This is a genomic window from Pseudomonas sp. 22490, assembly GCF_052044465.1.
Classification (GTDB): domain Bacteria; phylum Pseudomonadota; class Gammaproteobacteria; order Pseudomonadales; family Pseudomonadaceae; genus Pseudomonas; species Pseudomonas aeruginosa.
Genome location: NZ_JBQENS010000024.1, coordinates 54835 through 111558 on the forward strand (window position 1 = coordinate 54835; position 56724 = coordinate 111558).

At 67.4% G+C, this 56724-nt stretch carries 49 protein-coding genes (2 of these 49 cut by a window edge); 31 read left to right on the plus strand and 18 right to left on the minus strand.

The window, feature by feature from the left end; translation table 11 throughout:
• Nucleotides 1-954 carry the 3' portion of a non-ribosomal peptide synthetase gene (locus tag ACTJJX_RS23915; RefSeq protein ID WP_016852464.1) on the plus strand. It extends 2022 nt beyond the left edge of the window, so 954 of the gene's 2976 nt are visible here — the last part of the coding sequence; its start codon lies beyond the left edge, outside the window; the stop codon is at nucleotides 952-954.
• Between the two features lie 89 nt (nucleotides 955-1043).
• The gene (locus tag ACTJJX_RS23920) at nucleotides 1044-1733 is read left to right on the plus strand and encodes an SDR family oxidoreductase (protein ID WP_003113039.1); all 690 of its coding nucleotides are present in this window, start codon (nucleotides 1044-1046) and stop codon (nucleotides 1731-1733) included.
• Between the two features lie 14 nt (nucleotides 1734-1747).
• Here the strand turns inward: ACTJJX_RS23920 and ACTJJX_RS23925 are convergent, their stop codons facing one another.
• The 7 genes from ACTJJX_RS23925 to ACTJJX_RS23955 form a co-directional block, all read right to left on the minus strand.
• A complete protein-coding gene (locus tag ACTJJX_RS23925; RefSeq protein ID WP_003093364.1) occupies nucleotides 1748-2392 on the minus strand; it encodes a response regulator transcription factor in 645 nt (214 codons plus the stop codon).
• Between the two features lie 644 nt (nucleotides 2393-3036).
• Nucleotides 3037-4182, minus strand: coding sequence for a fimbrial protein (locus ACTJJX_RS23930; RefSeq protein WP_009877464.1), 1146 nt, complete (start codon nucleotides 4180-4182; stop codon nucleotides 3037-3039).
• 99 nt (nucleotides 4183-4281) lie between these two features.
• Nucleotides 4282-7338: a two-partner secretion domain-containing protein gene (locus tag ACTJJX_RS23935; RefSeq protein WP_016852463.1), complete on the minus strand. Its 3057-nt coding sequence runs from the start codon at nucleotides 7336-7338 to the stop codon at nucleotides 4282-4284.
• A gap of 87 nt (nucleotides 7339-7425) precedes the next feature.
• Nucleotides 7426-8166: a fimbrial biogenesis chaperone gene (locus ACTJJX_RS23940; RefSeq protein ID WP_003118219.1), complete on the minus strand. Its 741-nt coding sequence runs from the start codon at nucleotides 8164-8166 to the stop codon at nucleotides 7426-7428.
• A complete protein-coding gene (gene cupB3, locus ACTJJX_RS23945; protein WP_031640505.1) occupies nucleotides 8163-10631 on the minus strand; it encodes a fimbrial biogenesis outer membrane usher protein CupB3 in 2469 nt (822 codons plus the stop codon). The genes ACTJJX_RS23940 and cupB3 overlap by 4 nt, the downstream gene beginning before the upstream one ends.
• A 387-nt stretch (nucleotides 10632-11018) precedes the next feature.
• Entirely contained in the window at nucleotides 11019-11765 is a 747-nt protein-coding gene (gene cupB2 / locus ACTJJX_RS23950) for a molecular chaperone CupB2 (RefSeq protein WP_003118217.1), read from the minus strand.
• Between the two features lie 30 nt (nucleotides 11766-11795).
• On the minus strand, nucleotides 11796-12365 hold the full coding sequence (locus ACTJJX_RS23955; protein WP_016852461.1) for a fimbrial protein: 570 nt from the start codon (nucleotides 12363-12365) through the stop codon (nucleotides 11796-11798).
• Between the two features lie 470 nt (nucleotides 12366-12835).
• Between ACTJJX_RS23955 and ACTJJX_RS23960 the strand changes: the two genes are divergently transcribed.
• The 6 genes from ACTJJX_RS23960 (at nucleotide 12836) to hpaC (ending at nucleotide 18585) form a co-directional block, all read left to right on the plus strand.
• Nucleotides 12836-13660 carry a molybdenum cofactor biosynthesis F family protein gene (locus ACTJJX_RS23960; protein WP_003113031.1) on the plus strand — a complete coding sequence of 275 codons (825 nt, stop codon included), beginning with the start codon at nucleotides 12836-12838 and terminating at the stop codon, nucleotides 13658-13660.
• A gap of 8 nt (nucleotides 13661-13668) precedes the next feature.
• Nucleotides 13669-15054: an aspartate aminotransferase family protein gene (locus tag ACTJJX_RS23965; RefSeq protein WP_003118214.1), complete on the plus strand. Its 1386-nt coding sequence runs from the start codon at nucleotides 13669-13671 to the stop codon at nucleotides 15052-15054.
• Complete coding sequence (locus ACTJJX_RS23970) at nucleotides 15051-15812, plus strand: SDR family oxidoreductase (RefSeq protein ID WP_003104535.1); 762 nt, start codon at nucleotides 15051-15053, stop codon at nucleotides 15810-15812. The genes ACTJJX_RS23965 and ACTJJX_RS23970 overlap by 4 nt, the downstream gene beginning before the upstream one ends.
• A 212-nt stretch (nucleotides 15813-16024) precedes the next feature.
• Entirely contained in the window at nucleotides 16025-16315 is a 291-nt protein-coding gene (locus tag ACTJJX_RS23975) for a DUF2218 domain-containing protein (protein ID WP_003093387.1), read from the plus strand.
• Between the two features lie 165 nt (nucleotides 16316-16480).
• The gene (gene hpaB, locus ACTJJX_RS23980) at nucleotides 16481-18043 is read left to right on the plus strand and encodes a 4-hydroxyphenylacetate 3-monooxygenase, oxygenase component (protein ID WP_003104533.1); all 1563 of its coding nucleotides are present in this window, start codon (nucleotides 16481-16483) and stop codon (nucleotides 18041-18043) included.
• A gap of 29 nt (nucleotides 18044-18072) precedes the next feature.
• Nucleotides 18073-18585, plus strand: a complete 513-nt coding sequence (gene hpaC, locus ACTJJX_RS23985; RefSeq protein ID WP_003104531.1) for a 4-hydroxyphenylacetate 3-monooxygenase, reductase component — start codon at nucleotides 18073-18075, stop codon at nucleotides 18583-18585.
• Nucleotides 18586-18648: 63 nt separating this feature from the next.
• On the opposite strand, the gene ACTJJX_RS23990 is transcribed toward hpaC, so the two are convergent.
• Nucleotides 18649-19065 carry a PaaI family thioesterase gene (locus ACTJJX_RS23990; protein ID WP_003104529.1) on the minus strand — a complete coding sequence of 139 codons (417 nt, stop codon included), beginning with the start codon at nucleotides 19063-19065 and terminating at the stop codon, nucleotides 18649-18651.
• A gap of 47 nt (nucleotides 19066-19112) precedes the next feature.
• Entirely contained in the window at nucleotides 19113-20072 is a 960-nt protein-coding gene (locus tag ACTJJX_RS23995; protein WP_003093398.1) for a helix-turn-helix domain-containing protein, read from the minus strand.
• Between the two features lie 318 nt (nucleotides 20073-20390).
• Here ACTJJX_RS23995 and ACTJJX_RS24000 point away from each other — a divergent pair, with 318 nt between their 5' ends.
• The 6 genes from ACTJJX_RS24000 (at nucleotide 20391) to ACTJJX_RS24025 (ending at nucleotide 27262) form a co-directional block, all read left to right on the plus strand.
• Nucleotides 20391-20924 carry a 2,4'-dihydroxyacetophenone dioxygenase family protein gene (locus ACTJJX_RS24000; protein ID WP_003113028.1) on the plus strand — a complete coding sequence of 178 codons (534 nt, stop codon included), beginning with the start codon at nucleotides 20391-20393 and terminating at the stop codon, nucleotides 20922-20924.
• A gap of 70 nt (nucleotides 20925-20994) precedes the next feature.
• Nucleotides 20995-22254 (plus strand): MFS transporter, encoded by a 1260-nt coding sequence (locus tag ACTJJX_RS24005; RefSeq protein ID WP_003158816.1) that lies wholly within the window; start codon nucleotides 20995-20997, stop codon nucleotides 22252-22254.
• Nucleotides 22251-23309 (plus strand): 2,3-butanediol dehydrogenase, encoded by a 1059-nt coding sequence (locus ACTJJX_RS24010; RefSeq protein WP_003118211.1) that lies wholly within the window; start codon nucleotides 22251-22253, stop codon nucleotides 23307-23309. Before ACTJJX_RS24005 ends, ACTJJX_RS24010 begins: the two co-directional genes overlap by 4 nt.
• Before the next feature lie 14 nt (nucleotides 23310-23323).
• Nucleotides 23324-24049 (plus strand): SDR family NAD(P)-dependent oxidoreductase, encoded by a 726-nt coding sequence (locus ACTJJX_RS24015; protein WP_016852460.1) that lies wholly within the window; start codon nucleotides 23324-23326, stop codon nucleotides 24047-24049.
• A gap of 84 nt (nucleotides 24050-24133) precedes the next feature.
• The gene (locus tag ACTJJX_RS24020) at nucleotides 24134-25438 is read left to right on the plus strand and encodes a carbohydrate porin (protein WP_003093407.1); all 1305 of its coding nucleotides are present in this window, start codon (nucleotides 24134-24136) and stop codon (nucleotides 25436-25438) included.
• A gap of 144 nt (nucleotides 25439-25582) precedes the next feature.
• The gene (locus ACTJJX_RS24025; RefSeq protein ID WP_003101300.1) at nucleotides 25583-27262 is read left to right on the plus strand and encodes a GMC family oxidoreductase; all 1680 of its coding nucleotides are present in this window, start codon (nucleotides 25583-25585) and stop codon (nucleotides 27260-27262) included.
• 16 nt (nucleotides 27263-27278) lie between these two features.
• Here the strand turns inward: ACTJJX_RS24025 and ACTJJX_RS24030 are convergent, their stop codons facing one another.
• Complete coding sequence (locus tag ACTJJX_RS24030) at nucleotides 27279-28031, minus strand: SDR family NAD(P)-dependent oxidoreductase (RefSeq protein ID WP_003093411.1); 753 nt, start codon at nucleotides 28029-28031, stop codon at nucleotides 27279-27281.
• 158 nt (nucleotides 28032-28189) lie between these two features.
• Here ACTJJX_RS24030 and ACTJJX_RS24035 point away from each other — a divergent pair, with 158 nt between their 5' ends.
• The 3 genes from ACTJJX_RS24035 (at nucleotide 28190) to ACTJJX_RS24045 (ending at nucleotide 31134) form a co-directional block, all read left to right on the plus strand.
• Nucleotides 28190-29065 (plus strand): LysR family transcriptional regulator, encoded by an 876-nt coding sequence (locus ACTJJX_RS24035; RefSeq protein ID WP_003093413.1) that lies wholly within the window; start codon nucleotides 28190-28192, stop codon nucleotides 29063-29065.
• 282 nt (nucleotides 29066-29347) lie between these two features.
• A complete protein-coding gene (locus ACTJJX_RS24040; protein ID WP_016852459.1) occupies nucleotides 29348-30592 on the plus strand; it encodes a cyclic di-GMP phosphodiesterase in 1245 nt (414 codons plus the stop codon).
• 320 nt (nucleotides 30593-30912) lie between these two features.
• Complete coding sequence (locus ACTJJX_RS24045) at nucleotides 30913-31134, plus strand: hypothetical protein (RefSeq protein ID WP_003101293.1); 222 nt, start codon at nucleotides 30913-30915, stop codon at nucleotides 31132-31134.
• 16 nt (nucleotides 31135-31150) lie between these two features.
• On the opposite strand, the gene ampR is transcribed toward ACTJJX_RS24045, so the two are convergent.
• Nucleotides 31151-32041, minus strand: a complete 891-nt coding sequence (gene ampR, locus ACTJJX_RS24050) for a LysR family transcriptional regulator AmpR (protein WP_003101291.1) — start codon at nucleotides 32039-32041, stop codon at nucleotides 31151-31153.
• A gap of 148 nt (nucleotides 32042-32189) precedes the next feature.
• On the opposite strand from ampR, the gene ACTJJX_RS24055 reads away from it, so the two are divergent.
• A complete protein-coding gene (locus ACTJJX_RS24055) occupies nucleotides 32190-33383 on the plus strand; it encodes an extended-spectrum class C beta-lactamase PDC-5 (protein ID WP_003119095.1) in 1194 nt (397 codons plus the stop codon).
• A gap of 63 nt (nucleotides 33384-33446) precedes the next feature.
• Nucleotides 33447-33845, plus strand: coding sequence for a hypothetical protein (locus ACTJJX_RS24060; RefSeq protein ID WP_003093424.1), 399 nt, complete (start codon nucleotides 33447-33449; stop codon nucleotides 33843-33845).
• 163 nt (nucleotides 33846-34008) lie between these two features.
• On the opposite strand, the gene ACTJJX_RS24065 is transcribed toward ACTJJX_RS24060, so the two are convergent.
• The 3 genes from ACTJJX_RS24065 to ACTJJX_RS24075 all read right to left on the minus strand — a co-directional run bounded on the left by ACTJJX_RS24065 (nucleotide 34009) and on the right by ACTJJX_RS24075 (nucleotide 40243).
• Nucleotides 34009-38262, minus strand: coding sequence for a PAS domain-containing hybrid sensor histidine kinase/response regulator (locus tag ACTJJX_RS24065; RefSeq protein WP_016852458.1), 4254 nt, complete (start codon nucleotides 38260-38262; stop codon nucleotides 34009-34011).
• A 127-nt stretch (nucleotides 38263-38389) separates the two neighbouring features.
• Complete coding sequence (locus ACTJJX_RS24070) at nucleotides 38390-39580, minus strand: sugar transporter (RefSeq protein ID WP_004345966.1); 1191 nt, start codon at nucleotides 39578-39580, stop codon at nucleotides 38390-38392.
• A gap of 153 nt (nucleotides 39581-39733) precedes the next feature.
• Nucleotides 39734-40243, minus strand: a complete 510-nt coding sequence (locus ACTJJX_RS24075; RefSeq protein ID WP_003118200.1) for a GNAT family N-acetyltransferase — start codon at nucleotides 40241-40243, stop codon at nucleotides 39734-39736.
• A 419-nt stretch (nucleotides 40244-40662) separates the two neighbouring features.
• Between ACTJJX_RS24075 and ppnN the strand changes: the two genes are divergently transcribed.
• The 4 genes from ppnN to ACTJJX_RS24095 all read left to right on the plus strand — a co-directional run bounded on the left by ppnN (nucleotide 40663) and on the right by ACTJJX_RS24095 (nucleotide 45614).
• Nucleotides 40663-42048 (plus strand): nucleotide 5'-monophosphate nucleosidase PpnN, encoded by a 1386-nt coding sequence (gene ppnN, locus ACTJJX_RS24080; protein WP_003121931.1) that lies wholly within the window; start codon nucleotides 40663-40665, stop codon nucleotides 42046-42048.
• Nucleotides 42049-42165: 117 nt separating this feature from the next.
• Nucleotides 42166-42753 carry a biliverdin-producing heme oxygenase gene (locus tag ACTJJX_RS24085; protein WP_016852457.1) on the plus strand — a complete coding sequence of 196 codons (588 nt, stop codon included), beginning with the start codon at nucleotides 42166-42168 and terminating at the stop codon, nucleotides 42751-42753.
• Nucleotides 42754-42780: 27 nt separating this feature from the next.
• The gene (bphP, locus tag ACTJJX_RS24090) at nucleotides 42781-44967 is read left to right on the plus strand and encodes a bacteriophytochrome BphP (RefSeq protein ID WP_003121929.1); all 2187 of its coding nucleotides are present in this window, start codon (nucleotides 42781-42783) and stop codon (nucleotides 44965-44967) included.
• A 77-nt stretch (nucleotides 44968-45044) separates the two neighbouring features.
• Nucleotides 45045-45614, plus strand: a complete 570-nt coding sequence (locus ACTJJX_RS24095; RefSeq protein ID WP_003101275.1) for a hypothetical protein — start codon at nucleotides 45045-45047, stop codon at nucleotides 45612-45614.
• A gap of 110 nt (nucleotides 45615-45724) precedes the next feature.
• Here ACTJJX_RS24095 and ACTJJX_RS24100 read toward each other — a convergent pair whose 3' ends face one another.
• A complete protein-coding gene (locus ACTJJX_RS24100; RefSeq protein WP_003121928.1) occupies nucleotides 45725-46531 on the minus strand; it encodes an APH(3')-II family aminoglycoside O-phosphotransferase in 807 nt (268 codons plus the stop codon).
• 51 nt (nucleotides 46532-46582) lie between these two features.
• Nucleotides 46583-47494, minus strand: coding sequence for a 4-hydroxyphenylacetate catabolism regulatory protein HpaA (gene hpaA, locus ACTJJX_RS24105; protein ID WP_003113010.1), 912 nt, complete (start codon nucleotides 47492-47494; stop codon nucleotides 46583-46585).
• Between the two features lie 219 nt (nucleotides 47495-47713).
• On the opposite strand from hpaA, the gene ACTJJX_RS24110 reads away from it, so the two are divergent.
• The 8 genes from ACTJJX_RS24110 to hpaI all read left to right on the plus strand — a co-directional run bounded on the left by ACTJJX_RS24110 (nucleotide 47714) and on the right by hpaI (nucleotide 55115).
• Complete coding sequence (locus ACTJJX_RS24110; RefSeq protein ID WP_003110133.1) at nucleotides 47714-48373, plus strand: fumarylacetoacetate hydrolase family protein; 660 nt, start codon at nucleotides 47714-47716, stop codon at nucleotides 48371-48373.
• Between the two features lie 10 nt (nucleotides 48374-48383).
• Nucleotides 48384-49163 (plus strand): fumarylacetoacetate hydrolase family protein, encoded by a 780-nt coding sequence (locus ACTJJX_RS24115; protein WP_003101268.1) that lies wholly within the window; start codon nucleotides 48384-48386, stop codon nucleotides 49161-49163.
• The gene (hpaE, locus tag ACTJJX_RS24120; protein ID WP_009877075.1) at nucleotides 49160-50620 is read left to right on the plus strand and encodes a 5-carboxymethyl-2-hydroxymuconate semialdehyde dehydrogenase; all 1461 of its coding nucleotides are present in this window, start codon (nucleotides 49160-49162) and stop codon (nucleotides 50618-50620) included. The genes ACTJJX_RS24115 and hpaE overlap by 4 nt, the downstream gene beginning before the upstream one ends.
• Before the next feature lie 131 nt (nucleotides 50621-50751).
• On the plus strand, nucleotides 50752-51675 hold the full coding sequence (hpaD, locus tag ACTJJX_RS24125; protein ID WP_003093449.1) for a 3,4-dihydroxyphenylacetate 2,3-dioxygenase: 924 nt from the start codon (nucleotides 50752-50754) through the stop codon (nucleotides 51673-51675).
• A gap of 10 nt (nucleotides 51676-51685) precedes the next feature.
• Nucleotides 51686-52078 (plus strand): 5-carboxymethyl-2-hydroxymuconate Delta-isomerase, encoded by a 393-nt coding sequence (locus ACTJJX_RS24130; protein WP_003101265.1) that lies wholly within the window; start codon nucleotides 51686-51688, stop codon nucleotides 52076-52078.
• Between the two features lie 92 nt (nucleotides 52079-52170).
• Nucleotides 52171-53475: an MFS transporter gene (locus ACTJJX_RS24135; RefSeq protein WP_003101263.1), complete on the plus strand. Its 1305-nt coding sequence runs from the start codon at nucleotides 52171-52173 to the stop codon at nucleotides 53473-53475.
• Nucleotides 53476-53492: 17 nt separating this feature from the next.
• Nucleotides 53493-54296, plus strand: a complete 804-nt coding sequence (hpaH, locus tag ACTJJX_RS24140) for a 2-oxo-hept-4-ene-1,7-dioate hydratase (protein WP_003101261.1) — start codon at nucleotides 53493-53495, stop codon at nucleotides 54294-54296.
• Between the two features lie 12 nt (nucleotides 54297-54308).
• Nucleotides 54309-55115 carry a 4-hydroxy-2-oxoheptanedioate aldolase gene (gene hpaI / locus ACTJJX_RS24145; protein ID WP_003113007.1) on the plus strand — a complete coding sequence of 269 codons (807 nt, stop codon included), beginning with the start codon at nucleotides 54309-54311 and terminating at the stop codon, nucleotides 55113-55115.
• An 81-nt stretch (nucleotides 55116-55196) separates the two neighbouring features.
• Here hpaI and ACTJJX_RS24150 read toward each other — a convergent pair whose 3' ends face one another.
• Together ACTJJX_RS24150 and ACTJJX_RS24155 are read right to left on the minus strand one after the other, a co-directional pair.
• The gene (locus ACTJJX_RS24150; protein WP_003093457.1) at nucleotides 55197-55685 is read right to left on the minus strand and encodes a DUF934 domain-containing protein; all 489 of its coding nucleotides are present in this window, start codon (nucleotides 55683-55685) and stop codon (nucleotides 55197-55199) included.
• Nucleotides 55682-56724, minus strand: the 3' portion of a protein-coding gene (locus tag ACTJJX_RS24155) for a nitrite/sulfite reductase (protein WP_003101256.1). 631 nt of this gene lie beyond the right edge of the window; the window shows 1043 of its 1674 coding nt (coding positions 632-1674); its start codon lies off the right edge, out of view — the gene reads right to left on this strand; it ends in the stop codon at nucleotides 55682-55684. Before ACTJJX_RS24155 ends, ACTJJX_RS24150 begins: the two co-directional genes overlap by 4 nt.

The window sequence follows — 56724 nt, forward strand, 5'->3', positions numbered from 1 at the left end:
GAGACGGACTGGCGACGGGTCAGGGCCTACGCCGCCGACCTCGCAGAACCAGGTTTCGGACTACCGGCGGAAACCTATCGCGAGCTGGCCGGCAGCGTCGACCAGGTCTTCCATTCCGCCAGCGCGGTGAACTTCATCCAGCCATACAGCTACATGAAGCGCGACAACGTCGAGGGGCTCGGCCAGGTCCTGCGCTTCTGCGCCAGCGGCCGCTGCAAGCCGCTGATGCTGCTGTCGAGCATCTCGGTGTACAGCTGGGGCCACCTGCATACCGGCAAGCGCCTGATGCGCGAGGACGACGACATCGACCAGAACCTGCCGGCGGTGGTCACCGACATGGGCTACGTGCGCAGCAAATGGGTGATGGAAAAGATCGCCGACCTCGCCGCCGAACGCGGCCTGCCGCTGATGACCTTCCGCCTCGGCTACGCCACCTGCCACAGCCGTACCGGCGCCTACGCCGACTACCAGTGGTGGAGCCGGCTGGCGCGGACCTGCCTGGAGTACCGGGCCGTGCCGCTCCTGCGCGAGCTGCGCGAGGGCCTGACCACGGTGGACTACATGGTAGAGGCGATCAGCGTCATCGCCCGCCAGCCTTCGGCGCTGGGCAAGAAATTCAACCTGGTGCCGAGCATTCCGCGCTGCCTGACCCTGGACGAGTTCTTCGGCCGTCTCGGGCGACGCGCCGGGCGTCCCCTTCGGCAGATGCCGTTCGACGACTGGGTAAGTCTCTGGGAAGACAATCGCGACGCCCCGCTCTATCCCCTGCTGAGCATGTTCCGCGACAACATGTACGCCGGCCGCAGCACCGTCGAGTTGTACCAGGACACCTATCTCTGGGACTGCACCAACGTCGAGGAACACCTGCGCGGGAGCGCCGTGCGCGAGCCGGAGTTCGACGACCGCCTGCTCGACCTGTACCTCGCCGGCCTGGGCGGCAGCGCCATGCGGTAAGGTCGAGGCCGCCGCGGCCGGTCGCCGCGGCGGTTACCGCAGCGGGACGCGCTTGGGTATCCTGTCCGCTTTATCGCCCGGAGAACCTCATGCACAACGTTCTGATCGTCGGCGCCTCGCGCGGCATCGGCCTGGGACTGGCGGATGCCTTCCTGCAACGCGGCGCACAGGTATTCGCCGTCGCCCGGCGACCGCAAGGCTCTCCCGGGCTACAGGCACTGGCGGAGCGGGCCGGGGAGCGCTTGCAAGCGGTGACCGGCGACCTCAACCAACACGATTGCGCCGAACGCATTGGCGAGATGCTGGGCGAGCGGCGGATCGATCGCCTGATCGTCAACGCCGGCATCTACGGCCCGCAGCAACAGGATGTGGCGGAAATCGACGCCGAGCAGACCGCCCAGCTATTCCTGACCAACGCCATCGCGCCGCTGCGCCTGGCCAGGGCACTGTCCGGCCGGGTTAGCCGGGGTGGCGTGGTGGCGTTCATGAGTTCGCAGATGGCCAGCCTGGCGCTGGGCCTGTCGGCCACGATGCCGCTCTACGGCGCCAGCAAGGCGGCGCTGAACAGCCTGGTACGCAGTTGGGAGGGCGAGTTCGAGGAGTTGCCGTTCAGCCTGTTGCTCCTGCATCCCGGCTGGGTGCGTACCGAAATGGGCGGCGACAGCGCGCCGCTGAGCGTCGAGGAAAGCGCCGCCGGACTGGTCGCGGCGGTGGAGGATGCCGCGGGCGTGAATGCCTGTCGCTTCGTCGATTATCGGAACCAGCCGCTGCCCTGGTGAAGCGGGCCGATCCGTCAGGGCATCCGGCAATAGCCCTCGGCCGCATACCTGATGAGGTCGGCATCGCGCTTGATGCCGAGCTTCTTCATGGCACTGACCTTCTGCGTACTGATGGTCTGCACGCTGCGATGCGAGCGCTCGGCGATTTCGGTGATGGTCAGTCCGGAGCCGAACAGACGGACGATTTCCGCCTCCCGGGGCGTCAGCCGTTCGTTGTGCGAGGAAAGCACCTGGTTGACGAAGATGTCCCTGATCGACGGCGAGAAATACTGGTTTCGCGAATAGGCCGCGCTCACCGCCGCCAGCAGGTGACTGGTCGAGTCGGACTTGCTGAGGATGCAATTGATACCCTGCTTGAGAATGGCCCGGATAAGGCCCGGATTGTTCAGCATGGTAAAGACAACCAATTGCAGATGCGGATAACGTCGCCGCAGCAATGACAACAATGCCAGTCCATCGCCATATTTCCCGCCCGGCATCGTATAGTCGACGATAACGACATCGCAGTCGCCTTCGTCGAGCCGGCCGATCAACTCGGTAGAATTGGAAACTTGACCGAGCATCTCCAAAGAACCGCACTGACTCAGTTCGTAGGAAATACCCAGCGAAATGGCGGGATGATCATCCGCAACCATTACGCGAATGCGATGTAGGGACATCCTTGCGTCTCCTTAAGCGGTACACGGCAGGCGAAAGCGTTACCAGGAAACCTGTGGTCTCGGTCATGCCTGCCGCAGGCAGGCGGCCGCCGCTCGGCCGGCAAGGAGGAAAGCGCGGTCCGGAATCCGCCGACGCCACTGCCCCGGTTCAAAGTGAACATGTGTATTTTCTAGTGAAACCGACGATATTTAATATAGTAAAACTACTATTTTTTCGCCTCGTAAACTAACAACAAAGACACTTGAAACAGCCCCCGAAAAACGTCTACGTAGACACTTATGAAAAACGATGAAATACGAAACGGACAAGCCAGAGCAGCAAAAAGTTTGAAAAAAGAGTTCCGCGACAAGCTGAAACTATCGCCTGAAAAATAGCGTTCGTTTATTTGCGCGAAATCCTACCGAGGAAACTTGCATATCCCTCAGAAAGCCTTCGCCCATACGCAATATCGGTATTCCGCGTGCGGGAATGGCATGTGCGCACGAGACCCAGGACGAGCAGCGGAGCGATATGCAGAGCGCCTTCGGCGATCTGCAACCACTGGAGGTGAGGGGCCGAGCCTTCGCGAGGGCTGGCGCGAAAGCGGCCGACGGCGCTTCCCGAGGCGGGGCGGGAAACGCCGGGGAAAGAGCGGCGGCGCCGCTCAGGGGAAGGTAAACGTGAACTCGGCGGCGCCGTCGGCGACCCCGGCCTTCAATTCGCCCTCCGCGCCGATACGGATGTAGGCGGCACTCAGCGGGAGGTCGGCGCTGTCGCCGACACGCCGCATCGGGTAGGGCGTGCCGTCGAAACGTATCCGCTGCTGGTCCAGGCCGTTCTTCACGACGATGCCGAACCCCGCCGCGCCGCCGCTCTTCAAGCTGAGGATCGTCGGGTCCGCTTGCTGCGCCGAGACATACTTGTCGCGGAAAGCGATTTCCGGCTTGGCCAGCGCCGCACACTCGCTGAGAGAAATATCGAAGGAACGCTCCGTGGAGGTGTCGTTGACCCGCGGGAAGTTCTTCAACGCGACGCTACCCAGTTTGACGTTGATTTCCCGTCCCACCTCGACCTTGCATTTCTTCGGGATCGGCGGCGGCGGGGGACCGCCGCCGATCCCGATGGAGGCCGGGCCGATCAGCGAATAGGGCTTTCGGCAAACCCCGGTGGGGTAGTTGTCCGCAGGCACCGCCAGGACGCTGCCGATGGACGCTTCGCCCTTCAGCCTGTCCACCGCCCAGAGATTCAGGGTGGCGCTGCCGGATACGCTGGTTACCTTCAGGTCGCCGGCAGGCAACTCGCCGGGGTCGACCGTCAGGACCAGTTCCTGTAGGTAGTCGCTGGTCGTGCTTCCGGAAAAGCTCGTGACTCGCTTGTCCAGCGCATGGGGCTGGTTGTCGACCGGAATCACCCGCTTGACGCCGTCCTGGGCATCCACCGAGATCCGATAGCCGATGCCTTTGACGTCGGACGCCACCGTGCCGTAGGGCCCCGGATAGCCCACCCCGGACCAGTTCCCCCCGAGGACCAGCTCATGCGCCTCCTGGGAAGCCTGGGGCTTGTAGTTCAGGAACAGGCTCACCGGCCTGGCGAACAGCACCGTGCCTTTCGCCGTGCCGCTGGTCAGCTCGTTCACCACACGCCAGGGCAAGCCTTTGCCATTGCCGAACGAGCAGTTCAGGGCGACCTCGTTCAGGGCCCAGGCCTGGCCGCCGGTCAGGCAGCAGAGACCGAGAACGAGCGCCTGCCGAGCCTGCGCGCCAGGCCGGCGGCGCAGGGAAACGCGGCCGGGAAATAACCTCATGCTCATGGAACTCTCCAAGATTGCGCCTGCGGAAGAGGGCCACACTCCAGGCGAGAGCGGCCCCGGCCGGGAAGGGAGGTCCGCCAGGGACCTCCCCTGCCGGCCTTACCAGATGTTGCCGTAGTCGATACCGGCAGGCGGCAGGAGCGCCGCCTCGCCGATCACGTAGTTGCCGCCCAGGACCCCATGGTTCTCGCCGACCTGCGCACCGTAGATCTGGCCGTAATGGGACTGAGGCTTGAAGTCGATCTTGCCGCTGACGCCGGAGTACTCGATCGATCCCAGGTTGACGCCGGCCAGCCCGCCCATGGAGACGTAGTAGTCGCCACTGACGGTGCCTTCCGACATGGACGAAACGATGCGTCCCTGGATCTGGTTCTCGCCGACCAGGCCGCCGATGCGGCTGCGCCCGCTGCCGTTGACGGTACTGCTGCTGCGCGCCGACAGGATCGAACCGGCGTTGCTGCCGACCAGGCCGCCAACCGACGCACTCGCAGCGGCGCTGACCCTGCCGCTGGCATCCACGTTGACCAGTTCGCCGCCGTTGTGGCCGACGAGCCCGCCCACCAGACTGTTGAACCCGCCGCTCACGTCGCCGCGCGAGATCGCATGGGCGACGGAACCGCCGAGGTTGTGTCCAATCAGCCCGCCGACGCGACTGTTGCTGCCGCCGCTGACCTTGCCCGTCGCCTCGGCGGTCTCGATGGCGCTCTGGCTATTGTTGCCGACCAGCCCGCCCAGATCCGCGCCGCCCTGGTCCGTGACGCTGCCGCTGGCTTTCAGGTTTCCGAGCATGCCGTTGCCTTCTGCCTTGCCGATCAGCCCGCCGGTCGCCAGGCCGCCCTTGCTGTACACCGACCCGCTCGCCTGCGAGCGGAATATCTCGCCGCCGGAACTCAGGCCGACCAGCCCGCCGGTATTCCCCGCGCCGCCGGCCTCCACCTGGCCGCTGGCGCTACTATCGGAGACGTGGCCGAACATGTTGTAGCCGACCAGGCCGCCGACGTTCAGGCCGGGCCGGTAGGTCTCGACCTTCCCCTGGCTGCCGGACGCCCTGATCGTGGCCTTCGCATTCAGTCCGACCAGGCCGCCGACGCCGCCCAGGCTGTTGCGCTCGGTGGACTGTGCAGCCACATGGACGTTGCTGTGGGCGTTCTCGATGACCGCCTCCGGCCCCCAGGCGGTGGTGAAGTTCTCCCCCACCAGACCGCCGACCGCCGTGCTCGCCGCATAAGCGGTGACGCCGCCGCTGACGGATGCGTTCGTGATCTGCCCGTTGATATTGCGCCCGACCAGGCCGCCCAGTGCGTTGGAGCGCAGTCGGCTGCCGACGACCGAGACCCCGCTGGCGCTGACGTTGGCGATACGCCCGCTGTTGATCCCGACCAGGGCGCCGAGCGAAGACGGACCGGAGCCGTAGGTGTTATCGGATACCCGCAGGTTGTTCAGTTTCAGGTTGCTCAGGGTGCCCGAGGAGCGGGCGAACAGCCCGACATTCGGCCCGGTGTTGCTGATCGAGAGATTGCCGATGCTGTTGCCGAGACCGTCCAGGGTGCCGCTGAAGACGCCGGCGGGCCCGCCGATGGACTGCAGTGCCGTGCAGTAATAGCTGCCGCCCAGGATATTGCCGCCGAGCACGTACAGGCCGTCCAGGTTCTTGTTGATCGCCTGCAACTGCGCCAGGTTCTGCACCACCGTGTAGTAATAGCCGCCGGAGACGTAGGTCGCGTTGGCCCCGGCCAGGGAGACCGACGCCGTGCCGTTCACCCGGTGGCCTTCGCCGGCATCCATGGCCAGCGCGCTGCCAGCCCCGCCGAGAACGATCTTGTCATTGATATCGATAGCGCCTTCGGCCTTCAGCTCCAGCCCAGCCTTGGCGCCACTGGCATTCAGCCTGCCATTCAGCGTCAGGTCGGCCGCGGAGCCCAGCCCCAGCCGGTTGCCCGATGCCCAGCTCACCGAGCCGTCGAGGTCCAGGTCGCCCTTGGTCGAAACCAGTTCGATATTGGTGCTCGCCAGGTTCCGCGACAGGGTGTCGGCATGAACGGTGACGCCATCCGACACCGCCGATGGGCGCACGTCGATCTTGTCGGCGGCAATCTTCCAGGTGCCGTTGAGGCCATTGCTGGCGAGCGTGTTCACCTGGGTGCCCAGGGCCACCTCCACCGCCTGCCCCCGGACCTCGACCGTGCCGCCGTGCCCCGGTCCGTTCAGCGCATTGGCGGACAAGGCGCCTCCCACCATGACCTTGCCGTCCGGGCCGCCATCGAGCACGATCCGCCCGTTCTTGCCGCGCAGCGAACGGGCCTCGATGGCACCCTGGGAGTTCACCACCGTGTTGAGCAGCGCATTGGCGGTCCTGGCCGCCATCAGGACTCGCCCCCCGTCGGCCTTGAGCAGGCCGCCGTTGCTTGCCAGCGCATTGGCGACCCCGGCGTCGACGCGGATGTCGAGCAGCTTGTTGCCGTCGAAATTCAGCGTCAGGTCGCTGCCCGCGCCGAGCCCGACACCGCCCATCTGCGCCAGGACCGTCCCGCGGTTGTCGACCTGCGCGCCCAGCAGGGCGATGCTGCCGCCTTCCGCCGCGGTGATGGCGCCTCCCTGGTTGAGGACACCGTTGGTAGAGGGACCCGTGAAACGGTATCTGGAGGAGTTGCCGTTGAACTCGGCATCCGTGATGTCCAGCGTGGAAGCCACCAGGCCGCCGACATTGACCTGGGCGCCGCGACCGAAGAGCACGCCGTTGGGGTTGACCAGGAAGACCTGGCCGTTGGCATCGATCCGGCCCTGGATATCGCTGGCCTTGGTGCCGATCACCCGATTCAGGGCAATCGAGCTACTGCTCGGCTGGTTGAAGATCACCCGCTCGCCGGCGGCAACGCTGAAGGAGTCCCAGTTGGCGATCAGCTTGTCGACCTTCTGGTTGACCGACAGGCTGTTGCCGCCCGACAGGTGTATCTCCCCGTTCGCGCTCCCGCCGACCACCGTTCCCCCGCTTGGCAGCGCATAGGCCGGAGCCAGGGCCGTGGCGCCCAGCAGGGCCAGGACGGAGGCGATCGCCGCCTTGGCGCCGGCGGGCTTGCCGCGCCTGCGACTGCCTTCGCTGACGACGTTCCAGCAGCCCTGGGATACGTTCCAGACCAGTGCATAGCATTTGTTCATGTGCTTCCTTCCTCCAGTGAAACCCCGCGACCTATTCGCAGGGCCGTGCTACGGCAGGAGCCCAACTCCCCGGGCCCTGCCGAACTCCTACGGGTATCTCTCTGCCGGCGCGTCGCCGCGCTCGATCTGGCCGTCATCCCCCACCGCATCGAAATGGACCCGCGCCGCCTCGCCGGGCACGGCCGGCAGACTCAACGGGGTAACGGCGAAAGGCGGCAAGGTGACGCTGCCGAGGGACATGGCGAGGTCGCCCTCGCCCAGCTCTAGGCGCACCAGGGAAACGTGATAGGGACTGCGGTTGTCCGCCTCCAGCAGCACCCGCTGCCCCGGCCGTACCGCCGGACGCAGGCGCCAGACGACCTGGCGCGCGGCGGCTCGCGGATCGCCGGCCAGACCCTGCGGACGGAACAGGAGCTTCATCCGCAGGCGGTAGCTCACCAGCAGCAGGTTGCCGCTGCCGTCCTCCCGCCCCGGCACCTCCAGCAGGTTGACCCAGAACAGCGATTCCCGGTCGTCCGGCAGCGGCTCGCCGGTATGGCGAAGCTGGAGCGCCTGGGTCTCCTGCGGGTCCATACGCAACAGCGGCGGCGACAGGATGAACGGCACCGTGACAGCGCTCGGGTCCGCCGTCTCGTCGCCGCGATCGAGCCAGGCCTGGACCAGGGCCGGGCGCGTCCCGACGTTACCGACGCGGATCGTCAGCGCGGAAACGCCCGCCGGATAGATGAAACGGGTCCCGATCACGGACAGCGAGGCGGAGGCATCGGCCACCAGCGCCACCAGCAGGACCCAGGCCGTGCCGCATCGTCCCAGGCCGACGCCGGTCACAGCGTGCGCTCCCGGTCGGCGGCCGACGCCGGGCGACATGCCAGTTGCAGGACGGGAAGCGTCGTCTCGCGCGGGCCCAGCGCATAGTCGACCAGGCACTGCTGCTGCGGCTCGTTGCCCCAGCGCACCCGAACCGAGCCGCGATCCTGCTCGACCCGCAGCACCAGGCGACTGCCCTGGCCGACGGCGCCCACCGACTGCCCGCTGTGGGCATCGAGCACTTCCGCGGCGAACGGCAGGGGCTCGCCGCTGGGCATCCGGCTATCCACCAGCAAGGGCCTTGCCACCCGCGTCGGATAGTCGAGGCGCACCACCGCTCCGGCGGTGGGCGCCACGTTGCGCGAACTGGACCTCAGTTCGATCTCGTCGGCCATGCCGTTGGGGTCGAGGTCGACGCTGTTCAACTGGTAGGGCAGCAGGTTGGGAATCACCGCATAGCCGTGGCGGTCGATCCGGCTTCCCGAGTAGCCGGCAGCCGCGCCCCTGGCATTTGGCGCGTGGACCAGGCCGATCGTCTCGCCCAGGGTTTGTGCCGCGGTGATCCCGCCGCTGTGCGCGACCAGGCCCCCCGCGGCCTTGACCGACAACTGCCGATAGCCCGGTCCCTGCGAGAGGCTGGAGCCGAGTTCGACCTGCGGCAGTCGATAGTCGAGGCTGGCGCTCTTCGAGGTCTGCCGGCTGTCGCGGTCATGGGAGGCCGACAGCGAGTAGGAGGCCTCGCCACGCTTGCCCAGCATGCCGGAAACCCCGCTGGTGAGCTGGGTTCCGCTGTTGCTGTCGCGGGTCAGGTAGCTGCTCAGGGTCGGCGACCCGCGTCCAGCGCCGCCGAGCGGAATGGACAGGTTCAGGCTGAACAGCGTGCTGGTCTCGCCGCGCCTGTCACCGCTGGAAAAGCCTTCGTACTGGCTGCGCAGGCGTTGCGCGGAAATGGAGTAACTGACGTCGCGCCACTGGTTGCTGTAGCCGACGGAGAAGTTGACCGCCCGCCCGCCGCCGCTCCAGTAGCGCTGCGAGGAGCCGTTCAGGTACAGGTTGCCGCCGTTGCCCAGTTGCTGGCTGATGTTGGCGTCGAGACGATTGCGCAAGCGCGAGAACGACTCCAGCGGCTCGCCTCGCTCTACCCGGTCCTGCATGAAGGCCGCGTCGCGCAGGCCGAGATAGCCGCCGGTGGAGTAGCGATAGGCGAGCAGCGAAAAGTTGGTGCCGGTGTTCGGCAGGTTCTTGCTGTAGGCGAGGCGGTAACTGGAGCCGCTAAGGCGGTCGCCGCCGGGAACCTCGGTACGCGCCAGCGTCACGTCACCGGAGAATCCGCCCACCGGCGTGTTCAGCGCCGCGCCCATCAATCCGGACATGTAGCTGCCGGTGAAGGCCCCGCCCGCGTATGCGGTGACGTCGTTGCCCAGGCCGCGCTGGTAGACGCCCTGCAGCATGTTCGGCCGACGCTCCAGGCTGGGATCGTTGAGCCGCCCGGCCGTCAGGCTGTAGCGCGTGGTTCCGGGGCGCAGCAGTTGCACGGTGGTGGCGAACGGCACGATGAAACTGCGGACTTCCCCGCTGGCTTCGGTCACCCGCACTTCCAGGTCCCCGCCATAGCTGGCGGTCTGCAGTTCGTCGAGAGCGAACGCCCCGGGTGCCACCGTGGTTTCGTAGATGAGGTAGCCGCGCTGGTAGACCGATACCCGCGCATTGGTACTGGCGGTCCCACGGACCACCGGAGCGTAGTAGCGCAGCGAATCCGGCAGCATCCGGTCATCGCTGGAAAGCTGCACTCCACGGAAGGACACCGCATCGAAGAACTCGCTGCTGGTGGAGTTTTCTCCCAGCAATAACTGCGCACGCCAGGCCGGCAGGTCGGTCTGCACATAGGTTGCGCTACGCTGGTAATGGCTGCCCATGCGGCGCGACCAGGTGGCCGTGCCGTTGTGGCGCAGGCGCGCCCGCCCGAAATTGAAGCCGGCGTTCATCCCGGCATAGCCGCTGGTGGCGCTCCTGCCGTGGTTTTCCCTGACGTGGAGATTGCTGTTGTAGTTGAGCAAGGCGGCGGAAATGCCGCTGTCCCAGCTCGCCGGATCGACATAGGTCTTCGAAGAATCCAGGCTCAGGTAATAGCTGGGCACCGAGACATAGACCGACTGCTCGGCGATATCGAGCTTGACCCGGGCCCCCGGCACATAGCGCTCGAGCGGGTCGCAGTGCAAACCTTCGGGCAGAGGATCGCGAGCCGAGGAACGGTCCTGGCCACGCGCGCTCTTCTCCAGGTCGATGCCCGCCCGCTCCAGCAGGCCCCGGTCGTAGCAGAAGACCGCGCTTTCCCGCCCCGGCTGGCGGCGCAGCTCGACTTCCTCGACGCCACGCCATCGGCTGTTGAGCAGCAGGTCGAGGCGATAGCGGCCTGGCTCGATGACGTCGCCGCGCTCGAAACGCGACGTATCGATCGAGCGTCCGCCCGGCCCCAGGGCCAGCATCTGCGCGTCGAAGACGATCCGCCGCGACGGTGCGTCCAACCCACCGGCCGGTGACGCAACGGCCGCCGCGGGCGCCTGCGGCTGTTTCGCCGGTGCTCCCGTCCTGGCCTCCTTCGCCTTCGCCCCGGCTACGCCGGCGGCGCCGACGGAGGACCAGGACTGGCAGGAGGACAGCGAAGGAAACAGTGCCAGCAGACAGGCGAATCGCAGGGAACGAACGGCGATCCCTCCCTGCATCGCCATTCGCAACAGGGCGACCTGCCCACCGTAAGCGGGAGCGGACAGGCACCTATGAAGAGAAACTTTGGGCATATGTAATCCCTGCAGCGATTTTAAAATCGCCACTCATATGTCGGGCCGTAAGTAGAAAGCGGGGAAACGGAGGGGTTATTTGCCGAGTGCCCTATCGAGGGTATTGCGGCCACCGTAATCGTTGATGACTTCGTATCTGACGGAAGCGGCTTCCAGGTTCTTCGGATTTCCCTGCCAGTCGAACTCCTTCGTCGAGAATGGCGCGACCATTCCCTTTCCCACGGACATGACACGGCCATCGACAATCAATTCGACGCTGGCGAACGAAACGTAGTAAGGCGTCGGATTATTTACCTGTACTACGGTCTTTTTTCCTGCTCCCCCTGACTCCAGAAACTTCCATTGAAGTTTCCCGGCAGCCGAATCGACACTCTTCAACTGGCTGGGTCGAAAGAAGAGTTTGAAGCGCGAACGAAAGGAAAACTGCAATGCATTGTTTTCGTCTTCGTCCCTGGGCGGAACTTCCAGGATATTCAGCCAGAACAGCGATTCGCGATCCGTCGGCAACGGGGCCTTCAGGTAGGCGATGCGCAATACAGCGCCGCCATTGGGGTCCACTCGCGTCACGGCCGGCGTGACACTGAAGGGAACCTGCAGTTCCTCGGGGGGAACGTCCTGCCGGCCATCGTCGATCCAGGCTTGCGCCAGCACGGGAGTGCCGGAGGTATTGCTGACCCGCAAGGTGACCTCGCGCTCGCTGGCCGGAAAGACGACGCGAGTGCCCTGTGCGATCAGCCCGGCGTGAGCCGTTCCGACGCACAGGGCGATGGCCACGGCGCTTGCCGCCACGAAAGAATGAAAACGATGCATTAGCGGCGCCATGGCCTCACCTCTTCGTCCGTCGACCGCCGCTTACTCGTACGCCAGGAGGTAGCGGATATGGGACAGGCCGGTACCCGCGGTCACGGTCTTCTCGGTGGACACATAGGAGGCCTTGTACTTCAGGGTCGCCGTGTTCTTGTCGATGGTTGCCTTCTGCGGGGCGGCCTCGACCAAGCCCAGCGGGATCTTCGTGGTGTTGGCCGCCGAATTGTTGAAGATCTGGATCTGCACGCCCTTGGCTTTCGACGGCCCCATCAGCATCAGGTTGCCGCTGATACGGTCGACGTTGGTGACCGTATCGAAGGCGATGGAAACCTTCTTGTCATTGGTGCAGCCGGCACCGGAGAGGACCAGATCGAACTCCTGGAAAGTGGAGTTGGTTCCGACGGCGGTGAAATGGGTCGGCGCCACGATACCCAGGTCGACGTTGGTGACGTTGCCCGCACCCGGCGCCTGGCCGTTGATATCGCACGCGACGTCGGTGATGTTGCCCGAGAAGTTGACGATCCCATCGACCGCATGGGCCGCGGGGGACATCAGCGCGAGAAGGGTGCCCGACGCAACGAGGGGCGCAAGAATTGCACGTTTGAACTTGTTCATCTGATTTCCTTTGGAGTTGTGGAACATCCTGGCTGCTCCCTGGAGAGCCGATGCAGTACGAACCGGCCAAGGTAGCCAAGCCTTTGCGCGCAACCGGGACGGCCGCCTAGAACGCCTCCGACCATTACGCGACAGCCGAAGATTGCGCCCTGATAAACGCAGACCCAAATACTAGAAAGAAAGACAGGATTTAAAAATAATAATCATACGAAAACATATGTAGTCCATTTCCGATAACAGCCAATAGGTACATAAGAATAAATTCAGAAAATACTTATAGAAGAACAGGAACCCATTAACTAAAAAACCAAAAAAGAAGAAACGAAAACTCATCTAATACTTCACCTTCGATAACTTTCCCTTCGCCGCTCCGTGCTATTTCCGTGGCATATCGACCTATCAACCATCCGGTCGATATCGGGATACTCGAAGACAGGCCAGCATGGGTTTCCCACGACGAGGAGAACCCTATGTCCGCCCACTCGCATTCCGGATGGATCACCGTCGGCGCCCTGGCCGACGGCTTCGCTCCGGACAACCACGTCCTTCCCGCCTGCGGCGATCTCGCCGGGCTCGAACGGGTCCTGCACTTCGCCAACGGCTGGGTCATCGAACATGCCTTCGACTCGCAGCGCCTGCGCTGGCGCCTGGCCGACGGCAGTGCCAGCGGCGAGTCGGACTACCGCGCCAGTTCACTGCGGGAAAACCTTTACCTGGTGGATTTCCTCAAGCAGGAAAACGGCCGGCCGGTCTCGGTCAGCCTGGTGCTGGACTTCGACAACCAGGCGTTCACCGCGGTGCTCGGCCATCTGCCCGACCGCGCGGCCTGCGAACAGGGCCTGTTCGCCCGGGCCCTGGCCGGCCGGGAACTGACCGGCGTGGAGGCCGAGTTCCTGCATGGCAGCCTCGACCGCCCGTGGCAGCCCGGCGCCTGCCCGCACGTCCCCAGCGACGAGTTGGTCGGCCTGCGCAACCGCTACGTCTACAGCGCCAGCGAGGCCTACGAACACATCTACCTCAATCCCGCCTTCTACACCTGGCAATGCCTGCGCGGCGCCGAGCGAGGGCTGGCCGATACCGACCGCTGCCACTGCTACCGACTGGCCGAACGCCTGTACCTGTTCGTCTGGCGCGAGAAGATCGTGCCGACCCTCGGCGTGCTGCTGATCGACCTGGAAGCCGGGCGCACCGACGGCAAGATCTTCGGCTACCAGGACGACGACTTCGCCACCCCGGTGAACTTCCCGGTCGGCGCCCTGGCCCAGGTGCTCAACCAGACCCGCCACGACCTGTGAGGACGCCCATGGACACCACCTTCGGCCTCGACCTGGCCCGCGTCGAAGCGCTGTTCAAGCGCGAGCTGCGACGCTTCGACGAACTGCATCCGCGCTCCGCCCAGGCCTACCGGGAAAACCGCCGCCACTGGCTGTACGGCGCACCGCTGCACTGGATGCAACAGTGGCCGGGCAACTGCCCGCTGCTGGTGAAGGAGGCCCAGGGCGCGCGCGTCACCGACATCGACGGCCAGCAGTACGTCGACTTCGCCCTCGGCGATAGCGGCGCCATGTTCGGCCACGCCCAACCGGCGGTGGCCGACGCCATCGCCCGCCAGGCGCGGCGCGGCTCGACCCTGATGCTGCCGACCGAGGACAGCCTGTGGGTCGGCGCCGAACTGGCGCGGCGCTTCGGCCTGCCCTATTGGCAGGTGACCACCTCGGCCACCGACGCCAACCGTTTCGTCCTGCGCCTGTGCCGGATGCTCAGCGGACGCGACAAGGTGGTGGTGTTCAACTGCAACTACCACGGCAGCGTCGACGAATCGCAGGTGGAATTCGACGCCGCCGGGCGCATGGTTCCGCGCGCGGGCGTTCACCCCAATGGCGTACGCCACGCCACCACCACCCGCCTGGTGGAATTCAACGACCTCGACGCGCTGGAGGCCGCCCTCGCCCATGGCGACGTCGCCGCGGTGCTCACCGAACCCTTCATGACCAACGTCGGCATGGTCCCGCCGGCCGAAGGCTTCCACGCCGGCCTGCGCGAACTGACCCGCCGCCACGACGTGGCGCTGATCATCGACGAGACCCACACCATCTCCTGCGGTCCCGCCGGCTATAGCGGCGCGCATGGCCTCGAGCCGGACTTCTTCGTCCTCGGCAAATGCATCGCCGGCGGCATTCCCAGCGCCGTCTGGGGATGCAGCCAGGCGCAGGCGGAGCGGATCTGGGCGGTACTGCCGCACTTCCGACCGGGGCAGGCGATCAACCATTTCGGCTTTGGCGGCACCCTGGCCGGCAACGCGCTGCAACTGGCGGCGATGCGCGCGACCTTCGCCGAAGTGATGACGGAGGACGCCTATCGGCACATGTTCCAGCTCGCCGCGCAGCTCGAGGCGGGCGTCCGCGCGACGCTCGAGGAACTGCGCCTGCCCTGGCACGTGACGCGCATCGGCGCGCGCGTCGAGTACCTGTTCATGACCCACGCCCCGCGCAACGGCGGCGAGGCCCACCACGCACGCAACGGCCTGATCGAGGCCTGCCTGCACCTCTACCTGCTCAACCGCGGCGTGCTCTTGACGCCATTCCACAACATGGCGCTGACCTGCCCGGCGACCCGCGCAGAGGACGTCGAACTGCACGACCGCCTGCTCCGCGATTGCCTGGGCGAACTGTTGGAGCGCCCATCGTGAGGCGCTTGGAGAACCGCGTCGCGCTGGTCACCGGCGCCGGCCAGGGCATCGGCCGGGCCATCGCCGAATGCTTCGCCGCCGAAGGCGCCAGGGTGCTGCTGGCGACGCGTACCGCCAGCCGCGGCCAGGCCGTCCTAGAGGCGATCCGCCTGGGCGGAGGCACGGCCGAACTGCTGGCCGTCGACCTGAGCGAGCACGACGCCGCGAGACGAGCGGTGAGCGCGACCCTGGAGCGCTTCGGCCAGTTGGACATCCTCCTGCACAACGCCGCTGCCTTTCCCCAGTGCGCCCTCGCGGAACTGGACGAAGGCACCCTGGAACGGACCCTGGCGGTGAACCTGAAAAGCTGCTTCCGGCTGACCCAGGCCGCCCTTCCCGCCCTGCGCCGCAGCGTGGCCGGGCGCGTCCTGGTGACCTCCTCGGTGACCGGTCCGCGCACGGCGATCCCTGGGCTCTCGCACTATGCGGCGAGCAAGGCCGGGGTCAACGGTTTCATCCGCGCCGCCGCGCTGGAGCTGGCCGGCGACGGCATCACCGTCAACGGCGTCGAGCCCGGCCTGGTCGCGACTCCGGCGCTGGGCAGCCTCGGCGACGCCGCCGCGCTGGCCGCGCACATCCCCCTCGGGCGTGTCGGCCAGCCGCTGGACATCGCCCATGCCATGCTCTTCCTCGCCTCCGACGAGGCGAGCTACATCACCGGGCAGACCCTGGTTGTGGATGGCGGCGCGTTGCTGCCGGAAAACGGCGGGCTGGCCTGAAGCCGCTGGCGTTCGCCCTCTCCCTCAAGAGAGAGCGCCTTCCGGCGTATCCGGCAAACACTTCCGCCGGCTCCGGTAGGGCGCTCGCCCTGTCCCACGGACAAGGGCCGACCATTTGCCGGGCGATTATCGAAAGCCCCTGCAAAATGGATGAATAAGAATGACTCTCAGCAGGTTAGTATCGGAAATCCCCAACCGAGAGGATTCGCTTCATGTTCCGCTCCACCTCCCATGTCCGTACCGAATCGGCCGCACGCTACGTCAATCGCCTGTGCAAGCACTGGGGCCACAAGTTCGAAGTCGAACTCACTCCCGAGCGCGGCTTCATCGACTTCGGCGACTCCAACTGCGAGCTGCTCGCCCACCCCGACCATGTCCTGATGATTCTCAACAGCCCCGACGAGGACAGCCTCGCCCACATGCAGAACGTGGTCGCCGATCACCTGCAACGTATGGCCAACAGCGAAAGCCTGGAGATTGCCTGGCAGCCCGCCGAAAGCTGAACGCGCCGCCACCCGGCCGCCCTTCGCGGCCGGGCGCCGGGCGTCACGCGGGGCCATGGAAAGTGCAATTCATTCCCCGGAAAAGCCATTCAGCTCGCTCCGCCCCCGTCCCATCATCCCCTCCAGGCGCTCTCGCGCAGATAACAACAATGACTGGAGACGATGATGAAACCCGAAGATTTCCGTGCCTCTGCCACCCGTCCGTTCACCGGCGAGGAGTACCTCGCCAGCCTGCGCGACGACCGTGAGATCTACATCTACGGCGACCGCGTCAAGGACGTCACCAGCCACCCCGCCTTCCGCAACGCGGCCGCCTCCATGGCCCGGCTCTACGACGCCCTGCACGATCCGCAGAGCAAGGAAAAGCTCTGCTGGGAGACCGATACCGGCAACGGCGGCTATACCCACAAGTTCTTCCGCTACGCGCGCAGCGCCGACGAACTGCGCCAGCAGCGCGACGCCATCGCCGAGTGGTCGCGGCTGACCTACGGCTGGATGGGCCGCACCCCGGACTACAAGGCCGCCTTCGGCAGCGCCCTCGGCGCCAACCCGGGCTTCTACGGGCGTTTCGAGGACAACGCGAAAACCTGGTACAAGCGCATCCAGGAAGCCTGCCTGTACCTCAACCATGCCATCGTCAACCCGCCGATCGACCGCGACAAGCCGGTGGACCAGGTCAAGGACGTGTTCATCTCGGTGGACGAGGAAGTCGACGGCGGCATCGTCGTCAGCGGCGCCAAGGTGGTCGCCACGAATTCCGCGCTGACCCACTACAACTTCGTCGGCCAGGGTTCGGCGCAACTGCTCGGCGACAACACCGACTTCGCCCTGATGTTCATCGCGCCGATGAACACCCCCGGCATGAAGCTGATCTGCCGCCCCTCCTACGAACTGGTGGCGGGTATCGCCGGATCGCCGTTCGACTACCCGCTGTCCAGCCGTTTCGACGAGAACGACGCGATCCTGGTGATGGACAAGGTGTTCATCCCCTGGGAGAACGTACTGATCTACCGCGACTTCGAGCGCTGCAAGCAGTGGTTCCCCCAGGGTGGCTTCGGCCGGCTGTTCCCGATGCAGGGCTGCACCCGCCTGGCGGTCAAGCTCGACTTCATCACCGGCGCCCTCTACAAGGCCCTGCAATGCACCGGCTCCCTGGAGTTCCGCGGCGTGCAGGCGCAGGTCGGCGAAGTGGTGGCCTGGCGCAACCTGTTCTGGTCGCTGACCGACGCCATGTACGGCAACGCCAGCGAATGGCACGGCGGCGCCTTCCTGCCCAGCGCCGAGGCCCTGCAGGCCTACCGCGTGCTGGCGCCGCAGGCCTACCCGGAGATCAAGAAGACCATCGAGCAGGTGGTCGCCAGCGGCCTGATCTACCTGCCCTCCGGCGTTCGCGACCTGCACAATCCGCAACTCGACAAGTACCTCTCCACCTATTGCCGCGGCTCCGGCGGCATGGGCCACCGGGAGCGGATCAAGATCCTCAAGCTGCTCTGGGACGCCATCGGCAGCGAGTTCGGCGGCCGCCACGAGCTGTACGAGATCAACTACGCCGGCAGCCAGGACGAGATCCGCATGCAGGCCCTGCGCCAGGCGATCGGCAGCGGGGCGATGAAGGGCATGCTCGGCATGGTCGAGCAGTGCATGGGCGACTACGACGAGAACGGCTGGACCGTGCCGCACCTGCACAACCCGGACGACATCAACGTGCTCGATCGCATCCGCCAATGACGCCCGCGTCGCCTCCGGAGGTTATCCCCATGTCCCAGCTCGAACCCAGGCAGCAAGCCTTCCGCAACGCCATGGCGCATCTTTCGGCGGCGGTCAACGTGATCACCAGCAACGGCCCGGCCGGACGCTGCGGGATCACCGCCACCGCGGTCTGCTCGGTCACCGACAGCCCGCCGACGCTGATGCTCTGCATCAACCGCAACAGCGAGATGAACACGGTGTTCAAGGCCAACGGTCGACTCTGCGTGAACGTCCTCAGCGGCGAACACGAAGAGGTGGCCCGCCACTTCGCCGGCATGACCGAGGTCCCGATGGAACGCCGCTTCGCCCTCCACGACTGGCGCGAGGGCCTCGCCGGGTTGCCGGTGCTGCACGGCGCCCTGGCCAACCTGCAGGGACGCATCGCCGAGGTCCAGGAGATCGGCACCCACTCGGTGCTGTTGCTGGAACTGGAGGACATCCAGGTCCTCGAACAGGGCGACGGCCTGGTCTACTTCAGCCGCAGCTTCCATCGCCTGCAATGCCCCCGGCGGGCGGCCTGAACGGCGCCTCCAGGAATCCTCCGCCAGCGTTTCGCAGCCGCCGCCGAGAACCCGGCCAGGCCCTCAGCGGCGGTGCGCCGGCGGGATCGAGTAGGTGCCGACCACATGGGCGACCGGTTCCGCGTCGCCTTCGGAGAACAGCGAGACCTCGCCCATCGCCAGGGTCTTGCCGACCTTCATCAGGCGGCACTCGGCGACCACCCGGCGGTCCGCCGCGGGACGCCGCAGGAAGTTGATGGTCAGGCTGGTGGTCACCGCCAGCGGGACGATGCCGATCTCGCCCAGTACCGCCACGTACAGCGCGACATCGGCGATGGCCATCAGGGTCGGCCCGGAGACCGTGCCGCCGGGGCGCAGGTCGCTGGCGTCGACCGCCTGCCAGACCGTGGCGCTACGCTCGCCGACGGCTTCGACCACGACCCGGGTCTGGGGAAATTCGCGCTGGATGAAACGGGCGATCTGCTCTTTCTTGTCGGTCACGGAACGGGTCCTTGGCAGTAGGAGGAGGAAAGGTACGGTAGTCGGGTCTAGCGGCCACGCGCCTCGCTCGGCGTCATCCCGTAGCGCGCCTTGAAGGCCCGGGCGAAATGCGCCTGGCTGGAGAAGCCGTGGCGATAGGCGACCTCGGCGACATCCAGGCGCCGGCCCTGGGGCGAAGCGAGCAACTGGCGGGCCCGCTCCAGGCGCCGCTCCTGCAGGTAGCGCCCGGGCGAGCTGCCTTCCTGGGCGAACAGCCGCGCCAGGTGCCGGCTGGAGACGCCAGTGGCGGCGGCCACCCGCTCGCAGCTCAGGGCGGGTTCGTCGAGATGCTGCTGGATGTACTGCTTGGCCGCCAGCAGGTAGGACGCGCCCAGGGCGCTGGCACGGTGCTCGCCGGCATGGTCGCTGATGATGCTCGCCAGCAGGTCGTAGGCTTCCTCCTGGTAGCGCTCGGCATCCTCGCCATGGGGGCTGTCGAGGAAATCCCGGGTACGCTCGCCGAGGGTCCGCACCAGCAGGCGCTGCACCGGGCTTTCCGCGCCGATCTTCAGCGGTCCCTTGAAGTCGCGCAGGCAGCGCTCGGCGAAATCGTCCTGGGGAATGTCGAAGATGAACTGCCGCATCGGTCCGGAAAAACCGAACAGGTAGGGCTTGTCGGTCCGGTAGATAACCAGCTCGCCCGGTTGCAGGAGGTTGCAGCCGTTGTCCTGGTAGAAGAACGACTGGCTGCCCTGCACCAGGGAGACGAAGATCGACTCCTTGGGCACTGCGCGGATCATCGAGCGGTCGCGCTCCACCACGTGCTCGTTGCCGCCGATGCGGGCCAGCCGCAGGCGTTCGAGGCAGAGGTTGTCCTGGGTCGCGGCGAAGCCGGCCTGGGAATACGACGAACATTTCAGGCCAACCAGGATGGAAGCGTTGTAGTCCTCCCAGAACGCCAGCCGCTGCTCCAGGGGAATGTCCTGGGTGCTGGCCCGCCGGGTTTCGAGCAAGGCATGTGCGGGCATTTTTATTCTTCTCGTCGAACGCTGCGTGGACCTCCCGGACCTCAGGCAAGGCCTCCGGGGCCAGGCGCCGGGCCGCTCCGCCGACCTGTCGCGGTCGGTCGGCGAGGCGCCTGGCACCCCGTCATTAACATCTGAATCCTTTCCTCCGTCAATCGCCCTCCAGCCGGCTCCGACGCTGGGCAGGCCAGCTTGGCGGCGCGTCGCGGGTCGCGCCAGGCCATGTCCGAAAAGCGCAAGCTTCCTGGCCGCCAGGGTCAAACCCGGAGGCCCGCCCATGGCTAGAGTCGGCTCGACGATAACAACGACAGAGGCCGCCCCATGCCCGAACTCGCCACCCGTGAATTCTGGAAAGACCTGCAACCGATTCCCGACTGCTTCAAGCCGGACGCCAAGCCCGAGGTCTACCTGCGCAACGCGCCGACCGAGGACGAGCGCCTCTACGTGCCCTTCACCGAGACCGTGAAGTCGCGTCCGCTGTGGATCTCGCCAAGCGAAAACCGCTGGTGCGACATCCTGATGGCGACGAGCGCCGGCCTGGTCAACCGCCACTACCACCCGCACGAGGTGTTCGCCTACACCATCAGCGGCAAGTGGGGCTACCTGGAACACGACTGGACCGCCACCGCCGGCGACTTCGTCTACGAGACGCCCGGCGAGGGCCACACCCTGGTGGCCTACGAGCACGAGCAGCCGATGCGTGCATTCTTCATCGTCAAGGGACCGCTGGTCTGGCTCGACGAGAAGGGCAACGCGGACGGCATCTTCGACGTCCACGACTACATCGCGATGTGCCGTGAGCACTACGACAAGATCGGCGTCGGCGCCGCCTACATCGACTCCCTGTTCCGCTGACCCCGGGCGCGCGCCGCCCNGGCGGACGCGCGCCTCCCCGCCGGCCGGCCCGCCCGGCCTGGAGACCGACATGGCGCATAACAACAATTCCGCCAGTTACGAAAACGTCCTGCTCTGCGTGCTGTTCCTGACCTTCGGCTTCGTCTTCTTCGACCGCCTGGCGCTGTCCTTCCTGTTTCCCTTCATGGAACAGGAGCTGCAACTGAGCAACAGCCACCTGGGCATGCTCTCCTCGGTGCTGGCCCTGGCCTGGGCGGTATCCGGCGCGCTGGTCGGCGCCTGGTCCGACCGCCGCGGGCAGCGCAAGCCGCTGCTGATCGTGGCGGTGATCCTGTTCTCGCTGTGCTCGGCGCTGTCCGGGCTGGTCGGCGGCTTCCTCAGCCTGCTGCTGTTCCGCGGCATCATGGGCCTGGCCGAGGGGCCGATCCTGCCGCTCTCGCAATCGCTGATGGTCGAGGCCTCCTCGCCACATCGCCGCGGCCTCAACATGGGTCTGCTACAGGGCTCGGCGGCCGGCCTGCTCGGCGCGGTGATCGGCCCGCCGCTGCTGGTGGCCCTGGCCGAAACCCTCGGCTGGCGTCACGCCTTCATCGTCTCGTTGCTGCCGGGCCTGCTGATCGCCTGGTTGATCTGGCGCCATGTGCGTCCCGACCCGCCCCGCGCGCAGCGCCCGGCGCCGCGCGCAGAAGAAGCGAAAGGCAAGCGCCTGGCACTGCTGAAGAGCCGCAACATCCTGCTCTGCACCCTGATCAGTTGCGTATTCGTCACCTGGTTCATCGTGCTGATTTCCTTTACCCCGACCTTCCTGGTCAACGCCCGCGGCTTCAGCCCGGCGACCATGGGCAGGCTGATGAGCTGCCTGGGCGTCGCCTGGGTGGTCTGGGGCTTCGCCGTACCGGCGATATCCGATCGCATCGGCCGTCGACCGACCCTGGTGGCGTTCTCCCTGCTCGCCGCGTGTTGCCCGCTGGCGCTGCTCTATGCGCCGAACGCGACCAGCCTCGGCCTGCTGTTGCTGCTGACCTACACCGGGCTCGGCTGCTTCACCCTGTTCATGGCGACCATCCCGGCGGAGACCGTCTCGCGCGGCGTCATCGCCACCGCCCTCGGCCTGATCATGGGCCTCGGCGAACTGGTCGGCGGTTTCCTCGCGCCGACCGTGGCCGGCTTCGCCGCCGACCGCTTCGGCCTGTCCATCGTCATGTGGATGTCCTGCGGCGGCGCCCTGCTCGCCGCGTTCCTCTCGCTGTTCCTGCGCGAAACCGCGCCCGCCGTGCTGGCGCGCCAGCGCAGCGCGCCTACCTCCGTCCTGCAAGGAAACCAACCATGAAAGCACTGCGCTGGCACGCTGCCCGCGACCTCCGCCTGAGCGAACTGGAACGCCAGGCGCCGCGGCCCGGCGAAGTCGAACTGGAAGTCGCCTACTGCGGCATCTGCGGCAGCGACCTGCACGAATACCAGAGCGGCCCGCACTCGATTCCCCAGGCCGAGGCGCACCCGCTGTCCGGTTGCCGCGCGCCGCTGACCCTCGGCCATGAGTTCTGCGGCGTGGTCGCCGCGCTCGGCCCTGGCGTGGAGGGACTGCGCATCGGCGACCGCGTCGCGGTGGAGCCGGAATACCGCTGCGGCGAATGCCGCTACTGCCGGGAAGGCCGCTACAACCTCTGCGAGTCGATGGGCTTCATCGGCCTGATGGGCGACGGCGGCTTCGCCGAGCGCGCGCGGGTGCCGGCCTACATGCTGCACCGCCTGCCGGACGCGGTGGGCTTCCGCCAGGCCGCCGTGCTCGAACCGGCCGCCGTGGCCCTGCACGCGCTGCGCCGCAGCAGCCTGGCGCCGGGCCAGCGCTGCGCGGTGTTCGGGCTCGGCCCGATCGGCCTGCTGCTGGTGATGCTCGCCCGCCTGCGCGGAATCGAGGACATCGTCGCGATCGACGTCAGTCCCGAGCGCCTCGCCCTGGCCGGGGAGTTCGGCGCCAGCCGGGCGCTCGACGCCCGCGACGGCGACACGGCGGCGCGCCTGCGCGAGGGCGGCGCGCTCGACTGCGCCTTCGAGGCCGCCGGCAGCCAGGCCAGCCTCGACGCCGCCCTGGCCAGCCTGCGCAAGGGTGGCGAGCTGGTGCTGGTGAGCCTGATGGGCGAGGTCCGGCTGGACGCCTTCGACCTGGTCAACCGCGAACTGCGCCTGCTCGGCAGCGTCGGCTACCGCGACGCCTACCCGGAGCTGATCGCCCTGCTCGCCGACGGCCGCCTCGACCTGGCCCGCGCAGTGACCCGCAGCGTGCCCCTGGAGCAGGCCGTCGAGCACGGTTTCGAGGCCCTGCTGCGCGACAAGTCGCAGGTCAAGGTGCTGGTCAATCCCAACCCGGCCCTGGCCGACGCCTGAAGGAACGATCGCCGATGGTTTTCCAACACGATATCTACACCGGCCAGCAGGTGCTGGTCACTGGCGGCAGCTCCGGCATCGGCGCGGCCATCGCCATGCAGTTCGCCGAACTCGGCGCCGAAGTCGTCGCCCTCGGCCTGGACGCCGACGGCGTGCACGCACCGCGTCATCCGCGGATTCGCCGGGAAGAACTGGACATCACCGACAGCCAGCGCCTGCAACGGCTGTTCGAAGCGCTGCCGCGCCTGGATGTGCTGGTGAACAACGCAGGCATCAGCCGCGACCGCGAGGAATACGACCTGGCTACCTTCGAACGGGTGCTGCGCCTCAACCTGAGCGCCGCCATGCTCGCCAGCCAACTGGCCCGGCCGCTGCTGGCGCAGCGCGGCGGCAGCATCCTCAACATCGCCTCGATGTACAGCACCTTCGGTTCCGCCGACCGCCCGGCCTACAGCGCCAGCAAGGGCGCCATCGTCCAGCTCACCCGTTCCCTGGCCTGCGAGTATGCCGCCGAGCGCATCCGGGTCAACGCCATCGCCCCCGGCTGGATCGACACGCCGCTGGGCGCCGGGCTCAAGGCCGACGTCGAGGCCACCCGCCGGATCATGCAGCGCACGCCGCTGGCGCGCTGGGGCGAGGCGCCCGAGGTGGCCAGCGCCGCGGCCTTCCTCTGCGGTCCCGGCGCCAGCTTCGTCACCGGCGCCGTGCTGGCGGTGGACGGCGGCTATCTCTGCGCCTGAGCCGCCTTCGCTCCGGATGCACCTGTCCGCTTGGGGCGGACAGCGATTCGCACGACAGAACAACAACAAGACGAGTGCCTTGCCATGAAAACCCTCCGCACCTTGCCGGCGCTGCTCTGCGCCGGTTTCCTCGGTCTCTCCGCGCAGGCCGCCGAAGACAGCCGCAGCGGCCCGCTGGCCGGGTTCGGCGAACGACTCCAGCGCCACGGCGTGAAGACCCACGCGCAGTTCTGGAGCCTGTCGCTGAAGAACCTCGACACCGGCCCGCGCCAGCACAGCTTCGGCAACAGCGGCGACCTGTTCCTCGGCGCCGACCTCGACCTCGCCACCCTCGCCGGCCTGGACGGCGCCTCGCTGCACATCGAGGAAACCCTGTTCATCCTCGACCGCGGCACCGGTCAGCCCACCGGGCCGAGCTGGCAGGGCGCGGTGGGCAGCTACTTCGGCGGCGCGCCGCTGCACAACGACATCGGCGCCAACCAGCTGAGCCTGCTCACCTGGCAGCAGCAGTGGCTGGGCGGACGCCTCGACAGCCATCTCGGACGGACCAATGCGCGGCGCTATTTCCTGATCTACAACTGCGAGACCGTGGTCACCTGCAACGACCCGATCATCGACGCCTCCACCGGCATCCTGCCGCCGCCCTACGGCGCCTGGGGCGGCTACTTGAAGTACCGGGCGACCCCGACCCTGTACCTGCACGCCGGGGCCTTCGAGTCCAACCCGGTGGATTACCTGAAGAAGCGCCATGGCCTCGATTTCGGCACCGACGACGCCAGCGGCACCAGCCTGCTGCTGGGGATCGGCGACAAGCGCGAGGAAAGCCTCGATCCCTACCGCTCGCACTATGAACTCAACGCCTACCTGAACACCGCCAACCAGGTCGACCCGCTCACCGGCGCCAGCGACCACGGCAGCGCCGGCGGCTTCTTCAAGTTCCAGCAGCTGTTCTGGCGCGCCGACGGCGGCCGCCTCGATTCGCCGAGGGCGCTGGGGCTGTTCGGCTCGCTGTCGGTATCGGCCGACGACAAGCAGCCGTTCCGTCATTTCGCCGAGCTGGGCCTGACCTACCATGCGCCCTTCGACCGCACGCGGGACAAGCTCAACCTCAAGGCCAGCTACCTGCGCCTGAACGATCACCAGCTGGAGTTCCAGCGCCAGGCGCGGATCGCCGCTGGCGGCGATGCGAAACTCGGCCAGCGCGACGTGTACGCCCTGGAAACCAATGCGCACATCGCACTGACCCCGCACATCGCGCTGGAGCCGTCGGTGCAGTACATCTTCAACCCGGACAACTACTACAACCCCGGCGCTCGCGAACTGAGCGGAGACGGTTTCGTCGTCGGCCTGCAACTGATGGTCGACATGGGCTCGCTGCTGGGGCTTTAGCGCGCCGCCTGGCAGCCTCGGTCAACCCCGCCGGCAGGCTGGGACAAGCGGCCGGGCGCGCTTCCCCGTCCAATGGAGTAGCGTCGCNCGGGGCGAAAAAGAACGCCGGGCGAGGCCCGGCAGCACACCCAGAAAGGTGCCGACATGACTTCCACTGCCCGCCGTTCGTTCGACTACATCGTGGTCGGCGCCGGCTCCGCCGGTTGCGTCCTGGCCAACCGTCTTTCCGCCGATCCCGCCGTCTCGGTCTGCCTGGTCGAGGCCGGCCCCAGCGACCGCACGCCGCTCCCCGCCGCCTACATCCGCACGCCGGCCGGGATCATCCGCCTGATCGCCAACCCGAAGTGGAACTGGATGCATCGCTTCGCCGCCCAGCCCGGCACCGCCAACCAGCCGATCGCCTGCCCGCGCGGCAAGGTCTGGGGCGGCTCCAGCGCGATCAACGGGATGATCTACATCCGCGGCGACCGCCACGACTACGACCGCTGGGCATCCCTCGGCAACCGTGGCTGGAGCTACGACGAGCTGCTGCCCTACTTTCGCCGCTCGGAACATTTCGAGCCGGGCGAATCGCCCTGGCACGGGCGCGGCGGCGAATTGAACGTCGCCGCGCAGCGCAGCCCGGGCCCGATCAACCAGGTGTTCTTCCAGGCCGCCGAGGAAATGGGCTGGCCGTACAACGCCGACTTCAACGGCGAGCGCCAGGAAGGCATCGGCCCGTTCCACGTCACCCAGGTCAACGGCGAACGCTGTAGCGCGGCGCGCGCCTTCCTGCACCCGGCCCTGGCGCGGCCCAACCTCACCGTGCTCAGCTCGGCGCTGACCCTGCGCGTGCTGCTGGAAGGTACCCGCGCCACCGGCGTGGAGATCAGCCAGGCTGGCGAGGTCGTGCAATTGCAGGCACGCCGCGAAGTGATCCTCAGCGCCGGCTCGATCAACTCGCCGCAGCTCCTGTTGCTCTCCGGCATCGGCCCGGCGGCGGAACTGGCGCGCCACGGCATCGTCCAGCGCCATGAGTTGCCTGGGGTCGGCGAGAACCTGCAGGACCACCAGGACATCGTGCTGATGTACCGCACCGAGGCCAAGCTCGGCTACGGCCTGGGCTTCTCGCCGAAGGGCTGGCTGCCGCTGCTGCGCTCGCCCTGGCAGTACCTGTTCGGCCGGCGCGGGGCGCTGACCTCGAACACCGTCGAGTCCGGTGGCTTCCTCCGCCTCGACCCGCAGGCAGAGACCCCGGAGCTGGGTCTGATCGTCGCCCCCGCGCTGAAGAACCAGCCGCAGCGCCTGGTCCCCTTCGGCCACGGGGTCAGCCTGCACGTCGCGGTGATGCACCCGCAGAGCCGCGGGCGGGTCCGCCTGAACTCGCCGGACCCGCACGACCGGCCGCTGATCGAAGCCAACTTCCTCAGCCACCCTGCCGACCTCGATACCCTGGTCCGGGGTTTCCAACTGGTCCGCAAACTGGCCGCCAGCCGCAGCTTCGCCCGTCACCTCAAGGGCGAGCTGGTACCGGGCCCGCAGGTTTCCAGCCGCGGCCAGATCGAGGCCTGGATCCGCGCCAACCTGGGCACCGTGTTCCATCCGGTGGGCACCTGCAAGATGGGCCACGACCAGCTCGCGGTGGTCGACGACCAGTTGCGCGTGCACGGCCTGCAAGGCCTGCGGGTGGCCGATGCGTCGATCATGCCGACGCTGATCACCGGCAATACCAACGCCCCGGCGATCATGATCGGCGAGAAGGCCGCCGACCTGATCCTCGGCAAGCCGGCGCCCCATGCGCCGACGGAACAGCGGCGGGATGCGCCGGAGCTGGTAGAGGCCTGAGCCTCCGGCACTCTGCTCAGAACTGCACGCCCCGGGTCAACCCGCCGTCCACCAGCAGGTTGGTTCCGGTGGTGAAGCTGGCCGCCGGGCTGGCCAGGAACAGCACCGCCCGCGCCACCTCGTCGGGTCGCGCCATGCGCCCCATGGGATTGGCGGCGAGACAACGGGCGAAGGTTTCCGGGCTATCCCGTTCGATCGCGCCCCATACGCCATCTTCGAAATAGACGTTGCCCGGCGACACCGTATTGACCCGAATGCCGTCCTCCGCATGGCGGCTGGCAAGCGTCTTCCCGTAGTGGACCAGGGCCGCCTTGAGCACGCCATAGGGCTCGGCGAACATGTCCACCTCGCGGCCAGAAACACTGGAGATCAGCACCACCGAGGCAGCCTCGGAGCGTTTCAACCACGGCAGGGCGGCAGCGACCATGCCCACGCTGCCCAGCAGGTCGGTCTCGAAAGCGCGCCGCCAGGTGTCCAGGTCTCCGCCACCGGCCAGCGCGCTGACGTTGGGCACAACGATGTCGATGCCGCCCAAGTGCAGCGCCGAGCGCGTTACCCAACCGCGCACCTGCTGCGGGTCGGTGATGTCCACAGACATGCCAAAGGCACGCTCGCCGAAGCAATCCGCTGCTTCGGCCACGCCCGCCTCACCACGGGCGCAGAAGGCCACCTCGGCCCCTTCGGCGAGAAAATGTTCGACGATGGCGCGGCCGATACCGCGCGAACCGCCACTAACCAGCACCCTGCGCTGTGCGAGTTGCAGATCCATGTAATCTCTCCATGAGCGGACGCGATGGGCCCGCAAGCCGGGAAGGAACGCCGGGATCCGATCACCGGACGTAAGGAAGGGCGAACGGTAGCGAACGACAAGGTATTCTGGAAATCGAAAAATATTCAGCCAACGATTCGCAAAGCGAGAATACCCAGGTGCAATTGTCTCAGCTCCGCGCCTTCTGCGCCGTGGCCCACACCGGCTCGATCAACGCCGCGGCGAAGGCGCTGAACCGTGTCCCGTCGAGTCTCTCCGTACGCATCCGCCAGCTTGAGGAAGACCTCGGTTGCCAGCTGTTCCTGCGCGAGCACCAGCGTCTGCGCCTGTCGCCGGACGGTCGGCGTCTGCTGGAGCATGCCCGGCGAATCCTCGATCTCAGCGACAGTACCCGGGCCATGATGCGCAACGAAGAGAGCGGCGGCCGCCTGGTGGTAGGTGCCCTCGACGTGGTTCTGGTCGCCTTCATGCCATGCCTGATCGGGCGGTTCCGCCAACGCCACCGCGCGATCGAACTGGACATCCGCAGCGAAGCCTCGGAAGCCTTGGTGCAGCAGGTCTCGGATGGAGTGCTAGACCTGGCCCTGAGCGATGGTCCCGTGCGCTCTCAGACCCTGGAAAGTAGCCTGGCCTTCGTCGACGAAATGGTGCTGGTTACCGAGCTGGATCATCCACCGATCACCAGTCCGCGCGACCTGCGTTGCGCCGAACTGTATGGGTTCCGTCACGACTGCTCGTTCCGCTTCCGCATGGATCGCTGGCTGGAGGAAGCCGACTGCCTGCAACAACTGCCAGTGCTGGAAATCGAGTCCTACCACACCATGCTCGCCTGCGTCAGCGCAGGCATGGGTGCCGCCTGGGTGCTGCGCTCCGTGCTTGCGACGCTACCTGGCAACCACCAGGTCCGCGCGCATCCGTTGCGCGACTATGGCACCACCGAGATCCATTTCATCTGGCACAGCGGCCATCTCACGCCCAACGCGCAACGCTTGATGGCTGTACACCAGGACGCGCTCGTCGAGCGCCGCGACTGAGATTTGGCCCGTGCTATCGCCGCCGTAGGTTTCCACCGCCGTCTCCGCCAGCGCGAGGACCTGGCTGGCGCCGGTTTGGATAGGGCCACTTCGCCAGGGCGATGTATCGGGGCTGTACCGTCGGCGGAGGGATTTGTATGCCGGGAGTACGCGGATACAGAACGATACGCAGCCAAGCGAAGGTCACGCCGACGAACTGACGGGCATCTCTCACTCCCGCCGGCCCATCTCGGCTACCGTTAGGAGACAGCCACCTGGCCCAGTCTCGAGGTCGAGCCCATCGTGCTGAAACGCATTCCGGTAACCCAGCTTCGCCTCGGTATGTTCGTCCAGAGCCTTTGCGGCTCGTGGCTGGACCACCCGTTCTGGAAAAGAGGTGGCTTCCTGCTCGACAGCCAGGCCGACCTGCAGCGCCTGCGCGAAAGCGCCGTGAAGGAAGTCTGGATCGATGCCAGCAAGGGCCTCGACCTCCCGGAGGAAGCGGCGGTCTCGGCCGCTGCGGTCCTGCCGGTCACCATGCCGGCCGGCCCTTCGCCGGCGCGGGTCGCCCTGGAGGAGGAAATCCGCCACGCCGCCCTGCTCTGCAGCCGTGCCAAGGCCGCCGTGGTCAGCATGTTCCGCGACGCGCGCATGGGCCAGGCCATCGATACCGCGCATGCATCGGACCTGGTGGACGAAATCTCCGCCTCGGTGCTGCGCCATCCCAACGCGCTGGTCAGCCTGGTACGGCTGAAGACCTCGGATGAATACACCTACATGCATTCGGTGGCGGTCTGTGCGCTGATGATCGCCCTCGCCCGCCAGCTCGAACTGCCCGACCCGCTGGTACGCGAGGCGGGGCTGGCCGGACTGCTGCACGACATCGGCAAGATGGCGGTGCCCGATCCGATCCTGAACAAGCCCGGCAAGCTCACCGACCAGGAGTTCGGCCTGGTTCGCCGGCATCCGCAGAACGGCGCGCGGATGCTGCTCGATTGCCGCCAGGTCAGCGCCCTGGTGGTGGATGTCTGCCTGCACCACCACGAGCGCATCGACGGCACCGGCTACCCCTTCGGCCTGGCGCAGGAGCAGATCAGCCTGCTGGCGCGAATGGGCGCGGTGTGCGACGTCTACGACGCGATCACCTCCGACCGTCCCTACAAGAAGGGCTGGAACGCCGCCGAGGCGATCCGACGCATGGCCGAATGGAACGGGCACTTCGACCCGCAGGTGTTCCGCGCCTTCGTCAAGGCGGTGGGCATCTACCCGGTCGGCGCGCTGGTCAGGCTGGAAAGCGGGCGCCTCGGCGTGGTCCTCGAACAACACGGCCGCTCGCTGCTGACGCCACGGGTCAAGGTATTCTTCTCGGCCCGCTCGAAGGTGCCGATCCCGCAGCAGGTGCTAGACCTGGGTAGGGCCGGACAGACCGACCGAATCGTCGGCTTCGAGCCGGCGGAAGCCTGGAACTTCCGCAATCTCGACGAGATGTGGACGGGACTGGCCAAGTCCACGGGCTCTTATTTCGACGCGGGAACCGGAAATCCGTAGACGCCTTCCGCCGGCAAGCCGAGCACCGCTCCCGTAGGGCGCATAACGCGAAGCGTTATCCGCCGCTTCGCCGCAATCTCCGCCTGCTCCGCGTTGCTTTAAGCGCACCATCGTCGATACTGCTGGCAATCCGCCGACAGTTTTCAAGAGGCCATATGAGTCCGCTCCTGGAGACAATCGAAGAGCACAGCAGAAATGGCTGTGCTCCATCCAAAGCGCTGCTTGCCCTGTGGTCCGCAGGCGCCGACCTGAGGGTTTCCCCGAGGAAGGCTGGCCGCCTATGCGAACTTGCCGTCGTTACCGCAGCAGGGAAAGCAGGCATGCTCGAGAGCGAGATCGTTGCGGCACGCCGGGCCTATGCCGCCAGCCTGGGAGTGACGCTTAGCGGAGCGATCAGCAACGCCGACGAGCCGGTCCATATCCGCCACGCCGTCAGCAATTCCAATCACAACCCCAACGCCTCAAACCGTATCAACCTTGGGAGGGCCCGAGCGTATAAAAAAAGGCGCGAGGAAGGTGATTACTTCTTCATCGACACTTGAATCGCCTGCATAACCGTTATCTCCCCCGCGCCTCAACGGCAGCCATCTCCAGCAACCACCCCCGGAACGCCAGCATCGCGCTGGTCTCCCCCCGCGACTGCAAGCGCGTCAGCCAGTAGCTGCCGGTACTCACTTCGGTGGCGAACGGACGCCGGATGCTCTCGCTGGCCAGTTGCCGGGCAAACATCGCCGCCGGCGCCAGGGCCACGCCGACACCCTGGCGGGCCGCCTCGAGCATGGCCAGCGAGGTGTCGAAGACGATGCTCCGGGTCAGTGGCGCGTGCGCCGGCAGTCCGGCCGCCTGGAACCACAGCGGCCACTCGTCGGCGCGGTAGGAGCGCAGCAGGGTGTGCTGCAGCAGGTCGGCGGGACTGTGCAACTGGGCGGCGACCTCCGGGCAGCAGAGCACCGTCAGCGGCGCCTCGAACAACGCCAGCGCCTCGGTGCCGTGCCAGGCGCCGCCGCCGAAGCGGATCGCGTAGTCGAGCCCCTCGGCGGCGATGTCGACGCGGTTGTTGTGGGTGGACAGGCGCAGATCGATGAAGGGATGGCGCGCCTGGAAGTCCTCCAGCCGCGGCAGCAGCCAACCGACCGTGAAGGTTCCGACCGCGCCGACGGTGAGCACGTCCCGGTAGTGGCCGCCCTCGAAACGTTCCAGCAGGCCGGCGATGCGGTCGAAGGAGTCACACAGCACCGGCAGCAGGCTCTCGCCCTCGTGGGTCAGCATGAGGCCGCGCGGCAGACGCTTGAACAGGGCCACGCCGAGACGCTCCTCGAGGCTCTTCACCTGGTGGCTGACCGCCGCCTGGGTCACGCACAGCTCGATGGCCGCGCGGGTGAAGCTCAGGTGCCGGGCCGAAGCTTCGAAGGCGCGCAGGGCGTTCAGCGGCAAATGGGGTCGAACCAATCTCTGCTCCAAATTTTTCTAATGGCTGCCGCGAGTATTCGTCGTTTGCCGCAAATCCTGCGCAAGCCTAGATTTTCCCCGCCCGCCGATCAAGGAGCGCTCCCGGGGCGGTTTCTCATGCAGCCAACGACAAAGGACGCCAATCCTCATGCGCGATACCAGATTCCCCTGCCTGTGCGGCATCGCCGCTTCCACACTGCTGTTCGCCACCACCCCGGCCATTGCCGGCGAGGCCCCGGCGGATCGCCTGAAGGCACTGGTCGACGCCGCCGTACAACCGGTGATGAAGGCCAATGACATTCCGGGCCTGGCCGTAGCCATCAGCCTGAAAGGAGAACCGCATTACTTCAGCTATGGGCTGGCCTCGAAAGAGGACGGCCGCCAGGTGACGCCGGAGACCCTGTTCGAGATCGGCTCGGTGAGCAAGACCTTCACCGCCACCCTCGCCGGCTATGCCCTGGCCCAGGACAAGATGCGCCTCGACGACCGCGCCAGCCAGCACTGGCCGGCACTGCAGGGCAGCCGCTTCGACGGCATCAGCCTGCTCGACCTCGCGACCTATACCGCCGGCGGCTTGCCGCTGCAGTTCCCCGACTCGGTGCAGAAGGACCAGGCACAGATCCGCGACTACTACCGCCAGTGGCAGCCGACCTATGCGCCGGGCAGCCAGCGCCTCTATTCCAACCCGAGCATCGGCCTGTTCGGCTATCTCGCCGCGCGCAGCCTGGGCCAGCCGTTCGAACGACTCATGGAGCAGCAAGTGTTCCCGGCACTGGGCCTCGAACAGACCCACCTCGATGTGCCCGAGGCGGCGCTGGCGCAGTACGCCCAGGGCTACGGCAAGGACGACCGCCCGCTACGGGTCGGTCCCGGCCCGCTGGATGCCGAAGGCTACGGGGTGAAGACCAGCGCGGCCGACCTGCTGCGCTTCGTCGATGCCAACCTGCATCCGGAGCGCCTGGACAGGCCCTGGGCGCAGGCGCTCGATGCCACTCATCGCGGTTACTACAAGGTCGGCGACATGACCCAGGGCCTGGGCTGGGAAGCCTACGACTGGCCGATCTCCCTGAAGCGCCTGCAGGCCGGCAACTCGACGCCGATGGCGCTGCAACCACACAGGATCGCCAGGCTGCCCGCGCCACAGGCGCTGGAGGGCCAGCGCCTGCTGAACAAGACCGGCTCCACCAACGGCTTCGGCGCCTACGTGGCGTTCGTCCCGGGCCGCGACCTGGGCCTGGTGATCCTGGCCAACCGCAACTATCCCAATGCCGAGCGGGTGAAGATCGCCTACGCCATCCTCAGCGGCCTGGAGCAGCAGGGCAAGGTGCCGCTGAAGCGCTGAAGCGCGCTCGCGAGGGCGACGGAGCGTAGCGCGCGGGACGCCGGTCCTGGCTATGATGGTGCCATGAGCGCTTCCCCGCCCCTCCGCCAGCCCTGCCCGCCCGGCGCCTGCGTCTGCGAACGCGAGCGCCTGGAGGCGCCCGGCGCGGACCGTCGCATCCTCCTCCTGACCCGCCAGGAAGAGCAGCGCCTGGCCGCTCGCCTGGAAGCCCTGCGCAGCCTGGAAGACCTGGAACACCTGCTGCGGCGCATGGAGGAACAACTGGGCATCCGCCTGCGGATCGCCCCGGCCTTCGGCGAGGTGCGCAGCATGCGCGGCATCCGCATGCGCTTCGAGGAGCAGCCGGGGCTCTGCCGCAAGACCCGCCAGGCGATTCCCGCCGCCATCCGCCGCGGCCTGGAGAAGCGCCCGGAAGTCGCCTACGCCCTGCTCAACGCCCACGACCTGCTGCGCGACGCCTGAAGGCACTGAACGACAGGAAGAGGATGTCGCTCAAGACCTGGGCGGGCTTCAGGAGTATCGGCGGATAACGCCCATGGCGTTATTCGCCCTACAGGCCGCAGCGGATGCAGGCGAGCCCCGGGTCCGCCTGAATCCTTGGCGGGACTGGCCACCGCGCCGGGGTTCAGCTCGCCGACTCCGCCTGCACGTCGCCGAACATCGCCTGCAGGCGGAGCAGGCAGGCATCGCACAGGGTGCGCAGTTCGTCGAGGCGGATGCCGGCGAGGATTTCCATGCCGCGCAGCGGATCGGCGCGGCGCAGGGCCTGCTCCAGCTCGCTGGCACGGTCGGCCAGGGCGCTGGCGCCAACGGTGGACGCGCTGCCCTTGATGGTATGCAGGGTCGCGGCGCTGCCCTGGACATCGCCCTCGCCGAGCTGGCGTTCGAGCTGGGCGAAGAGGTCCTGCATATCCGGAACGAAGCGCCGCAACACCTGGACGATCAGCTCCAGGCTGCCGCCGAAACGCCCGACGATATCGCCCCGCGCCTCGACCAGTTCGCCCGCGTCCGCTGTCGTTGCCGGCGCCCCCCTGTCGCCGCTCCTGCCGAGATGACCGAGCAGACAAAGCACCAGGCGCTCCTTGTCGATCGGCTTCGCCACATGGTCGTTCATGCCCGCCGCCAGGCAGGCTTCGCGGTCGGCCAGCGAGGCGTTGGCGGTCATGGCCAGGATCGGCAGCCCGGCGAAGCGCCCGTCGGCGCGGATTCGCCGGGTCGCCTCGAGACCATCGATATCCGGCATCTGCATGTCCATCAGCACCGCGTCGAACGGCACGCTCGCCTCCAGCACCTGCTGAACGCCCGCCAGCCCACCGTCGGCGAGGGCCACCCGGGCGCCCTCGCTGCTCAACAGCTCGGCGGCGACCTGGCGGTTCAGCGCGTTGTCCTCCACTACCAGCAGACGCACGCCCCGCAACCGCTGGGTGCGCTCCACCGGGCGCGGCGGCGGGTTGGCCGGGGCGCCCTGTTCACCGTGCAGGGCATGCAGCACCGAGTCGGCCAGTTGCTTGGGCGTGACCGGCTTGGTGAGAAAATCGACGAAGGGCGGCGCGCTGTGGTCGCGCGCATCGGCCAGCACCTCGCGGCCATAGGCGGTGATCATGATCACCATGGGCGGCGGCAGGTCGCCCTGCAACTGGCGGATCAGTTGCGCCGCGCTGAGGCCGTCGAGATCGGGCATGCGCCAATCCATCAGCACCACGTCGTAGCGACGGCCTTCGGCCATCGCCGCCTGGACCCGTGCCACCGCCTCGCTGCCGCTGCCGACGCAGTCGGCGCGCCAGCCGAGGGCGCCGACCGTGCGTTCGAGCAGCTCGCCGGCCACCAGGTTGTCGTCCGCCACCAGCAGCCGCAGCGGTTCGCCGGCCCCGGGGCAGGCCGCACGCAGCGGTTGGTCGTGGGCGACGTCGAGGTCCAGGTCGAACCAGAACCGGCTACCGCTGCCCGGCGCGCTCTCGACCCGCAATTCACCGCCCATCAGGTCGACCAGGCGTTTGCATATGAACAGGCCGAGGCCGGTGCCGCCGAAGCGTCGCGAGGTGGACGCCTCGGCCTGGGTGAAACCTTCGAAGATGCGCTGCTGCTGTTCCGCGCTGATGCCGATGCCGGTGTCCGCCACCAGCACCCGCAGGCGCACCAGGTGGGCGTCGTGCGCCAAACGCCGCAAGCTCACCAGGACGTGCCCGCGGGCGGTGAACTTCAGTGCGTTGCCGGCCAGGTTGATGAGGATCTGCTGCAGGCGCAGGCGGTCGCCGACCACCGCGCTGGGCAGCTCGGGATCGATGTCGAAGATCACCTCGACGTCCTTGTCGCCCTGGTTGCCGGAGAGCACCACGGCCAGGTCCTGCATCAGCGGCTCCAGCTCGAAGGGGAGCATTTCCAGGACCAGTTTGCCGGCCTCGATCTTCGAGTAGTCGAGGATGTCGTTGAGCAGGCCGAGCAACGAGGTTGCCGCCGAGCTGGCCTTGTCCAGGTAGTCGCGCTGGCGTTCGTTGAGATCGGTCTGCCGGGCCAGTTGCAGCATGCCCAGCACGGCATTCATCGGGGTGCGGATCTCGTGGCTCATGTTCGCCAGGAACGACGACTTCGCCGCGCTGGCGGCGTCCGCCTGCTCCTTGGCCTCGCGCAGGCGCGCCTGCAGTTGCTGGTCGCTGGTGATATCGATATTGATCCCGGTGACCTGCAGCGGGTTGCCGTCGGCGTCGCGCTCGACCTGCGCGCCGGCCTGGATGAAGCGGATGCCGCCGTCGGGCAGCACCACGCGGAAGATCACATCGTAGTTGCCGCGCCCCTCCACCGCCGCGCGCAGGCTGGCCTCGGTGCGCTCGAGGTCTTCCGGATGCAGGCGGCTGCGCCAATGCTCGTAGACCAGGCCGCCGTCGCGCAACGCCAGCGGCTGGCCATACAGCTCGCACATGCGCTCGTTCCACTGCAGGCTGTCGTCGGCCAGGTTCCAGCGCCAGATGCCCAGGCGCGCCACGTCGGCGGCCATTTGCAACTGGTCGCGCGCCGCGGCCATCTCGCGCTCGGCGTTGCGCCATTCGGTGACATCGACGGCGATGCCCAGGTAGCCGTTGATCGCCCCAGCCTCGTCGCGCAGGACGGTAACCGAAAGCGTCACGCTGAGCGGCGAGCCGTCCTTGCGCAGATAGGTCCATTCGCGGGTCTCGGCGCCCTCCTGTTCGGCCCGCGCCACCAGCACGCGGAAACCCTCCTCGCCCAGCTCCTGGCCGCGGGCGAGCAACTCCCGCTCGCTGTGCAGCAGGGTCGGCGAGGCCTTGCCGACCACCTCGTCGGCGCGGTAGCCGAGCATCCGCTCGGCACCGAGATTGAAGCCGCTGATGATGCCATCGCGGTCGAGGGTGATGATCGACACCTCGGACGCCGCCTGCAGCACGCTGCCGAGCAGTACGTTCAACCGACGCAGTTCGGCGGTACGCTCGGCGATCTGGTGCTCCAGGCCGGTATTGAGTTCGCGGATGCGGGCCTCGGCGGCCTTCTTCGCGGAGATGTCGCGTACGGTCTTCGAGGCGCCGACCACGCCGCCGTCCGGACCGAGGATCGGCGAGACGGTCACCGCCACGTCGAGCAGGTGGCCATCCTGGTGCCGGCGCACGGTATCGAAGCTGACCACCTGTTCTTTACGGGCGATGCGGGCGAGGATGTCGAGTTCCTCGTTCTCCTTGGATGGCGGCACCAGCAGGTCCACCACCCGCCGCCCGACCGCCTGCTCCTCGCGGTAGCCGAACAACGCCTCGGCCCCGCGATTCCAGTCGCTGATGACGCCGTCGAGGCCGACGCCGATGATGCCGTCCGCCGAATTGCCGACGATCGCCGCCAGCCGCGCCTGGGTCGCCGCCTCCCGACGCCGGCGCAGGCGGCCGAGGGCGCTGGCGTTGACCAGCGCCGCCAGCAACAGGCTGACCAGGCTGCCGGCCAGGAACAGGATGCGCGGCGAAGGCTGGTGCAGGCGCTGGACGAACAGCGGCAGTGCGCTGAACGCCATCTGCCAGTGCCGACCGTAGATCTCCCGCCGCAGCATGTGGCCGAACAGGCGTTGAGCCGGCGCCGCGGCGCCGTTGACGAAGAAGGGCACGGCAGCGCCGTCGCCGGTGACGTCGCTGAGTTCGAGGTGGATCGCCGCGTTGTCGATGGGCAACCCGGCCAGCACCTCGCCGGTCAGCAGCGGCGCATAGCTCCAGCCGAAGCCTTCGAGTTCGCGCTGGGGCCCCGGCGGTGGAGTGATGCCGCTGCGGTAGATCGGCATCAGGATGAGGAACGATTGCTGGCGCAAGCCGCTGGCCTGGACCAGGGTGATCGGCCCCGTCAGGCGCACCTGCCCGGTCTCCAGGGCGGCGCGGGCGGCCTCCCGGCGATTGGCTTCCGAGGCGATGTCCAGGCCCAACGCCTGGCCGTTGCGCGCCACCGGCTCGATGTACTGGATGACGTAGCGCTCGCCATCGTGCGGAGTCAGTTGCTGGATGCGGAACTCCGGCTGGCCGTCGGCCCGCGCCTGGCGCAGGAACCCGGCCTCGTCGGCGGCCGCCACCCGGCGTATGAAGCCGAAGCCGCGGGCGCCGGGAAACTCGCGGTCGATGTCGCGGGTCAGGCTGTAGCGGCGGAACAGTTCGCGGTCGATGTGCGCCTCGCCCGCCGTCAGCAAGGCACCGCGCACCCCGCGCAAGCCATACTGGTAGAGTTCCACGCGGCGGGTCACCGCCTCGGCCAGCAGTTCCGCCTCGCGTTCCAGCGCCATCCGCGCCTGTTGCTCGTTGACCAGCGCCAACCCCCAGGCGCCCAGCCCGGACAGCAGCAGTCCGAGCGCCAGTGTCGCGCCCGCCCAGCGGCTCAGCCTGAACTTGCTCTGTTGTACGTTCACCCGATATACCGTCCCTGCGCCGGCCCGGCGCGGGGCAATCCCGCACTCCCTGCGCCTTTTCGTCCCAGAAGACTAGATCAAGCGGGCGGATTCCTCCGCCGAATCATCCGACCCCAGGTATGACCGCTCACAACGACGTGCTTTTCAGCGCCTCCGCGTAGCGCAGTGCGGCGAACAGGGCGAGCAGCAGGCCGGCCAGCGCCAGCACGGCGCCGACGTTGCCGATCGAGGCCAGGCCCATGCGTTCGCTGACCACGCTGCCGAGCAGCGCGCCGGCGCCGATGCCGACGTTGTACAGGCCGGAGAACAGCGCCATGGCCACGTCGGTGGCGTCCGAGGCGAGGCGCAGGACGCGGGACTGCTGGGCCAGGCCGAAGCACATGATCGACATGCCCCAGAGCAGGCAGAGCGCCATCAGCCAGGTCGGCTGCGCGGACAGCGGCAACAGCAGCGCCAGGCTGCTGCCCAAGACGAGGATCGCGGCCAGCAGGAAGCCTCGCGGGAAAGCCTCGCTGTAGCGGCTGAAGAGGATCGAACCGAAGATCCCGGCGCCGCCGAACAACAGCAGCAGCAGGGTGGTCGCCTCGCCGCTCATCCGCGCCACCTGCTTGGCGAAGGGCTCGATGTAGCTGTAGGCGGTGAACTGGGCGCTGATCACCACCACGGTCAGCACGTACAGGCAGACCAGCGCCGGGCGTCGGAACAGCATCGGCAGGCTGCGCAGGGAACCGGAGTTCTGGCTTGGCAGCAGCGGCAGGGAGCGCGCCAGGTAGAGCAGGGTCAGCACCGAGAGTCCGGCGATGGCCATGAAGGTGGTACGCCAGCCCAGGGCCTCGCCGACCACCCGCCCCAGCGGGATGCCCAGGACCATCGCCAGGGTGGTGCCGGTGGCCAGCAGCCCTAGCGCCTTGGCCTGCTGTCCCGGCGGCGCCACGCGCACCGCCAGCGAAGCGGTGATAGCCCAGAACACCGCGTGGGCGAAGGCAATGCCGATCCGGCTGAGCATCAGCACCTGGAAGCTCCAGGCCAGCCCGGACAGCACGTGACTGGCGATGAACAGCAGGAATACCCCGACCAGCAGCTTGCGCCGCTCGATATTGCGGGTCAGCAGCATCATCGGCAACGAGGCCAGCGACACCACCCAGGCATAGATGGTCAACATCAGGCCGACCTGCGAGGTGGGCATCTCGAAGCTGTGGCCGATGTCGCTGAGCAGGCCGACCGGGACAAACTCCGTGGTGTTGAAGATGAAGGCGGCCAGGGCCAGGGCGATCACGCTCAGCCAGCTGCCGCTGCGGGTTTCGGAGGTGCTGTCCATGGGGCGTTCGGTTCCGGAGCAGGGGGCGGACGGGCAGGTCCCGCGACCCTCGCCACACACGACGGAAAACGCCCCGGACGCAAGGGTCCGGGGCGGCGATGTGCGTTGGATGGTCGTTATAGGTATTGGAGGGAACTGCCGAATCCCGCGATTCTACGCCGGGACGCCGTGCGCTGCACGCCCGCCCGGCGCTCCGGCGACCGTCCCGGAGCGATGGGACGGCTCCGGCAGCATCAGGCAGGCCATCGTCTCGCCCCAGGGCGCGAGGCCCTGTTCGACGAAGCCGGCGTCCCGATAAAGCTGGCGAGCCACGTCGTTGTCGACGGCGTAGGCGACCATCAGGCGATCGCTGCGCCGCCTCGTCCGGCGCACGCTGGCGATGATCCGTTGCAGGGCGGCGCGGCCATGCCCCTTGCCCTGGTAGCGGCGGTCGATCATCAGACGGTAGAGCCAGTAGTGGCCGTCGTCGGCGTCGGGGCCGTAGAGGGCGAAGCCGACCATGCGCCCGCCGTGGTGGATGCCGACCGCGCGGAACCCCGGCAGGAAGCGGCTCTGGGCCAGCGAATAGAGGTTGGAAGCGACGAAGTGCGCCTGGTGGCGGGCGACCTTCAGGTCAATGCAGGTTTCCCAATCGTCGCGGGTGATGGTTCTGAGTTCGATCATGGATGACAGGCTCTTGGAAAAAGGAGGAAAGAAAGTCGCTAGGTACGCTGCTGGACTGTTCATACGACATGCTTCGTTCCTCCCTTCGACTGGCCGAGCATCCGGCGGAAACGCAACGATATCAGGAGAAGAGTCGATTATCCCAGCCGATGCCGGATCTTTTCGTCCACGGCTAGTGGCAGGATTTCCCCGGTGCCAGGCCGGCGACAGATAAATTCGAGATTTTCCTTGTCAGATCAGTCAGGTTCTCGCTATTACATTTAACCAAGACCCTGGAGCCAAGCCCCAGCGCACGGTTGCCTCGTCGCCCCACTCCGACGGCTGATCGCCCTCTCCCCCGGCACGCAACCTGCCCGGCGCTCCCTTATCCGGATGCCGCGGCTCTTCTACGCCGCCGCATCCCCTGCATGGAATCGCACATGTCTCATCGCCCTGTGATCAACGCCTCGGTCAGTCCGAAAGGCACGCTGGAAACCCTCTCCCAACGCGAAGTGCAACAACTGAGCGAAACCGCCAACGGCAAGACCTACCAACTGTTCCGCCAGTGCGCCCTGGCGATCCTCAATACCGGCGCCCACAGCGACAACGCCAAGACCATCCTCGACGCCTACAAGGACTTCGAGGTGCGTATCCACCAGCAGGACCGCGGCGTGCGCCTGGAGCTGATCAACGCGCCGGCCGACGCCTTCGTCGATGGCGAGATGATCGCCAGCACCCGCGAGATGCTGTTCAGCGCCCTGCGCGACATCGTCTACACCCAGAGCGGGCTGGACAGCCAGCACGTCGACCTGGACAGCTCCCAAGGCCTCACCGACTACGTCTTCCAGCTGCTGCGCAACGCCCGTACGCTGCGCCCCGGCGTCGAGCCGAAGATCGTCGTCTGCTGGGGCGGTCATTCGATCAGCAGCGAGGAATACAAGTACACCAAGAAGGTCGGCCATGAGCTCGGCCTGCGCAGCCTGGACGTCTGCACCGGCTGCGGACCGGGGGTGATGAAGGGACCGATGAAGGGCGCCACCATCAGCCACGCCAAGCAGCGCATCGTCGGCGGTCGCTACCTGGGCCTGACCGAACCGGGAATCATCGCCGCCGAGGCGCCGAACCCGATCGTCAACGAACTGGTGATACTCCCGGACATCGAGAAGCGCCTGGAAGCCTTCGTCCGCGTCGGCCACGGGGTCATCATCTTCCCCGGCGGCGCCGGGACCGCGGAAGAGTTCCTCTACCTGCTGGGCATCCTCATGCACCCGGACAACCAGGACCTGCCCTTCCCGGTCATCCTCACCGGTCCCCGCAGCGCCGAAGCCTACCTGCAGCAGCTCCATGAATTCGTCGGGGCGACCCTCGGCCATGCGGCGCAGCGCCACTACCGGATCGTCATCGACGACCCGGCCGAGGTGGCCAAGCAGATGGCCCAGGGCCTGAAGGAAGTGAAGCAGTTCCGCCGCGAGCGCAACGACGCCTTCCACTTCAACTGGATGCTGAAGATCGATGAAAGCTTCCAGCGCCCGTTCGAGCCGACCCACGAGAACATGGCCAGCCTCCAGCTCAGCCGCAGCCTGCCGCCCCACGAACTGGCGGCCAACCTGCGCCGCGCGTTTTCCGGAATCGTCGCCGGCAACGTCAAGGACAACGGCATCCGCATGATCGAGCAATACGGGCCCTACGAGATCCACGGCGACCCGGCGGTGATGCTGCCGCTGGACCGCCTGCTGCAGGCCTTCGTCAAGCAGCACCGGATGAAGCTGCCCGGCGGCGCGGCCTACGTCCCCTGCTACCGGGTGGTGCAGACCGAGGCGGCCTGAGCGCGCCCGCTCCGGCATCCCTGCGCCGCGCGCGGGGATGCCCATTTATTCCGAGCCGGGCGTACGGCTTCCTGCTACTCTTTTCCGTTCATGCCTCGAATCGCTGGCCCTGACCTCATGTCCCCATCTCCATCGCCAGCCCTCGCCGCACTCCGCGACGCCACCCGTGACCTGCACGCAGAACTGGACCGCCGTTCGCCGTTGGGCGACGACGATCTCGACGACCGCGCCTACCTCGACCATGCCGGACGCATCCTTGGCTGGCTCGAACCCCTGGAGCGCGCGCTGCGCGACAACCGCAGCGGCTGGCCGGCGGCGCTGCGGGCCGACGCGCGGCTGGTCAAGAGCACCTGGCTGGAAAGCGACCTGCTGGCCGGCGGCATGAGCCGCGCGCAGGTGGAGGCGCTACCGCGCTGCGCCGACCTGCCGAATGCGACACAGGCCGCGGAGGTCTTCGGGGTGGCCTACGTGATGGAAGGCGCGACGCTGGGCGGCGCGTATCTCTACAAACGACTAGCTCCACGCCTGCCCGGTCTGCCGCTACAGTGGTTGCGGGGCTACGGCCAGGCAACCGGGGTGCGCTGGCAGGAGTTTCTCGAACAGCTCGCCCGGCAGATCGACAGCCCCGAAGCCATCGGCCTTGCGCAGGATGCGGCACAGGCTACATTCCTTTCGTTTCGTCGATGGGTTCTCGACGAGGCCTGACTGCCTGGAGACCAGGCTGGACGATAGATGACGAGCATCACCCCGGTTACCCTGGCGAACTGCGAGGACGAACCCATCCACGTGCCTGGCGCGATCCAGCCGCACGGGGCGCTGATCGCCCTGCGCGCGGACGGCATGGTCCTCGCGGCAAGCGAGAACATCCAGGCGCTACTGGGTTTCGTCGCCTCGCCGGGTTCCTACCTGACGCAGGAGCAGGTGGGGCCGGAGGTCCTGCGCATGCTCGAAGAGGGACTGACCGGCAACGGCCCATGGTCGAACAGCGTCGAGACGCGGATCGGCGAACACCTGTTCGACGTGATCGGCCACAGCTACAAGGAAGTGTTCTACCTGGAGTTCGAGATCCGCACCGCGGACACGCTGTCGATCACCTCCTTCACCCTCAACGCCCAGCGCATCATCGCCCAGGTCCAGTTGCACAACGACACCGCCAGCCTGCTCAGCAACGTCACCGACGAACTGCGCCGGATGACCGGCTACGACCGGGTGATGGCCTACCGTTTCCGCCATGACGACTCCGGCGAGGTGGTCGCCGAGAGCCGTCGCGAAGACCTCGAAAGCTACCTGGGGCAACGCTACCCGGCCTCGGACATCCCGGCCCAGGCGCGTCGCCTGTACATCCAGAACCCGATCAGGCTGATCGCCGACGTGGCCTATACGCCGATGCGCGTGTTTCCCGCGCTGAACCCGGAGACCAACGAATCGTTCGATCTCAGCTACAGCGTGCTGCGCAGCGTTTCGCCGATCCACTGCGAATACCTGACCAACATGGGCGTGCGCGCCTCGATGAGCATCTCCATCGTGGTCGGCGGCAAGCTCTGGGGACTGTTCTCCTGCCATCACATGTCGCCCAAGCTGATTCCCTACCCGGTGCGCATGTCGTTCCAGATCTTCTCCCAGGTCTGCAGCGCCATCGTCGAGCGCCTGGAGCAGGGGCGTATCGCCGAACTGCTGCGCGTGTCCACCGAGCGCAGGCTGGCCCTGGCTCGCCGCGCGCGGGACGCAGACGACCTGTTCGGCGCACTGGCCCACCCGGACGATGGCATCGCCGCACTGATTCCCTGCGACGGCGCCCTGGTCATGCTCGGCGGCCGCACCCTGAGCATCCGCGGCGACTTCGAGCGCCAGGCCGGGAATGTCCTGCAACGCCTGCAGCGCGACCCGGAACGGGACATCTACCACACCGACAACTGGCCGCAGCCCAGCGTGGACTCTCCGGACGGCGGCGACTGCTGCGGTGTGCTGGCGATCCGTTTCCACCGCCAGGAATCGGGCTGGATCTTCTGGTTCCGCCACGAGGAAGTGCACCGCATCCGCTGGGGCGGCAAGCCGGAAAAGCTGTTGACCATCGGCCCGTCCGGTCCGCGGCTGACCCCGCGCGGCTCGTTCGAGGCCTGGGAGGAGGTGGTCCGCGGCCACTCCACGCCCTGGAGCGAAACCGACCTGGCGATCGCCGAAAAGCTGCGCCTGGACCTGATGGAACTGTGTCTCAACCATGCGGCCGAGGTCGACCGCATGCGCCAGCGCCTGATCGCGGTGCTCGGCCACGACCTGCGCAACCCGTTGCAGTCGATCTCCATGGCGGCGGCCCTGCTGTCGTCCAGCGACACCCGCACCACCGAACTGCGCCAACACATTTCCGCGTCCAGCAGCCGCATGGAACGGCTGGTCAGCCAGATCCTCGACATGAGCCGCCTGCAATCGGGCATCGGCCTCACCGTGAACCCGGTCGACACCGACGTCTCGCAACTGGTGCGGCAGATCGTCTGCGAAACCGACGTCGCCTATCCCGGCCTGGTGATCGAGATCGCCATCGACCCGCAGGTTCGTGCCGTGGTCGACCCGGACCGCTACGCCCAGGTCGCCGCCAACCTGCTGAGCAACGCCCGTCATCACGGCCTGCCCGGCCGGCCGGTGCTGGTCACCCTGACCCGCCAGGGCGACGAGGTGTGCCTGAGCGTGCTCAACGAAACCAGCGGCCTCTCCGAAGCGCAACTGGCCAACCTGTTCGAACCGTTCAAGCGCGAGTCGGCGGACAACCAGCGCAACCGCAACGGCCTCGGTATCGGCCTGTACATCTCCCAGGCCATCGCCCAGGCCCACCAGGGGCGTATCGACGTGGACTGCCGCGACGACGTCATCACCTTCTGCCTGCGCCTGCCGGTGCGCCAGGCGGAGACCGGCTCCTCGTCCTGACGACGAGGACCGTGCACAATGCAACGCTTGCAGGTATCTTCGGCAGCCATCGCCGTCTGACAGGATCGCCCCGTTCCATGCCCCGCCTCCGCCTCCGGACCGTCCTCGCCTGCCTCGCCGTGTTCTGCGCGGCTCCCGCACTGGCCAGGGTCGAAGTGCATTCGCTGCAACACAAGAGCATGGGGCGGGTGCTGACGGTCCGCGTCTCGGAGGAGATCGCGCCGGGCGACTACGAGACGCTGCTCAAGGGTTTGCGCAACAATCCGGGAACCTACTCGCGTAAGCTGCTCCTGCTGAACAGCATCGGCGGCAGCGTGCCGGAGGCGATCCGCATGGGCCGCCTGCTGCGCGAATCCGGCTTCGACGCGCTGGTGCCGTCGAGCAGCGTCTGCCAGGGCACCTGCGTCTACCTGCTGGCGGCCGGCAAGCGCAAGACCGTACGCGGCTACGTCGGCCTGCACCGTCCCTACTACGCCCACGGCGACTCGCTGCACTCGCGCTCGGCCAACGGCATGCGCTACGACTCCGCCGCCTACTTCCGCGAAATGGATATCCCCAGCACCTTGGTACAGGCCATGCAAAGCACCGATCCCAAACGGATGCGCGTGCTTTCGGCGAAGGAACTGGCGCAGTACCGGCTGAACTGAACCGGCGACTCTACGGAGCCGTCAAGAAAAGACGCGATGGCGGGTGCCGTCGTACCCCGTTTCCGTGCAAAGACAGGCCGAATCCGCACCGGATCCGAACCGGCCCTACTCTAGAAGAACTCGTCCAATAGCCTGAAGTACGCCAGCCGTTCGCCGTCGATATCGCCGCCGTATTCGACGAGGAAGGCCTCGGCCCAGGCCGCGCCGAGTTCGGCCTCGATGTCCCGCGCGGCCAGGGCCAGGTCCTGGTGCCGGTCGGCGACGCCGAGCCGCCCGCAATCGATGAAGCCGCTGAAGCGCCGGCCCTCCGCCAAGAGGTTGGGCAGGCAGGCGTCGCCGTGGGCGACCACCAGGTCTTCGACCGCCGGACGCCGGTCGAGGAGCAGGCGGTACAGCTCCGTGGCGCTGCGACCGCGATGGTCGTCATCGAAGTCCGCCTCGTCCACCAGCCCGGCCTCGACCCGCTGGCGCACGGTGTCCAGGCGCCGCTCCAGGCGATGGTCGAAGGGACAGGCAGCCGGATCGAGATCGTGCAGCCGGCGCAGGGCGGCGGCCACCAGGCGCACCAGGCGCTCGGGCTCCAGCTCGCCGCGCTGCGCCAGCGCGGACAGCGTGTCCCCCGGCACGGCGCTCATCAGCAGCCATTGCCGGCCGTCGCTCTGGGTTTCGTTCAGCACCTGCGGGCAATCGATGCCGGCACCGTGCAGCCAGCGCAGGCGGGCGATTTCGGCGGGCAGCTCGGCATGTGCGGACAGCACTTCCTGCTTGACGAACAGGGTCGGCCGCCGCGCAGCCTCCAGGCGGTGGACAGTGGCCGCGGAACATCCTTCGCCCTGCCCTCGCCAGCGGTAGCCGGCAAGGTAGTCGGCCCAGGTAGCGGGAGCCTGCGGCGGCATGGAGGTGGCTGCATCATGCATGGAGAAACGCTTCCTGTTCGAGTGGGAGCGCGAGTATACCCGCCCACCCGCTCAGCGACGGGACTCCCCGTCGGCCTGTCGCTGGCGGTAAGCGCTGGGGGTGAGCCCCGCGTAACGCACGAAGAAACGACTGAAGTAGGCCGGGTCCTTGAAGCCGAGCTGGTAGCAGATCTCGTTCACCGAGCCGCCGGTGAACAGCAGCAGGCGCTTGGACTCCTGCATAAGCCGTTCGTACACCAGGCGCTTCGACGGCAGGTCGGCGATGCGCCGGCAGACGTCGTTGAGGCGCGCCTCGGTGACGCCGATCCGGCTGGCGTAGAGCGACAGCGGCCAGTGCTCGGCATAGCGCTCCTCGATCAGCGCGTTGAAGCGCTGGAAGATCTGCAGGTCTTCGTGGCGCATCGGCCGCGCAGCCACCGAATTGGCCGAGAGACGCAGCAGGCTGATCATGACCAGCCGGGTCAGCGCCAGCAGCGCCTGCTGGCGGCCGGAGCGGCTGGCCATCGACTCGCTGCGCAACTGCTCGAAGAGCAGCGCCAGGCGCGCCGCCTCCTCGGCCGCGCCGCCCTCCAGGTTGCCCAGCGCCACGCAGGCCGGCGCCACCTGCGGGCCGGGCGCCAGGCCCGGCTCTGCTTCGGTGAGGCTCCACACCAGTTGCTGGCGCACGGTCAGCACATGGCCATCGGCGTCCGCCTCGGTGACGAAGGCGTGCGGCACGGTCGGCGGGGTGAGGAAGAACATCGGCCCCGACTCCAGGTACTGGCGCTCGTCGAGATAGACCCGCACCGCGCCGTTCTTCACGTAGTGCACCTGGAAGAAACGGTCGTGCCGGTGCGCCGGCATGTTGCGACCGAAGAATCCGGCCAGGTTGCCCAGCGCATCGTAGTGCACCTCGGCGTCGGCATAGCGCTGGTCGTAGACCTGCCCGATGTTGATGTTGGGGATCGGCTGGCGCTCTGGCATGGCGATCTTCTCTTTGTTGTTCTTCCCGGCTGCGCACGCAAGCCGTCGCGGGCATCCGTATACCGCAGACGGCGCCTCTTGCCACCTCCCCGGGACGAATGGCGCAGCAACCGGGGTTGACGATCATTAACATGTTAAATATAACGTTAACACATTAACGAGTTTTCGCCAGGACGGCCCCCTCGCCGTTCGCTTATCGCGCCAGGAGACACCACCACAATGAGCCGCGCACTGAATGACGTCGCCGCCGGCACCCTGTTCGGCGTCGCGCTGAACTACAAGGGCCTGCTCGACAGCCGCCTGCCGGAGTTCCAGCAGCCGCCCTACCAGAAGCCGCCAGTGAAGCCGGTGTTGTTCATCAAGACACCGAATACCCGCAACGAGCACGACGCCCCGGTGCTCTTCCCGCGCGGCGTCGAGCGCCTGCAACCGGGCCCGGCGCTGGGCGTGGTGATCGCTCGCGACGCCAGCCGGGTGAAGGAGGAAGAGGCCATGGCGCATGTCGCCGGCTACGTGATCGTCAACGAGTTCAGCCTGCCGGAAGACAGCTACTACCGCCCGGCGGTGAAAGCCAAGTGCCGCGACGGCTTCTGCCCGTTCGGTCCGCAACTGGTGCCGACGCAGGAGATCGCCGATCCCCATGCGCTGGAGCTGAAGCTGTACGTCAACGGCGAACTGCGCCAGCGCAACAACACCGCCAACCTGGTGCGCGACATCCCGCGGCTGATCGCCGAGATCAGCGAGTTCATGACCCTGCACGCCGGCGACGTGCTGATCACCGGCACCCCCGAAGGGCGCGTCGACGTGCATCCCGGCGACCGCGTCGAGGTCGAGATCGACGGCCTCGGCCGCCTCGCCAACAGCATCGTCGCGGAATGAGGAACCGACCATGAAACACGCACGCATCCGCTACCAGGGCCGGGTTCACCAGGTCACCGTGGAAGACGCCAACGCCGTCCGCCTGGCCGACGGCACCCTGCTCGCCGAGGACCGGGTGGAGTGGCTGCCGCCGGCCACCGGGAGCATGTTCGCCCTCGGCCTGAACTACGCCGACCATGCCGCCGAACTGTCGTTCAAGGCGCCCAGCGAACCGCTGGCGTTCATCAAGTCGCCGGGCACCTACACCGGCCACCGCCAGGTCAGCTGGCGTCCGGACAACGTCGACTACATGCACTACGAGTGCGAACTGGTGGCGGTGATCGGCAAGCCGGCGCGCAACGTCCGCCGCGAGGACGCCCTCGGCTACCTGGCCGGCTACACGGTGTGCAACGACTACGCGATCCGCGACTACCTGGAGAACTACTACCGGCCCAACCTGCGGGTGAAGAACCGCGACGCCACCACCCCGGTGGGGCCGTGGATCGTCGACGCGGCCGAGGTTCCCGAGCCGAACCGGCTGGTCCTGCGCACCTGGGTCAACGGCGAGCTGCGCCAGGAAGGCAGCACCGCGGACATGATCTTCGACATTCCCTACCTGATCGAATACTTCTCCAGCTTCATGACCCTGCAGCCGGGCGACATGATCGCCACCGGCACCCCGGAAGGCCTGTCCGACGTGGTCCCCGGCGACGAAGTGGTGGTGGAGGTGGAAGGCGTCGGTCGCCTGGTCAACCGAATCGTCAGCGAGGCCGAATTCTTCCGCGCCCGCGCACAGGAGCACGCAGAATGATCAAACACTGGATCAATGGCCGCGAGGTCGAAAGCAAGGACGTCTTCGAGAACTACAACCCGGCCACCGGCGAGCTGATCGGCGAGGTTGCCAGCGGCGGCACGGCGGAAATCGACGCGGCGGTGGCGGCGGCCCGGGAAGCCTTCCCGAAATGGGCCAATACCCCGGCCAAGGAGCGCGCGCGCCTGATGCGCCGGCTCGGCGAGCTGATCGACCGGAACGTGCCGCACCTGGCGGAACTTGAGACCCTCGACACCGGCCTGCCGATCCACCAGACGAAGAACGTACTGATCCCGCGCGCCTCGCACAACTTCGAGTTCTTCGCCGAAGTCTGCACGCGGATGAACGGGCACAGCTATCCGGTCGACGACCAGATGCTCAACTACACCCTGTACCAGCCGGTGGGCGTCTGCGGCCTGGTCTCGCCGTGGAACGTACCGTTCATGACCGCCACCTGGAAGACCGCGCCGTGCCTGGCGCTGGGCAACACGGCGGTGCTGAAGATGTCCGAGCTGTCGCCGCTGACCGCCAACGAGCTGGGCCGCCTGGTGCACGAGGCGGGCATTCCGCCGGGGGTGTTCAACGTGGTCCAGGGCTACGGCGCCAGCGCCGGCGACGCGCTGGTTCGCCACCGCGACGTGCGCGCGGTGTCCTTCACCGGCGGCACCGCCACGGGGCGACGAATCATGGAGGCGGCCGGGATCAAGAAGTACTCGATGGAACTGGGCGGCAAGTCGCCGGTGCTGGTCTTCGAAGACGCCGACCTCGAGCGGGCGCTGGACGCCGCGCTGTTCACCATCTTCTCGCTGAACGGCGAGCGCTGCACCGCCGGCAGTCGCATCTTCGTCCAGGAAAGCGTCTACCCGCAGTTCGTCGCCGAGTTCGCCGCGCGCGCCAGGCGCCTGATCGTCGGCGATCCGCAGGACCCGAAGACCCAGGTCGGCTCGATGATCACCCAGGCCCACTACGACAAGGTCACCGGCTACATCCGCATCGGCCTCGAGGAAGGCGCCACCCTGGTGGCCGGCGGCCTGGAGCGTCCGGCCGGCCTGCCGGCGCACCTGAGCAAGGGGCAGTTCATCCAGCCCACGGTGTTCGCCGACGTGGACAACCGCATGCGCATCGCCCAGGAGGAGATCTTCGGCCCGGTGGTCTGCCTGATCCCGTTCAAGGACGAAGCCGAGGCGCTGCGCCTGGCCAACGACGTGGAATACGGCCTGGCCTCCTACATCTGGACCCAGGACATCGGCAAGGCCCATCGCCTGGCACGCGGCATCGAGGCCGGGATGGTCTTCATCAACAGCCAGAACGTGCGTGACCTGCGCCAGCCGTTCGGCGGGGTGAAGGCCTCGGGCACCGGACGCGAAGGCGGGGAATACAGCTTCGAGGTATTCGCCGAGATCAAGAACGTGTGTATATCCATGGGCAGCCATCACATCCCCCGCTGGGGCGTGTAGGGCGCGCTCGTGCAGAGCGGCCGCCCGAGGCCGCCAGCAGCGCCGGCGTGCAGACACAATCAGAAGAATCCGGGCGAGCCGCCAGCGGCCGCGCCCGCTGCCAGGCCCAACGGGCCACCAGGAGAATCGTCATGGGCAAAGTCGCTCTGGCTGCCAAGATCACCCACGTACCCTCGCTGTACCTATCCGAGCTGCCCGGCCCGCGCCACGGCTGCCGCCAGCCGGCGATCGACGGGCACCGCGAGATCGGCCGGCGCTGCCGCGAACTGGGGGTCGACACCATCGTAGTGTTCGACACCCACTGGCTGGTCAACGCCGGCTACCACATCAACTGCGCGCCGCACTTCGAGGGGCTCTACACCAGCAACGAGCTGCCGCACTTCATCGCCAACATGGAGTACGGCTTCCCCGGCAACCCGGAGCTGGGCCGCATCCTCGCCGAGGGTTGCAACGCGCTCGGCGTGGAAACCCTGGCCCACGACGCCACTACCCTCGGCCCGGAGTACGGCACCCTGGTACCGATGCGCTACATGAACCAGGACCGCCACTTCAAGGTGGTCTCGGTCTCCGCCCTGTGCACCGTGCATTACCTGAACGACAGCGCGCGCCTGGGCTGGGCCATGCGCAAGGCGGTGGAAGAGCACTACGACGGCACGGTGGCGTTCCTCGCCAGCGGCTCGCTGTCCCACCGCTTCGCCCAGAACGGCCAGGCGCCGGACTTCTCCGACCGCATCTGGAGCCCGTTCCTCGAGGTTCTCGATCATGAAGTCGTGCAGATGTGGCAGGAGGGCCGCTGGGCCGAGTTCTGCGGGATGCTCCCCGAGTACGCCTCCAAGGGCCATGGCGAAGGCTTCATGCACGACACCGCGATGCTCCTCGGCGCCCTCGGCTGGTCGGCCTACGACGGCAAGGCGGAGGTCGTGACGCCCTACTTCGGCTCTTCCGGCACCGGGCAGATCAACGCGGTATTCCCGGTCACCGCCCAGGACGGCTCGGCGATCCCCGCCGCCCAGGCCGGCAACCCGGCCGGCGCCAGTTGCGCCAGCCGCCTCTGAGGACGCCACCATGCCGCACTTCATCGCCGAATACACCGACAACATCGAAGCCGAAGCCGACCTGCCCGGCCTGTTCGAGAAGGTCCACGCCTGCCTCGGCGCCAGCGGCGTTTTCCCGCTCGGCGGCATCCGCAGCCGCGGCGTGCGCCTGGACACCTGGCGCATGGCCGACGGCAGGCACGACTACGCCTTCGTCCACATGACCCTGAAAGTCGGCGCCGGTCGCGACCTGGAGACTCGCCGGCAAGTCGCCGAGGCACTTTTCGAGGTGATCACCGCGCACTTCGCCGAGCTCCAGGCGCGACGCCTGCTGGCGCTGTCCTTCGAACTCACCGAACTGGACGCGGAGCTGAACTACAAGCGCAACAACGTGCATGAATTCCTGAACAACCCGGCGGACTGACCAGCCCGCCATAACGCTGCACTCACCCAGCTCGCCTCCCGGCCACCGACAGGTCGCCGGGACGTCCGGGCGCTCACAAAAAGTACAAGATCATGAGCACAGCCAGCACCCTGAACAGCACCACCCTGCCTCTCAGCGACAGCACCCACGACCGCGTCACCTGGCGGCTGATGCCGCTGCTGCTGGTGTGCTACGTCTTCGCCCATCTGGACCGCATCAACATCGGTTTCGCCAAGTTGCAGATGAGCGCCGACCTGCACTTCAGCGACACCGTCTACGGTCTCGGCGCCGGGCTGTTCTTCATCGCCTATGCGCTGTTCGGCCTGCCCAGCAACCTGATGCTGGAACGGATCGGCCCGCGCCGCTGGATCGCCTGCCTGATGCTGGTCTGGGGCTGTCTCTCCACCGCCATGCTGCTGGTGGAGACCGCGCGCGGCTTCTACCTGCTGCGCTTTCTCCTGGGGGTCGCCGAGGCCGGCTTCTTCCCCGGTATCCTGGTCTACCTGAACCGCTGGTTCCCGGCGCGCCGACGCGGGCAGATCACCGCTCTGTTCGCCATCGCCGTGCCCATGGCCGGGGTGATCGGCGGACCGCTTTCGGGCTGGATCCTAGAAGGCTTCCATGACGCCCTCGGACTGCGCGGCTGGCAGTGGATGTTCCTGATCGAAGGCCTGCCGGTTGTGTTGCTCGGCGTGGTGGTCTGGTGCTCGCTGCCGGAAAGCTTCGAACGGGTGACGTGGCTCAGCGACGAACAGAAGCACCTGCTGCGCGAGGAACTGGCCGGCGAGGAGCAGCGCAAGACCATCACCTCCTTCTCCGGCATCTTCAGCAATCCGCAGGTGTGGCTGCTGGTGGCGATCTATTTCGCGGTGATGCTGGCGGTGAACACCATCGCGTTCTGGATGCCGAGCCTGATCCATGGCGCCGGCATCGCCCAGGACAGCCGCATCGGCATGCTCAGCGCGGTGCCCTATCTCGCCGGCTGCGCCTTCATGATCTTCATCGGCCGTTCCTCCGACCGCCTGCGCGAGCGCCGCTGGCACCTGGGCATTCCGTTGCTGATGGCCGCCGCCGGGCTCAGCCTGGCGGCCCTGGCACCGACCAGCGCCTGGCTGGTGATGGGCGGCCTGGTGATCGCCGGGATGGGCGCCAGCGCCGCCCTGCCGATGTTCTGGCAACTGCCGCCGGCCTTCCTTTCCAGCGCCACCCTGGCCGCCGGAATCGCCCTGATCAGTTCCTTCGGCAGCATCGCCGCCTTCCTCGCGCCCTACCTGATCGGCTGGATGCGCGACACCACCCAGAGCGCCAGCCTGGCCCTGTACCTGCTGGCCATCCTCATCGCCCTCGGCGCCGGCCTGGTCCTGCGGACCCCCGCCGCCGTGGTCAACCCACGCTGAACCGAGAGACCCCGACCATGCTCGATCCCCGTCTGATCCAGGAAGCCGCCAACCGCCTCGACGCCGCCGAACGCTCGCGCCAGCAGGTAAGGCAGTTCTCCCTCGACTACCCGGACATCGCCATCGAGGACGCCTACGCCATCCAGCGCGCCTGGGTCGAGCGCAAGATCGCCGACGGGCGCGTGCTCAAGGGCCACAAGATCGGCCTGACCTCGCGCGCCATGCAGGTCTCGTCGAATATCAGCGAGCCGGACTACGGCGCCTTGCTCGACGACATGTTCTTCGAGGAGGGCAGCGACATCCCCTTCCAGCGCTTCATCGTGCCGCGGGTCGAGGTGGAGCTGGCGTTCATCCTCGGCAAGCCGCTGAAGGGACCGGGCTGCACCCTGTTCGACGTGCTCGAGGCCACCGAGTGGGTGATCCCGGCGCTGGAAATCATCGATGCGCGCATCCAGCAGGTCGACCCGCAAACGAAAGTCACGCGCAAGGTCTTCGACACCATCTCCGACAACGCCGCCAACGCCGGCGTGGTGATGGGCGGCCGGGCCGTGCGGCCAGGCGATATCGACCTGCGGCGGGTACCGGCGATCCTCTACCGCAATGGCGTGATCGAGGAGTCTGGCGTCTCCGCCGCGGTGCTCAACCACCCGGCCAAGGGCGTCGCCTGGCTGGCCAACAAGCTGGCGCCCTACGGCGTCTGCCTGGAGGCCGGCCAGGTGATCCTCGGCGGCTCCTTCACCCGCCCGGTGGCGGCCGCGCCGGGGGACACCTTCCACGTCGACTACGACCTGCTCGGCAGCATCTCCTGCCGTTTCGTCTGAGGAGGCATTTCCATGGACCTGCCCGTCAATCGCTTCAAGCAACGCCTGCGCAGCGGCGAGGCGCAGATCGGCCTGTGGCTCGGCCTGGCCGATCCCTACTGCGCGGAGCTGGCCGCCAACGCCGGCTTCGACTGGCTGCTGCTGGACGGCGAGCACGCGCCCAACGACCTGCGCAGCCTGCTCGGCCAGTTGCAGGCGCTGGCGCCCTACCCCGGCCAGCCGGTGATCCGCCCGGTGCAGGGCGACACTGCGCTGATCAAGCAATTGCTCGACATCGGCGCGCAGACCCTGCTGGTACCGATGGTCGACAGCGCCGCCCAGGCCGAAGGGCTGGTGCGCGCCGTGCGCTATCCGCCGGCGGGCGTACGCGGGGTCGGCAGTGCGCTGGCCCGGGCCTCGCGCTGGAACAGCGTGGCGGAGTACCTGAACCACGCCGACGAGCAGATGTGCCTGCTGGTCCAGGTGGAAAACCTGGAGGGCCTGGCCAACCTCGACGCGATCGCCGCCGTCGAGGGCGTCGACGGCGTGTTCATCGGTCCGGCCGACCTCAGCGCAGCCATGGGCCATCGCGGCAATCCAGGCCATCCCGAGGTGCAGGCGGCCATAGAGGACGCCATCCACCGCATCCGCACGGCCGGCAAGGCCGCCGGCATCCTCTCCGCCGACGAGACACTGGCGCGGCGCTACCTGGAGCTGGGCTGCGCGTTCGTCGCGGTGGGCGTGGACACCAGCCTGCTGATGCGTTCGCTGCGCGAGCTGGCGGGGCGCTTCAAGGGCGGCGCGCCGGCGCCGTCCGCCAGTTCCTCGGTCTACGGCTGAGGGGTGCGCCCCGCTCCCGCTGCGGGAGAGGGGCCAGGTCGGCGTTGCGGCAGGTATCGGCGTCGGTCCGGGGGCGTATGCCTAGCGTCGGCGGAACAACGGTCGCGGCTCGATCGCCGAGCGGCCGTAGAGCACGCTCAAGCCCGCCAGCCCCTTGAGCGCATCCTCGACGTTCTTGTCCTCGCGCACCGCGAAGGCATCGAAGCCGCACTGGCGCATATGGCTGAGCTGGTCGCGCAACACGTCGCCCACTGCGCGCAACTCGCCGCTCCACCCCAGGCGCACGCGCAGCAGGTAGGCCAGGCTGTAGCCACGACCGTCGCGGAAGCTGGGGAAGTCGACGGCGATCAGCGGCAGCTCGGCGAAGTGCGGCAGCAAGGCCTCCACCTCATCGTCCGGCGCCAGCCAGGGCGCGGCGGCTCCGGCCTCGCCGCGGCGCTCCAGCCAGGCCGCCAGAGGCAGCAGCAACGGCCCCGGCGGCAGCGCGTCGGGCAACTCGCGCAGGAGTTGCCAGGGATCGTCGCGGCAGACCTCGGCGACGCCATCGCGCAAACGGATCAGGTTGTTCATGCCGGTTCCTCCATCCTGGCGTAGACCCGGGCCTTGAACGGCTCCAGGCCGACCCGGTTGAAGGTGTCGATGAAACGTTCCGGGCCGACCCGCAGGTCGGTGAAGGTTTCGACGATCCGTTCGATCACCGCCGGCACCTCGGCAGCGCTGAACGATGGCCCGATCACCTTGCCCAGCGCGCTGTCCTTGCCCTGGGCGCCGCCGAGGGTGACCTGGTACCACTCGCTGCCGTTCTTGTCGACGCCGAGGATGCCGATGTTGCCGATGTGGTGGTGGCCGCAGGCGTTCATGCAGCCGGAGATGTTCAGGCTAAGCTCGCCGATGTCGTGCAGGTGGTCGAGGTCCTCGAAGCGCTGCTGGATACCCTGGGCGATGGGGATCGACTTGGCGTTGGCCAGCGCGCAGTAGTCGCCGCCGGGACAGGCGATGATGTCGCTGAGCAGGCCTTGGTTAGGCGTGCCGAGGCCGGCTGCGCAGGCCTCGCGCCACAGCGCGTGGAGGTTCTCCAGGCGCACGTCGGGGAGCACCAGGTTCTGTTCGTGGGCCACACGGATCTCGCCGAAACCGTAGCGCTCGGCCCAGTCGGCGACGCGTTCCATCTGCTCCGCGGTGACGTCGCCCGGCGGCGCGCTGGCGCCGGGCTTGGTCGACAGCACCACCGAGGCGTAGCCCGGCACCTTGTGCGCCTGGACGTTGCGCGAGGCCCAGCGGGCGAAGGCCGGATCGGCCGCACGGGCGCTGCCGTAGGCCAGCTCGCCGCCGGCCGGCGGCAGGTAGCGCGGCAATACGAAGCGCTCGGCGACCCGCTGGCACTCCTCGGCAGTCAGTTGCGCCGGGCCGTCGCGCAGGTGCTGCCACTCTTCCTCCACCTCGCGGGCGAAAGCCTCGATGCCCAGCGCCTTGACCAGGATCTTGATCCGCGCCTTGTACTTGTTGTCGCGCCGGCCGTAGCGGTTGTAGACCCGCAGGATCGCCTCGACGTAGGACAACAGGTGCTGCCAGGGCAGGTCGTCGCGGATCACCTGGCCGAGCATCGGCG

Excerpts from the sequence above, each read along its gene's own strand:
- ACTJJX_RS24060 (WP_003093424.1), top strand. The coding sequence starts at position 33,447 with ATGAGCGCTTCCCCGCCCCTCCGCCAGCCCTGCCCGCCCGGCGCCTGC.
- ACTJJX_RS24045 (WP_003101293.1), top strand. The coding sequence starts at position 30,913 with ATGCTCGAGAGCGAGATCGTTGCGGCACGCCGGGCCTATGCCGCCAGC.
- hpaH (WP_003101261.1), top strand. The coding sequence starts at position 53,493 with ATGCTCGATCCCCGTCTGATCCAGGAAGCCGCCAACCGCCTCGACGCC.
- ACTJJX_RS23960 (WP_003113031.1), top strand. The coding sequence starts at position 12,836 with ATGTCCGCCCACTCGCATTCCGGATGGATCACCGTCGGCGCCCTGGCC.
- ACTJJX_RS23930 (WP_009877464.1), bottom strand. The coding sequence starts at position 4,182 with ATGAGCATGAGGTTATTTCCCGGCCGCGTTTCCCTGCGCCGCCGGCCT.
- ACTJJX_RS24135 (WP_003101263.1), top strand. The coding sequence starts at position 52,171 with ATGAGCACAGCCAGCACCCTGAACAGCACCACCCTGCCTCTCAGCGAC.
- hpaB (WP_003104533.1), top strand. The coding sequence starts at position 16,481 with ATGAAACCCGAAGATTTCCGTGCCTCTGCCACCCGTCCGTTCACCGGC.
- ACTJJX_RS24150 (WP_003093457.1), bottom strand. The coding sequence starts at position 55,685 with ATGAACAACCTGATCCGTTTGCGCGATGGCGTCGCCGAGGTCTGCCGC.
- ACTJJX_RS24110 (WP_003110133.1), top strand. The coding sequence starts at position 47,714 with ATGAGCCGCGCACTGAATGACGTCGCCGCCGGCACCCTGTTCGGCGTC.
- ACTJJX_RS23925 (WP_003093364.1), bottom strand. The coding sequence starts at position 2,392 with ATGTCCCTACATCGCATTCGCGTAATGGTTGCGGATGATCATCCCGCC.
- hpaI (WP_003113007.1), top strand. The coding sequence starts at position 54,309 with ATGGACCTGCCCGTCAATCGCTTCAAGCAACGCCTGCGCAGCGGCGAG.
- ACTJJX_RS24130 (WP_003101265.1), top strand. The coding sequence starts at position 51,686 with ATGCCGCACTTCATCGCCGAATACACCGACAACATCGAAGCCGAAGCC.
- hpaA (WP_003113010.1), bottom strand. The coding sequence starts at position 47,494 with ATGCCAGAGCGCCAGCCGATCCCCAACATCAACATCGGGCAGGTCTAC.
- ACTJJX_RS23975 (WP_003093387.1), top strand. The coding sequence starts at position 16,025 with ATGTTCCGCTCCACCTCCCATGTCCGTACCGAATCGGCCGCACGCTAC.
- ACTJJX_RS23955 (WP_016852461.1), bottom strand. The coding sequence starts at position 12,365 with ATGAACAAGTTCAAACGTGCAATTCTTGCGCCCCTCGTTGCGTCGGGC.
- ACTJJX_RS23965 (WP_003118214.1), top strand. The coding sequence starts at position 13,669 with ATGGACACCACCTTCGGCCTCGACCTGGCCCGCGTCGAAGCGCTGTTC.
- ACTJJX_RS24025 (WP_003101300.1), top strand. The coding sequence starts at position 25,583 with ATGACTTCCACTGCCCGCCGTTCGTTCGACTACATCGTGGTCGGCGCC.
- ACTJJX_RS23935 (WP_016852463.1), bottom strand. The coding sequence starts at position 7,338 with ATGAACAAATGCTATGCACTGGTCTGGAACGTATCCCAGGGCTGCTGG.
- ACTJJX_RS24015 (WP_016852460.1), top strand. The coding sequence starts at position 23,324 with ATGGTTTTCCAACACGATATCTACACCGGCCAGCAGGTGCTGGTCACT.
- ACTJJX_RS24020 (WP_003093407.1), top strand. The coding sequence starts at position 24,134 with ATGAAAACCCTCCGCACCTTGCCGGCGCTGCTCTGCGCCGGTTTCCTC.
- ACTJJX_RS24070 (WP_004345966.1), bottom strand. The coding sequence starts at position 39,580 with ATGGACAGCACCTCCGAAACCCGCAGCGGCAGCTGGCTGAGCGTGATC.
- ppnN (WP_003121931.1), top strand. The coding sequence starts at position 40,663 with ATGTCTCATCGCCCTGTGATCAACGCCTCGGTCAGTCCGAAAGGCACG.
- ACTJJX_RS24075 (WP_003118200.1), bottom strand. The coding sequence starts at position 40,243 with ATGATCGAACTCAGAACCATCACCCGCGACGATTGGGAAACCTGCATT.
- ACTJJX_RS24055 (WP_003119095.1), top strand. The coding sequence starts at position 32,190 with ATGCGCGATACCAGATTCCCCTGCCTGTGCGGCATCGCCGCTTCCACA.
- ACTJJX_RS24095 (WP_003101275.1), top strand. The coding sequence starts at position 45,045 with ATGCCCCGCCTCCGCCTCCGGACCGTCCTCGCCTGCCTCGCCGTGTTC.
- hpaC (WP_003104531.1), top strand. The coding sequence starts at position 18,073 with ATGTCCCAGCTCGAACCCAGGCAGCAAGCCTTCCGCAACGCCATGGCG.
- ACTJJX_RS23995 (WP_003093398.1), bottom strand. The coding sequence starts at position 20,072 with ATGCCCGCACATGCCTTGCTCGAAACCCGGCGGGCCAGCACCCAGGAC.
- ACTJJX_RS23920 (WP_003113039.1), top strand. The coding sequence starts at position 1,044 with ATGCACAACGTTCTGATCGTCGGCGCCTCGCGCGGCATCGGCCTGGGA.
- hpaE (WP_009877075.1), top strand. The coding sequence starts at position 49,160 with ATGATCAAACACTGGATCAATGGCCGCGAGGTCGAAAGCAAGGACGTC.
- ACTJJX_RS24085 (WP_016852457.1), top strand. The coding sequence starts at position 42,166 with ATGTCCCCATCTCCATCGCCAGCCCTCGCCGCACTCCGCGACGCCACC.
- ACTJJX_RS24000 (WP_003113028.1), top strand. The coding sequence starts at position 20,391 with ATGCCCGAACTCGCCACCCGTGAATTCTGGAAAGACCTGCAACCGATT.
- ACTJJX_RS24005 (WP_003158816.1), top strand. The coding sequence starts at position 20,995 with ATGGCGCATAACAACAATTCCGCCAGTTACGAAAACGTCCTGCTCTGC.
- ACTJJX_RS24030 (WP_003093411.1), bottom strand. The coding sequence starts at position 28,031 with ATGGATCTGCAACTCGCACAGCGCAGGGTGCTGGTTAGTGGCGGTTCG.
- ACTJJX_RS24100 (WP_003121928.1), bottom strand. The coding sequence starts at position 46,531 with ATGCATGATGCAGCCACCTCCATGCCGCCGCAGGCTCCCGCTACCTGG.
- cupB3 (WP_031640505.1), bottom strand. The coding sequence starts at position 10,631 with ATGCTGGCCCTGGGGCCGGGCGGACGCTCGATCGATACGTCGCGTTTC.
- hpaD (WP_003093449.1), top strand. The coding sequence starts at position 50,752 with ATGGGCAAAGTCGCTCTGGCTGCCAAGATCACCCACGTACCCTCGCTG.
- ACTJJX_RS24115 (WP_003101268.1), top strand. The coding sequence starts at position 48,384 with ATGAAACACGCACGCATCCGCTACCAGGGCCGGGTTCACCAGGTCACC.
- ACTJJX_RS24010 (WP_003118211.1), top strand. The coding sequence starts at position 22,251 with ATGAAAGCACTGCGCTGGCACGCTGCCCGCGACCTCCGCCTGAGCGAA.
- cupB2 (WP_003118217.1), bottom strand. The coding sequence starts at position 11,765 with ATGGCGCCGCTAATGCATCGTTTTCATTCTTTCGTGGCGGCAAGCGCC.
- bphP (WP_003121929.1), top strand. The coding sequence starts at position 42,781 with ATGACGAGCATCACCCCGGTTACCCTGGCGAACTGCGAGGACGAACCC.